The sequence below is a fragment of the Nocardioides montaniterrae genome, from assembly GCF_054782655.1.
Genome location: NZ_BAAGSB010000001.1, coordinates 275,787 through 328,599 on the forward strand (window position 1 = coordinate 275,787; position 52,813 = coordinate 328,599).

Here is a 52,813-nt window from a genome sequence, read left to right on the forward strand (position 1 = left end):
CTCGCCGACCTGCTGCGCGGCCTGCTCACGCGCTACGCCGCGCAGTCCTAGCCGAGGACCTCTGCGGCCTCGAGCCACTCGAGCTCGAGCTCTTCGCGCTGCTCCGCGAGCTCACCGGCACGCTTGGCCAGCTCGGCCAGCCTCTGGTGGTCCTGCGCATGGGTGGCCATCGCGGCCTCGAGCGTCGCCTGCTCCTCGGTGATCCGGGCGAGCTGCTTCTCGATCCGGGCCACCGCCTTGCGGGCGTTGCGCTCCTCGGCGCCACCGGCCTTGGCCTTGGTCGCCACGGCGGGCGCGGCCGCGGCGGGCTCGGGCCGGGCCGACGAGGTGTTGCTGGCGGAGGTCGCGGCGTACGGCGCCGCGTTGACCCCGGCGGCCCGCCGCTCGAGGTACTCGTCGACGCCTCGGGGCAGGTGGCGGATCTGGCCGTCACCCATCAGGCCCCACACGGTGTCGGTGACACGCTCGAGGAAGTAGCGGTCGTGGGAGACCACGATGAGCGTGCCGGGCCAGCCGTCGAGGAAGTCCTCGAGGACGTTGAGGGTCTCGATGTCGAGGTCGTTGGTGGGCTCGTCGAGGAGCAGCACGTTGGGCTCGTCGAGCAGCGAGCGGAGCAGCTCGAACCGGCGGCGCTCCCCACCGGACAGGTCCGCGACACGAGCGGTGAGCCGGTCGCCGGTGAAGCCGAAGCGCTCCAGCATCGAGGTCGCCGAGATCTCGCCGTCGGCGGTCTTGGTGACCCGACGGATGCCTTCGACGGTGCCGAGCACCCGGGCGTCCGGCGGGAGGTCCTCACGCGCCGACTGCGCCAGCTGGCGCAGCGCGATGGTGCGGCCGCGGCGTACGCGACCGGCACTCGGGGTGAGCTCGCCGGACATCAGCTTGAGCACCGAGGACTTGCCGGCGCCGTTGACGCCGACGATGCCGACCCGGTCACCCGGGCCGAGCCGCCAGGTGGCGTGCGAGAGCAGCTGCTTGTCACCGCGGGTCAGTTCGACGTCCTCGATGTCGATGACATCCTTGCCCAACCGCTGGGTCGCGAACTTCTGCAGCTCGAAGCGGTCGCGCGGCGGCGGCACGTCCTCGATCAGCTGGTTGGCGGCGTCGATGCGGAACTTGGGCTTGGAGGTGCGGGCCGGGGCGCCGCGACGGAGCCAGGCCAGCTCCTTCTTCATCAGGTTCTGGCGGCGGGCCTCGGAGGCCGAGGCCTGGCGGGACCGCTCGGCCTTGGCCAGGACGTACGCCGCGTAGCCGCCCTCGAAGGAGTCGACCTCGCCGTCGTGGACCTCCCACGTGGTCTCGACGACCTCGTCGAGGAACCACCGGTCGTGGGTCACCACGATCAGGGCGGACGGCCGGTTGCGCATGTGCTTCGCGAGCCAGGCCACGGCCTCGACGTCGAGGTGGTTGGTGGGCTCGTCCAGCACCATCAGGTCCCACTCGTCGAGCAGCAGCGCTGCGAGCGAGCAGCGGCGGCGCTCGCCACCGGACAGACCGTCGACGACGCGATCGAGGTCGAGGCCGGCGAGGAGCACCTCCACGACCTCGCGGGTTCCCTGCTCGGCCGCCCACTCGTGGTCGGCCTTGCCGCGCAGCACGGCCTCGCGGACGGAGTGGTCGTCGTGCAGGCCGTCGCCCTGGTGGAGGTAGCCGATGAGCAGCCCGCGGTTCATCGAGACGCGACCGCTGTCGGGCTCCTCCAGGCCGGTCATCACCTCGAGCAGCGTGGTCTTGCCGCCGCCGTTGCGGCCGACGATGCCGATCCGCTCGCCGGCGGCGACACCGAGGCTCACGTCGGTGAGCAGCGGACGTACGCCGTACGACTTGGAGACCTTCTCGAGGTTCAGGAGATTAGCCATAGATGACCTCGTGCGCCCCTGCCACCGGACCGGTGGCGATCGCGCACTCGAGACCCTTCTCGTTCAGCTCGGCCTGCGCGGCGCGCGCCGAGAACCCGTTGTCGTAGAGACCCAGCATGGTCGGGCCCGACCCCGACAGCAGCACGCCGAGCGCGCCGGTCGCCCGCAACGCCTCCTGCGTGGCCGCGAGGTCGGGGCGCAGCCCGAGGGCGGGTGCCCAGAGGTCGTTGCCCAGCGCCGCCGCGACCTTGGCGACGTCGCCGGCCGCGAGCGCGTCCAGCAGCGCCTGCGAGAGAGCGGGGTCGGTCGCGTCGGGGGCGACCTCGTCGTACCTGCCGTAGACCAGCGGCGTCGACAGGCCCTCGTCGGAGAAGACCGCGACCCACCAGCACTGGGTGGTGTCCTCGACGGGGGCGACGACCTCACCACGGCCGAGGCCGGTGGCGGTGCCGCCGAGGAGCGCGAAGGGCACGTCGCTGCCGAGGGTGGCGGCGATGGCCAGCAGATCCTCGTCGGAGGTCTCCAGGTCCCAGAGCCGATCGAGCGCGACCAGCGTCGCCGCCGCGTCGGCAGAGCCGCCGGCCATGCCCCCGGCGACCGGGATGCCCTTGGCGATCACGATCTCGGCGGCCAGCTGGGTGTCGTGGTGGGCGGTCAGCGCCTTGCCAGCGCGGATCGCGATGTTGGCGTCGCCGTCCGGTACGCCGTCGACGTGCTCGGCCAGCCGGACCGACCAGTCCTCGGCCTCGGTGACGGTCACGTCGTCGTACAGCGCGACCGCTTGGTAGACCGTCGCGAGCGGGTGGAACCCGTCCGGCCGCGGAGCGCCGACCGAGAGCTGGAGGTTGATCTTGGCGGGCGCGCGGACCGTGACGCTCGGCTCCGGCTCCTCCACGTGGGCGGCGGTCATGCGGTCACCTCGGCGATCGCCTCCGTGAGCGCGACGAACTCGTCGATGCCGAGCGACTCGCCCCGGGCGAGCGGGTCGATGCCGGCCCTGGTGAGCGCCGCTTCGGCGGCCTCGGAGGAGCCGGCGAGGTCGCGCAGCGACCCGCGCAGGGCCTTGCGGCGATGGGCGAACGACGCGTCGATCACCGCGAAGACCTGCTCGCGGGAGACGGCGGTCGTCGGCGGCGCGTGGTGGGTCCAGGCGACCAGCCCGCTGTCGACGTTGGGCGCCGGCCAGAAGACGTTGCGGCCGATCGCGCCGGCACGGCGTACGTCGGCGTACCAAGCGGCCTTGGCCGACGGGACGCCGTACGTCTTGGACCCCGGAGGGGCCGCGAGACGGTCGGCGACCTCGGACTGGACCATGACCAGCCCGTGGCGCAGCGACGGCAGCAGCGCCATCAGGTGCAGCAGGACCGGCACCGAGACGTTGTAGGGCAGGTTCGCGACGAGGGCGGTCGGCGGCGGACCCGGCACCTCGGTCACCTTGAGCGCATCGGCGTTGACGACGAGCAGCTGGTCGGCCACGTCGGGGCCGAAGTCGGCGATAGTGCCGGGCAGCGCGTCGGCCAGGGCCGTGTCGAGCTCGATCGCCGTGACGCTCGCGCCCACCTCGAGGAGGGCCAGCGTCAGCGACCCGAGACCGGGACCGACCTCGAGGACGACCTCGCCCTCGGTCACTCCCGACTCCCGCACGATCCGCCGGACCGTGTTGGCATCGATGACGAAGTTCTGGCCCCGCTGCTTGGTGGGCCGGATGTCGAAGCGGGCCGCCAGGTCGCGGACCTCCGCAGGACCCAGCAGACGAACCATGCGGGTCAGCCTAGGGCCGACCCGCATGGTTCTTGGATTCGCTGGAGCGATCAGGCAGCGCCACGGCAGCCCCACGGCGACAGGCCGCGGGCGGCGTACACGCGGTTCGCCACGGTGATCTGCTGCTCCCGGCTCGCCAGGTCGGCACGGGGGGCGAACTGGCCGCCACCGTTGCTCAGCCAGGTGCCGATGTCGAACTGCAGGCCGCCGTAGTAGCCGTTGCCGGTGTTGATGTGCCAGTTGCCGCCCGACTCGCAGGCCGCGATGCGGTCCCACATGCCGGCGTTCGCGACGACGGGCGCCTTGGTGCCGACCTTGACGATCTCGGCGACGGCCTCGCGGGTCACGTTCGCCTTGATCAGGATCCGCTTGAAGACGTGGCCGTTGTGCGAGATGACCTTGTACGTCGCGTCACGGGTACCGGGCTTGCCCTCGCGGACCACGGTCTCGGTGCCCTGGAACGCCGAGCTGTCGTCCTTGCGGATCGCAGCGGCGGCGTACGACTCGTCGTCGACCTTCACGGTCTTGGTGGTCACCTTGGTGAAGGTGATCCTCATGCCGTCGTGGACCTTCTTCTTCAGGCCCGGCTTGACGATGTCGTTCTTGTCGTACTTGACGTGCATCGAGGTGAGGGCGTCGGCGACGGTGATCGCCGGGACGTCGACCTTCTTGCGCTTGGCCGACCCGACCTGGACGCGCAGCGTCTTGGGGGTGAGCACCTTGATGGAGGCGCCGTCACGGTCGAGGGTCATGCCACGGCTCATCGAGAGGCGCGCGTCGCGGTAGACGGTGCCGATCTGCTCGAGAGCGCCCTCGACGGAGGTCGCGGTGACGTAGTGGGTGGACGTCTTGCCGTCCACGGTGAGCTCGATCGGCTTGGAGTAGAGGACGGCGATCTTGGTGCCGTCGTCGATCGACTCGTCAGCAGCAGGCTGCACGAGGTCGCGGGAGCCGAGCTTGATGTTCTCGGCCGCGAGCACGTCGGAGACCTTGTCACCGAAGACGCGGACCGTGCGCTCCTTGCCATCGACGGACAGGGTCACGGAGGTGGTCATCGCGCGGTAACCGAACGTCGTGCCGGCCAGGGCGACCAGCACGACAGCGGCGGTCACGGCCAGGGCCAGGCGGCTCGAGGTGAGGCGCGAGAAGAGGGTGGTGGTCTTGCCAAGGATGCTGCTGTTCGAACTCACGGGGCTCCAGCCGTCGTGCTCCCCGGGCCTCGGGCGACCAGCCACCCGCCCGAGAGGAGTGTTGCCGCTGGACGCATGTTCCGCGCCGCGGGGCTGCTGGCCGGATCTGTTCCCGATCCCGGCCTTCAGTGGTCTACTCCAGCGGCTGACGGCCCGGATTGCAAACTATTGCAAGCATTTTCGGCGTCTGAGTGGTGCTACTCGCGCTCATTCGGCCCCACGGGTCACACGGGTCACACCCAGCGCGCTTGCTGGATGCTTGCAACAGCTACCAGCTACCGCCGAACGCGGCCTCGGTGTTGCCATCGACCGCCGCACACAGCGCGGCGAGGTCCTCGCCGCGCTCCTCGGCCATGCGACGCATGGTGAGCGGGATGAGGTACGACGCGTTGTCGCGACCGCGGTAGGGCGTCGGCGTCAGGAAGGGAGCGTCGGTCTCGACCAGGATCCGGTCCTGCGGCGCGAGCCGGAGGGCCTCACGCTGGGGCTCGGCGTTGCCGAAGGTGATGGTGCCGGAGAAGGACAGGAAGGCGCCGCGCTCCAGGCACGCCGCGGCGAACGCGGCGTCGCCTGAGAAGCAGTGCATCACCCAGCGGTCCGGCGTACCGACCGCGTCGAGCACCTCCAGGACCTCGTCGTGGGTGTCGCGGTCGTGGATGACCAGGGTCTTGTCGAGGCGCTTGGCCAGGTCGATGTGCCACTCGAAGCTCTCGCGCTGGACCTTGCGCCCGTCCTCGCCGGTGCGGAAGGCGTCCAGCCCGGTCTCGCCCACGGCCCGGACCTTGTCGTGGGCCTGGGCGAGGCGCTCGATCTCGGCGTACGCCGCCTCGAGCTCGCCCCGCTCGGCCAGCACCGGCGCCTCGTTGGGGTGCAGCGCGACGCCGGCGATGACCTGCGGGAAGCGCTCGGCGACGTCGACCGCCCAGCGCGCGCCACGCAGCTCGCAGCCGATCTGCACGATGCGGGGTACGCCGACGGCGGCCGCCTCGGCCAGGGCCTGCTCGACCGGGGTCGGTGCGTCACCGCGCGGACCGCCGCGCGAGAGGTCCATGTGGCAGTGGTTGTCGACCACCGGGTGCGGCAGCGGCTCAGGGGCCGGCGGACGCCCTTCGTCCCGCTTGTCCGCCACGGCTCAGCCGCCGACGCGCGACAGGATCGCGTCCGCGAGGACGTCGGGGGCCTCGGTGGGCAGCCAGTGGCTGAGCCCCTCGAGCGCCACGAAGTGGTAGTCGGCGTCGACGTACGCCTCGGTGTGCTCGGCACCCCAGCGCCCCAGCGCGACGTCGGCGCTGCTCCAGACGAAGGTGGTCGGGACCTTGGCGGGGGTGAACGCGTCGCGCGGGTCGTTGAGCGGCAGCGCGCGGTACCAGCTCAGCGCGGTCGGCAGCGCACCGTCCTCGACGATCTCGCGCCGGAACCGGGCGACACCCTCGTCGGTCATGCCGCTGGCGCGCAGCTGGTGGTCCATCACCTTGGGGAAGCGACGGGTGACGTACTCGGGCAGGCCGGGGATGTTGAAGTAGGCCATGTACCAGGACTTCAGGCCCTGGCTCGAGCGCACCATCGCCTTGGCGAAGGCGCCGGGGTGCGGCACCGAGACGGCCGTGTAGGTCACCACGCGCTCGGAGTGCAGCGAGGCCAGCGTCCACCCGACGACGGCACCCCAGTCGTGGCCGACGACGTGCGCCCGCTCGTTCTTGCCGAGCACCTGGTCGAGCATCGCCACGACGTCGAGCGCGAGCTCGGTGACGCGGTAGGGCTTGCGGCCCCGGGGACGCGCTCGCGGGGAGTACCCGCGCTGGTCCATCGCCAGGGTGCGGTAGCCGGCGGCGTTGAGGAGGGGTACGACGGCGCCCCAGCACGTCGAGCGCTCCGGGAAGCCGTGCAACAGCACGATGGGCTCGCCGTCGCGCGGACCGGAGTCGAAGACGTCGAAGACGAGTCCGTCGCGCTCGACCTGGATCGTGAGCTGCTCAGTCAACGTGCACCACCTGGTAGACCTCTCGCTTCGGCAGCCCGGCCCGGACCGCCACCTCGGCGATCGCGTCTTTGCGCCGCAGGCCCTCGGCCTCGAGCGCGGCGACCGCCACCTTGAGGCTATCGGGGTCGGTGGCGACGCTGTTCGCGGCGGTGTCCGCGCCCTGCACCACGACGGTGACCTCGCCCTTGACGCCGTCGGCGGCCCACTGCGCGAGACCGGCGAGCGTTCCCCGGCGTACCTCCTCGTAGGTCTTGGTCAGCTCGCGGCAGACCGCCGCCCGCCGGTCTGCGCCGAACGCCTCGGCGAGCGCGGTGAGCGCGGCGGCGGTGCGATGGGGCGCCTCGAAGAAGACCATCGTGCGCTGCTCGCCCGCGAGGTCGGCCAGGCGGCGCGACCGCTCCCCCGCCTTGCGCGGCAGGAAGCCCTCGAAGCAGAACCGGTCCACGGGCAGGCCGCTGACGGCGAGTGCGGTGAGGACCGCCGACGGCCCGGGGACCGCGGTGATCGGGAGGTCCTTCTCGACGGCCGCGGCGACCAGCCGGTAGCCCGGGTCGGAGACGCTCGGCATGCCGGCGTCGGTCACCAGCACCACCCGCTCGCCCGCCTCGAGGGCCTCGACGAGCTGCGGCGTACGCGCCGTCTCGTTGCCCTCGAAGTAGCTGACGATGCGCGCGGTGAGCTCGATGCCGAGGTCGTTGGCGAGGCGCCGCAGGCGCCGGGTGTCCTCGGCCGCGATCACGTCGGCCCCGGCGAGCTCCTCGGCGAGACGCGGGGATGCGTCACTCGGACGGCCGATGGGCGTTCCGGCAAGAACCAGCATGTGCCGGATTGTCGCAGGAGCGCCCCCGTAGTGTTGCGTCCCGTGATGGACGGGTTGTCGGTACCGCCGGCGAAGAGGCGGGCGATCAACCCGCTCTCGTCGCTGCGGCGCAGCGAGCGGGCCGTCGGGTGGCTGGCGCCGATCGGCCTGGCGCTGCTCGCGTTCGGGCTGCGGCTGTGGCACCTCGGTACGCCGAAGGTGTTCGCGTTCGACGAGACGTACTACGCCAAGGACGCCTGGTCGCTGCTCAAGAACGGCTACATCCAGACCTACAACGCCGACAACGACGGCGTCCCGAGCACCGACATCAACGCCGACATCCTGGCCGGGCACCACGACAAGCTCTTCACCGGCGACCCGTCGCTGGCGGTCCACCCGGACGTCGGCAAGTGGATGATCGCGATCGGCGAGAAGCTCTGGGGCTTCGACCCGTTCGGCTGGCGGATCGCCTCGGCCGTCGTGGGCGCGCTGATGGTGCTGATCATCGCGCGCATGGTCCGCCGGATGACCGACTCGACCGTGCTCGGCTGCATCGCCGGCACCCTGCTGATGGTCGACGGGCTCGAGTTCGTGCTGTCGCGGCTGGCGCTGCTCGACATCTTCGTGGCGTTCTGGCTGCTCTCCGCCATGGCCGCGATGATCGCGGATCGCGACTGGCACCGGGCCCGGGTGGCGCGCCGCCAGCGCGTCTGGTTCCGGCCATGGCTGCTGGTCTCCGGCATCTGCTTCGGCCTGTCCTGCGGCTCCAAGTGGGACGCGGTGTACGCCCTCGCCTCCTTCGGCGTGCTGTGCGTGTGGTGGAGCATCGGCGTACGACGCTCGCTGCGGCTGCCGCACGCATGGCTCAAGGGCGTCTTCGTGGACGGCGTCGGGGCGTTCGTGCACCTCGTGGTCGTGGCCGTGCTGGTCTACATCGCGTCGTGGGGCGGATGGCTCGCGCACGCCGGCGAGTACGAGAAGCACCTGAGCTCCACGCAGTACACGCAGTTCACCGGCGGTGGTCACTGCGACACCAAGAAGCACGAGTTCGTCGACTACGACCTCGACCCGAGCCGGAAGTGGCCCACCGCGCTGGCCGACGGCCAGAAGCGCCCGGGAGGGGTGGAGGGAGCGATCCGCTCCCTGCGCTCGCTCTGGTACTACCACCGCGACGTCTACACGTTCCACAGCAAGTTCCTGAACTGCGCGACGCACTTCTACGAGTCCAAGCCCTCCGGCTGGCTGCTGCTCAACCGCCCGGTCGGCGTGGCCGTCACCAACGACATCAAGCCGGGGACCGACGGCTGCGAGGCCCCGTCGGACAGCTCCTGCATCCGGCAGGTCATCCTGCTCGGCAACCCGGTCATCTGGTGGGGCGGCTGCCTGGCGCTGCTGTTCGCGGTCGCGATGTGGATCGGCGCGCGTGACTGGCGCTTCGGCGTCGCCGTCGTCGGCACGCTGAGCACCTGGCTGCCATGGCTGATGTACGACGACCGGCCGATCTTCATCTTCTACGCGATCAACACGCTGCCGTTCGTCGTCCTGGCGCTGACGCTGACCATCGGACACCTGATCGGCCCCAGCCGAGCACCCTCGGCCCGGCGTACGACCGGGGTGGTGGTGGGCGGCGCCTACGTGATCCTGGCGGTCGTCTGCTTCGCGGTCTTCTGGCCGGTCTACACCAACCAGCTGCTCACCCACTCCGCCTGGTTGCACCGCATCTGGTTCGCGCGCTGGGTCTGAGTCCCGGGGCCGACTAGTCCCAACGGGTGGTGCCGCGAAGTCGTGCGGTCAGACCTGCGGCGTACCCCTGTGATCGGGCCCCGCCTGCCCCGAGAATCGGCGTGTGACCACCACCCCGATCCGCGTCTTCCTGGTGGACGCCCACGAGGTCGTCCGCCGCGGAGTGGCGAGCCTGCTCGAGCCGATGCACGACGTCGAGGTGGTCGGCGAGGCAGCGACCTGCGCCGCTGCCCTGCCCGCGATCCTCCGACTACGGCCCGACGTCGTGGTCAGCGAGGCGCACCTGGGCGACGGCAGCGGCATCGAGATGTGCCGCGCCGCGATGGTCCGGTTCCCCGACATCCACACCATGATCCTGACGACCGACGACGACCGCGAGGCGATCGCGACGGCGATCCTGCAGGGCATCGCCGGCTACCTGCTCAAGGGCATCCACGGCGCGGCGCTGGTCAGCGCGGTCCGCCTGGTCGCCGAGGGCAGCGCGACGGTCGACCCGAGCGTGGCGGCCAAGGTGCTCGAGCACCTGGAGTCGCACCACCGCTCGCTCAGCACGGTGCCGCAGCTCACCCCGCAGCAGGGGCGCATCTTCCGCCTCATCGGCGAGGGCCTGACCAACCGCGAGATCGCCGCCGAGCTCCAGCTCGCCGAGAAGACGGTGAAGAACCACATCACGGCCATCCTGGCCAAGCTCGGTCTCCAGCACCGCACCCAGGCGGCGGTGCTCGGCGTACGTCTTGAGGGTCTGGCGACCGCCGGCTGATCAGTCGTGCCGGTCGGCGCTGCGCTCGGCGGCCTCCTGGATGCGATCCGGGACGTCGTGCTCGACGTCCTCGGAGCGGCGCTTGTCCAAGATGAACGACCCACCGAGCAGCACGCCGATGAATCCGAACGCGAAGATCGCGAACACGACCGTGGCCCAGATGCTCGAGTTGCTCATGCCGGGTCGGTACCCGGGCGACCGCGAGTCATGCAGCCGCCCGGGCTCGGTGGCGCTCAGCAGCAGCCCGGCTCGCAGCAGTCGTCCATGGGGCACCCCCTTAGATATCGATGGTTGTCGATGTTCACCTTGCGCTTGATATCGACCTCTGTCAATATCGACGCGTGTCGAAGTCATTGCCGCTCACGCCCGTGCAGGAGGTCGCCTGCTGCTCGCCGCTCACGGCGACCCCGCTGACCCAGGAGCAGGCCGAGCGCTTCGCACCGCTGCTCAAGGCGATCGCCGACCCGGTGCGGCTGCGGCTGCTCTCGCTGGTCGCGGCGCACGAGGGCGGCGAGGCGTGCGTGTGCGACCTCAACGAGGCCTTCGACCTCTCCCAGCCCACCATCAGCCACCACCTCAAGGTGCTGCACGAGGCGGGCCTGCTGGACCGGAGCAAGCGCGGCACCTGGGTCTACTACGGCGTACGCCGCGACGCCCTCGCCGACGTCGCCGCACTCCTCGGCGCATGACCTACCTCGTACGCCGTGCCGTGGCCGAGCTCCTCGGGACCGGCTTCCTGGTCGCCGCGGTGATCGGCTCGGGCGTGATGGCCACGCGCCTCTCCCCCGGCGACGTGGGGCTGCAGCTGCTGGAGAACTCGCTGGCCACCGCAGGCGCGCTGCTCGCGCTGATCATCGCCTTCGGGTCCGTCTCGGCGGCGTTCAACCCGGTCGTGACGATGGTCGAGGTCGCCATCGGCCGCGTCTGGCTGCTCGAGGGCGTCGCGCTGGTCGTCGCCCAGGTCGTCGGCGGAGTGCTCGGCGCGATCAGCGCCAACCTGATGTTCTCGCTGCCGGCCGTGGGCTGGTCGACGACCCACCGCGCCAGCGGCGCCCACCTGTTCGCCGAGGTGATCGCGACCGTCGGCCTGCTGCTGGTCATCCACGGGGCGCTGCGGCGTACGAACCTGGAGTCGATCGCGGCCGCCGTCGCCGGCTACATCGCGGCGGCGTACTGGTTCACGTCCTCGACGTCCTTCGCCAACCCGGCCGTGACCATCGCGCGGATGTTCAGCGACACCTTCGCGGGGATCGCACCCGCCAGCGTGCTGCCGTTCGTCGGCATGCAGCTCATCGGCGGCGTCCTCGGCTTCCTGCTCATCCGCTTCCTGCACCCCGAGGAGAAGAAGGCATGACCCGGCCGATCGTGCTGTTCGTGTGCGTCCACAACGCCGGCCGCTCGCAGATGGCCGCGGGCTTCCTGCAGCACCTGGCCGGCGACCGGATCTCGGTGCTGTCCGCGGGCTCGAAGCCGGGGAACGCGATCAACCCGGTCGCTGTCGCGGCGATGGCCGAGGTCGGCATCGACATCGCCGGCGAGCAGCCGAAGGTGTTGACCGCGTCGGCCGTCGAGGCGTCCGACGTCGTGATCACCATGGGCTGCGGCGACGAGTGCCCGTACTTCCCCGGCAAGCGCTACCTCGACTGGTCGGCCGACGACCCCGCCGGCCAGGGCATCGAGGCGGTCCGCCCGATCCGGGACGAGATCCGGACTCGGGTCGAAGAGCTGATCACCGAGCTGGCCTAAAAAGCGCCACGTCTCACTGAGAGTGACCCAGAGGTCACTCTCAGTGAGACGAGAGCGATCAGCGCAGGTCGAACCGGTCGTTGTCCATGACCTTGACCCACGCGGCGGCGAAGTCCTGGACGAACTTCTCGCCCGCGTCGGCCGACGCGTAGACCTCGGCCAGCGCTCGCAGCTGCGAGTTGGAGCCGAAGATCAGGTCGTTGGCGGTCGCGGTCCACTTCACCGAACCCGTGGCGCCGTCGCGGATCTCGTACACGTTGGCCTCGCCCTCCGACGCCTTCACGACCGTGCCCGGGGCGAGCAGGTTGGAGAAGAAGTCGGTGGACAGGACGCCCACGCGGTCGGTCAGCACGCCGTGCTTGGAGTCACCGACCGTGGCGCCCAGGGCGCGCATGCCGCCGAGCAGGACGGTCATCTCCGGTGCGGTGAGGTCGAGCAGGTAGGCCCGCTCCAGCAGCAGCGTCTCGACCGGCAGCTTCTCGTCCGGGCGGACGTAGTTGCGGAACCCGTCGCCGCGGGGCTCGAGCACCTTGAAGGAGTCGACGTCGGTCTGCTCCTCGCTGGCGTCGGTGCGACCGGCGTGGAACGGCACCTCGATCGGTACGCCGGCATCGGCGGCCGCCTTCTCGACCGCGGCCGTGCCGGCGAGGACGATCAGGTCGGCCAGCGAGATGTTCGTGCCGGACCCGGCGCGGAGCTGGTCGAGCTTCTCGATGACCTCGGCGGTGCCGGCGTTGACCTCCCAGCTGCGCTGGGGCTCGAGACGCAGACGAGCACCGTTGGCGCCACCGCGCTTGTCGGTCGAGCGGAACGTCGCGGCCGATGCCCACGCCGTACGGACGAGGTCCTGGACGGACAGGCCGGAGGCCAGCACCGCCTGCTTCAGCGAGGCCACCTGCTCGGCCGAGACCAGCTCGCCCTCGTGGGCCGGGACCGGGTCCTGCCAGAGCTGCGGCTCGGGCACCCACGGGCCGAGGTAGCGCGAGACCGGACCCATGTCGCGGTGGAGCAGCTTGAACCACGCCTTGGCGAAGGCCTGTGCGAACTCGTCGGGGTTCTCCAGGAAGCGGCGCGAGATCTTCTCGTACTCCGGGTCGAACCGCAGCGCGAGGTCGGAGGTCAGCATCATCGGCTTGCGCTTCGGCGAGTCGGCGGCGGGGCCGGGGATGATCTCCTCAGCGTCCTTGGCCACCCACTGGTTGGCGCCGGCCGGCGACTTGGAGAGCTCCCACTCGTAGCCGAAGAGGATCTCGAAGAACCGGTTGTCCCACTGGTTCGGGGTGTCGGTCCAGATGACCTCGAGGCCCGAGGTGATGGTGTCGTCACCCTTGCCGGAGCCGTGCGAGGAGAGCCAGCCGAGGCCTTGGGCCTCGAGCGGCGCGGCCTCGGGCTCGGGACCGACCAGCTCGGGGTCGCCCGCACCGTGGGCCTTGCCGAAGGTGTGGCCGCCGGCGATGAGGGCGACGGTCTCCTCGTCGTTCATCGCCATCCGGGCGAACGTCTCGCGGATGTCGCGGGCCGAGGCCAGGGGGTCGGGGTTGCCGTTGGGGCCCTCGGGGTTGACGTAGATCAGGCCCATCTGGACCGCGCTGAGCGGGTTCGCGAGGTCCCGCTCGCCGCTGTAGCGCTCGTCGCCCAGCCAGGTGTCCTCGGTGCCCCAGTTGACCTCCTCGGGCTCCCAGGTGTCGGCGCGACCGAAGGCGAAGCCGAAGGTCTCGAACCCCATGTCCTCCAGCGCGACGTTGCCGGCGAGGACCAGCAGGTCGGCCCAGGAGATCTTCTGGCCGTACTTCTGCTTGACCGGCCAGAGCAGGCGGCGGGCCTTGTCGAGGTTGCCGTTGTCGGGCCAGGAGTTGAGCGGGGCGAAGCGCTGCTGGCCCTCGCCCGCGCCACCGCGCCCGTCGTAGATGCGGTAGGTGCCGGCGGCGTGCCAGGACAGCCGGATCATCAGGCCGCCGTAGTGGCCGTGGTCGGCGGGCCACCAGTCCTGCGAGTCACGCAGGACGGCGGCGACATCGGCCTTGAGCGCGTCGAAGTCGAGGCTCTTTACCTCCTCGGCGTAGTCGAAGTCGGCACCGAGCGGGTTGGCGGCGGTCGAGTGGGCGTGCAGCACCGACAGGTCGAGCTGGTTGGGCCACCAGTCCTTGTTCGTGCGCGGACCGTGGGGCTTGGCCGTCGGGGAGTCGAGCGCGGGGTTCTCGCTCTCGCTTCCCTGCGCGGCGACGCTGTCGTGCGCCACGGGGCACGTGCCTTCAGAGGCCTCGGACATTCGCTGTTCCTTTCGGTGGGGGATCAAGCAGTTGCAGAACACGAGGGGCAGGTGCCCCAGTAGAAGACCTCGGCCTCGTCGATGACGTAGCCGTGGTCGTCGTCGGCGGTCAGGCACGGCGTGTGCCCGACCGCGCAGTCCACGTCGGCGATGTCGCCGCAGCTGCGGCACACGACGTGGTGGTGGTTGTCGCCGACGCGCGCCTCGTAGCGCGCGACCAGGTTGGCGGGCTGGATCCGGCGGAGCAGGCCCGCACCCGTGAGCGCCTTGAGGACGTCGTACACCGCCTGATGGGAGACGTCCGCCAGCTCACCACGCACCGCGCCGATGACCGAGTCGGTGTCGGCGTGCGGGTGACGATGGACGGCCCGCAGGACGGCGACCCTCGGACGCGTGACCCGGAGGTCCGCGCTGCGGAGCATCAGCTCGAGGTCGACGTCGGTGGGCACCTCTCCATCAAAGCACTTTTCTTGAATGAGTCAAGAAACTGCTCGACGCGGCGTGTCAGTCGTCAGCGCCGGCCATGAGGCTCCTGCCAGACGGCCGGATCGGGTCCCTGGGGGACGATCCCGGTCGGGTTGATGTCCTTGTGCACGAGGTAGTAGTGCGCCTTGATCTGGTCGAAGTCGGTGTTGTCGCCGAAGCCGGGCGTCTGGAACAGGTCGCGCGCGTAGCCCCAGAGGTGCGGCATCTCGGTCAGCTTGTTGCGGTTGCACTTGAAGTGGCCGCGGTAGACCGCGTCGAAGCGCGCCAGGGTCGTGAAGAGGCGTACGTCGGCCTCGGTGATGGCCTCGCCCATCAGGTAGCGGCGGCTGCCGAGACGCTCCTCGAGCCAGTCGAGCGCGGCGAAGAGACGGTCGTACGCCGCGTCGTACGCCTCCTGCGAGCCGGCGAAGCCGCAGCGGTAGACGCCGTTGTTGACCTCGGTGAAGACGCGCTGCATGACGTCCTCCATCTCCTCGCGGCACTCGGCCGGCCACAGGTCGGGCGCGTCCTCCCGGTGGTGCTCGCGCCACTCGAAGAAGAGGTCGTGGGTGATCCACGGGAAGTCGTTGGTGACGACCTTGCCGGACTCGACCTCGACGATCGCCGGGACCGTCACGCCGCGCGGGTAGTCGGGGACGCGCGCGTTGTAGGCGTCGCGCAGGAAGTGGATGCCCAGGACGGGGTCGACGCCGCCGGGGTCGAGGTCGAAGGTCCAGCTGCGCTCGTCGTGCGTCGGGCCCGGCGCACCCCAGGAGAGGACGTCCTCGAGCCCGAGCAGCTGGCGGACGATGATCGCGCGGTTGGCCCACGGACAGGCCTTGGCCGCGATCAGCCGGTAGCGGCCGGGCTCGACCGGCCAGAGGGGTACGTCGGCGGGCTGGTCGCGCGGCGGGCGACCCCCGGCCGTGATCCGGTCGGGGAGGTAGGTCATGTCGCGCTCGAAGGCCTTGCCGGCCTCGACGTACCCCTTGTCCTTGCCCTGCTTGCCGTCATCGCCCATGCCCCCAGGCTAGGCACCGACCGACCGGGGGCTGGGGACCGCGGTCAGCGGACCGCGAGGGCGTCCATCAGCAGCGTCGAGAACTCGCGACCGACCTCGTCGGGCTCGAGCCCGCGCTCGGCGCGCCACCACATGGGGAGGTGGTGGACGGCTCCGAAGAAGTAGTCGACGACGAGGTCGGCGCGGACGTCCTTGCGGAAGGCGCCCGACTCCTGTCCGGCGATGACCATGTCGCGGAACATGTCGTGGTAGCGCCGGCGCTGGTCGCGCACCTCCCGCTCCTGCTCCGGGTTGAGCTGGTGCAGCGAGCGGAAGAAGATCGTGGTGCTGGGGAGGTTCTCGATGGTGGTGATGACGACGTCGGCGGCGGCGCCGGCCACCTTGTCGACCACGGGGTCGTCGGACTCGACGAACGCCTCGAGGCGCGAGGTCTGCATCCGCAGCACGCGGCCGTAGATCTCGGCGAGCAGGTCGTCCTTGGAGGCGAAGTAGTGGTACATCGCGCCCTTGGTGACGCCCGCGGTCGCCACGACGTCCTGGACCGAGGTCCGGTCGAAGCCGCGCTCGGCGAAGAGGTCGCGCGCGACCTCGAGGAGCCGCTCCCGGACCGTCAGGCCGTCGACCATCACCGGTGGTCGTCCGATGCGTCGCTCCCCCTGCTGCGTCATCGACCCTCCTGGTGCGTGGTCCGCCAAGCCTACGACAAACCGGGCGGCTGGTATGTCACGCCTGGCGGGTCGGGTCCTCCCCCACCCGGATCAGCAGCTTGCCGAGGTAGTAACCGCGCAGCAGGCCGCGGAAGGCAGCGGGAGCGTTCTCGAGCCCGTCGACGACGTCCTCCTGGTAGCGCACGGAGCCGTCGGCGATCCAGCCCGCCATGTCGCGCAGGAACGCCTCGTGGTGGGTGGGGACGAACTCGTCCTGGATGAAGCCGCGCACGGTCAGGCTCAGCGTCAGGATCCGGCGCAGGAACGCCGGGAGCTGGTCGGGCCCCGTCGGCGCCTCGGTGGCGTTGTACCAGGCGACGACGCCGCAGACCGGCACGCGGGCGAAGCGGTTGAGCCGGCGTACGACGGCCTCGGTGACGTGACCGCCGACGTTCTCGAAGTACACGTCGATGCCGTCCGGCGTCGCCGCCTCGAGGTCCTTCACGAAGGTCGGCGAGCGGTGGTCGACGGCGGCGTCGAAGCCGAGGTCCTCGATCAGCGACCGGCACTTCTCCGGGCCGCCGGCGATGCCGACGGCACGCGCGCCCTTGACCTTCGCGATCTGGCCGACGGCCGAGCCCACGGGCCCGGTCGCGGCGGCGACGACGACGGTCTCGCCGGCCTGCGGGCGACCGATCTCGAGGAGGCCGCCATACGCCGTGAAGCCGGGCATGCCCAGCACGCCGACGGCGGTCGACACCGGCGCCGCGGTGGGGTCGAGCTTGCGGGTGTGGCGGCCGTCGACGATCGCGTGGGTCTGCCAGCCGGTGAACGCGAGCACGATGTCGCCGACCGCGCGCTGGGGCGAGCGCGACTCGACGACCTCGCAGACGGTCGCGCCGATCATCACGTCGCCGAGCGCGACGGGGTCGGCGTACGACTTGGCGGTGCTCATCCGGCCGCGCATGTAGGGGTCGAGCGAGAGGTAGATCGTGCGCAGCAGGACCTCGCCGTCGGCGAGCTCGGGCAGCTCGACGGTGGCGGTCTCGAAGGCGTCGTCGCCGGGCTCGCCCACCGGGTAGGCGGCGAGGCGGATCTGGGTGCTGGTGGTCATCGGGGTCCTTGGCTCGGGTGCGGGATGTCAGGAGAGGGAGGCGTCGAGGACGACCCGGCCGACGGTGACGCCGTCGGCGAGCCGCTGGACGCCGGAGGCGACGTCGGCGAGCGGCAGCCGCTCGCTGACCAGTGGCGCGATGAGGCCCTGGGCGGCGAGCTCGGTCAGGGCAGCATGGCACTCCTGGACGGCCGCGGGGTCGTAGGTGTTGTAGAGGCCCCAGTGGAGGCCGACGATCGAGTAGTTCTTGATCAGCGCGTGGTTGAGCGCGGCCGACTGGATCTCGCCGCCGGCGAAGCCGACGACCAGGATCCGGCCCTCGAACGCGATGCACTTGGTCGAGCGGGCGTAGGTCTCGCCGCCGACCGGGTCGTAGACGACGTCGGCGCCACGGCCACCCGTCTCGGCCTTGACGACCTCGACGAAGTCCTGGGTGTGGCGGTCGATGACGACGTCGGCGCCGAGCTGGCGCGCGACCTCGGCCTTGTCGGGCCCGCCGACGACGCCGATCACGCGGGCGCCGGCGGCCTTGCCGAGCTGGATCGCGGCGCTGCCGACGCCACCCGCGGCGGCGTGCACGAGCAGCGTCTCGCCGGCCTGCAGGTGCGCCCGGCGGTGCAGGCCGAACCACCCGGTCTGGTAGCCGATGTAGAGGCTGGCGGCCTGTGCGTCATCGAGCTGGGGCGGCGCCGGGAACGTGGTGGCGGCGTCCATCAGGGCGAGCTCGGCGAAGCCGCCGTACGGCATCACGCCACTGCCCAGCACCCGGTCGCCCACGGCGAAGCCGGTCACACCGTCGCCGAGTGCGACGACCTCGCCGCACAGCTCGACGCCCGGGGTGAAGGGCAGGTCCGGCCGGACCTGGTAGAGCCCGCGGCACATCAGCGCGTCGGGGAAGTTGGCCGGCGACGCGAGCACGCGCACCACCATCTGGCTCGAGCCCGGCTCGGGGGCATCCACCTCGACGAGCTCCATCACCTTGGCCGGCTCGCCGAGCTCGGCCACGCGCCACGCCTTCACCGGGCCACCTCCTGGGACTCCATCCAGCGCTGCAACTTGTTCATGCCGCGGAGCCAGCGGTCGGTGTTTTCCGCGCGGTCGCGGTAGTACTGCGCCGCCTCGGGGTGCGGCAGGATCAGGAAGCGGTCGTCCTGGAACGCGTGCCAGGTCACCTCGGCCACCTGCTCCGGCGTGAGCGCGCCGTCGGCAGCGATGATGTCGCGTGCCGGGCCGGTCTGCTCGAGCATCGCGGTCTGGACACCCTGCGGGCAGATCGCCTGCACGACCATGCCCCGGTGGCGGTAGGTCGCCGACAGCCACTCGGCGAACGCCACGGCGGCGTGCTTGGTGGCGGAGTACGACGCCGTGCCGAGCGCCGTCAGCAGGCCGGCGGCGGAGGCGGTGACGACGAACCGGCCGCCGTCGCCCTCGATCCACTCGGGCACGAGCAGCCGGGCCGCGCGGACGTGCGCCATCGTGTTGACCTCCCAGCTGGCGGCCCACTCGTCATCGGTCGCCTCGAGGCCGACACCCCGGGCGATCCCGGCGTTGGCGACGTACACGTCGATCCGGCCGAGGTGGGCGCGGGCGGCCTCGATCAGCGCGGTGACGCCGGCCTCGGAGGCGCAGTCGCCGGAGACGGCGTACGCGCCGATCTCCGCGGCGGCAGCCTGCGTCGCGGCGGGGTCCAGGTCGTTGACGACGACCTGCAGACCCTCCGCGACCAGCCGCGCGGCCAGTGCCTTGCCGATGCCGCCGGCGGCGCCGGTCACGACCGCTGTGCGTCCCTGCCATCCGTTGTCCACTGCTTCTCCGTCTCTCTCGCTCATCGTGCTCATCTCGTCAGGAGCCGAGGCGCTGCGCGCGCTCGACCAGCTCCACCTTGCGGATCTTGCCGGTGTCGGTCATCGGGAAGTCGTCCACCAGGACGACCCGCGGCACCTTGTAGCGCGCCATCGCGTCGACCGCCCACGCCTCGAGGCCGGGCGCGTCGATCGCGGCACCCTCGTGCAGCCGGACGAAGGCGACGGGGCACTGGCCGCGCGCCGCGTCATCGGCGGGTACGACGGCGGCGACGTCGACGTCCGGGTGGCCGGCGAGCAGCATCTCGACCTCGGCCGGGAAGACGCTCATGCCGTTGACCTTGATCATGTCCTTGGCGCGGCCCAGGAAGTGCAGGCAGCCGTCGGCGTCGAGACGGCCGTTGTCACCGGTCATCAGCCAGCCGTCGTGCAGCTGGTCGGCCGTGGCGTCGGGCCGCTGCCAGTAGCCCGTCAGCAGCGACGGGCTGCGCACCACGATCTCGCCGACCTCGCCGAGCGACACGGGGTCGAGCGTGCCGGGCTCGACCACCGCGACGTCGGTGCCCGGCACCGGCAGGCCGCAGAAGATCGGCTCCGCTCGGAGATCGGCATCGCCCCCGTCGAAGCCGTACGGCGTCACGTCGAAGGTGTGCGTCTCGGTCATGCCGTACGCCGCCTCCCGCAGCACCGAGTGCGCACCGACCGTCTCGCGCCAGGCCGCCCGGACCTCAGGGGTGAGCACCTGCACGAACGAGATGGCCATCGGCAGCCGCAGCCCGCTGAGGTCGGTGGTCGCGATCTCGTCGCGCGCGAGCAGCTCGAGGTAGTTCTCGACGGTGCCGACCATGACGCCCACGCGATGACGCTCGAGCAGGCGCAACGCCTCGCCGGCGTCCCAGCGCGCCATCAGCACCGAGGTGCCGCCGGCGACGATCGGGTTGAGGATGCCGAGGTCCTCCCCCGCGATCCAGAAGATCGGCAGGTAGCAGAGCGAGGCGTAGTCGTCGGTGCCCGCGAAGCCGGTCGCGCCGATCGTGGACGCCGCGGTGTAGAGCATGTGCCGCTGGGTGTGCTCGCAGCCCTTGGGCAGCCCGGTCGTGCCGCTGGTGTAGTTGAGCGCCGCCAGGGCGTCCAGGTCGCCGGAGCGGTCGGCGCCCGGAGGGTGGGCGATCGCGTCGCGCCAGGCGGTGACCTCGACGCCGGCCACCGGCGTGAGCGCCGGCTCGCCCCCCACGGCGGCCAGCTCGGTGGCGGCGGTCACCAGGCAGCGGTCGACGTCGACCGCGCCGACGACCTGCGCGACCAGCGGCAGCAGCGTGTCGAGGGTGATCACGACGCGCGCCCCGCAGTCGGTCAGCTCGTGGGTGAGCTCGGCCGAGCGGAACATCGGGTTGACCGGCACGTGCACAGCGCCGGCCCGCAGGATCGCGAGGAACGCGACCACGAACTGCGGGGAGTTCGGCAGGAAGACCGCGACGCGGTCGCCCGGCCGCACCTCTCCCTCCTGGAGCCAGCCGGAGAGCGCGGCCACCTGGCCGGCCAGGTCGGCGTACGAGATCTCGGCGCCGGCGAAGGCGATCGCGGTGCGCTCGGGCCGCTCGCGCGCCCAGTGCTCGACGTGGGCCGGCAGCGAGATCTCACCTGCCGGGTAGGCGACGTCGGCGGTGGTGTCGGCCGGCCGCACGCGCTGCTGACGGCGTCGTACGTCGACCAGCTGCTCCTCCAGCGTCACCACACCCGCCACCGCCTCTCGCCTCGTCCGGACCCGGCCAGCATAGACATTCCGACCGCGCGGTTTGTATCCTGCACCACATCGCCCCCCAGAAGGAAGACGTCCCGTGACCGACAGCGCTCCGACCACCGTCCAGCACGCCGCCTGCGGGGAGGTGACCCTCGCCTACGAGACGTTCGGGTCGCCCGACGACCCGACGCTGGTGCTGGTGATGGGGCTGGCCACCCAGATGATCGGGTGGGCCGACGAGTTCTGCCTGCAGCTCGCCGAGCAGGGCTTCCACGTCGTGCGCTTCGACAACCGCGACATCGGCCTCTCCACCCACCTCGACGCCGCGGGCGTGCCCGACCTGTCGCCGCTGTTCGTCGGCAGGCCGATCACCCAGGCGCCCTACCTCCTCGCCGACATGGCCGACGACACCGTGGCCCTGCTCGACGCGCTCGGGGTCGATCGCGCGCACGTCGTCGGCGCCTCGATGGGCGGGATGATCGCGCAGGAGATCGCGCTGCGGCACCCCGACCGGACCGCCTCGCTGACCTCGATCATGTCCACCCCCGCACCGGCGATCGGCGCGCCTCGGCCCGAGGCGATGACCGCCCTGCTCAGCCCGCCGCCCACCACCGAGGACGAGGCGGCAGAGCGGTCGGTCGCGGTCTACTCCGTGATCGGCTCGCCCGGCTACCCGCTGGACACCGCGGGCCTGCGTGCCCGCGGCCGCGAGGCGTTCCGGCGCGCCAACGACCCGGCCGGCGTCGCCCGCCAGCTGGCGGCGATCCACGTCTCGGGCAGCCGCGTCGAGCGGCTCGCCGAGCTGACCGTGCCGACGCTCGTCCTGCACGGCGAGGACGACCCGCTGGTGCAGCTCGAGGGCGGTACGGCGACCGCCGCCGCGGTGCCCGGCTCCCGGCTGGTCACCTACCCCGGCATGGGACACGACCTCCCGCGCGACCTGTGGCCCGCCGTGGTGGGCGAGATCGTCGGGCATGCTCGGTCCCGTGGCTGACCCGACCGACCCGACCGACCCGACCGCATACAGCGCGCCCGCCGAGGGCCTCACCGAGGTCCTCGCCCGCGGCTTCCTCACCACCGACGCCGCGCGGCCGGAGAAGGTCGAGCGCTGGCACGCCCGCGGCCGGCGTACCGCGCGGGAGAACATCGCCGACCTCGTCGATCCGGGCAGCTTCGTCGAGTACGGCCGGTTCGTCACCGCCGCGCAGGAGCAGCGCCGCCCGCTCGCCGAGCTGGTGCTCGAGGCGCCCGCCGACGGCATCGTCGGCGGCACGGCCACCGTCGAGGGTCATCCCTGCGCGGTGATGTCCTACGACTACCTCGTCATGGCCGGCACCCAGGGCTTCCGGGGCCACCACAAGACCGACCGGCTGGCCGAGCTGATCGGCCGGATGCGGCTGCCCGCGGTGTTCTTCACCGAGGGCGGCGGCGGCCGACCCGGCGACACCGACCTGCCGGTGGTCTCGGGCCTCGACGTCGCGTCGTTCGCACTGTGGGCCGGCCTGGAGGCGCCGCGGATCGCGGTCGTCTCCGGCCGGTGCTTCGCGGGCAACGCGGTCATCGCCGGCACCGCCGACCTCCGCATCGCGACCCCCGACGCCAACCTCGGCATGGCCGGCCCGGCGATGATCGCCGGCGGCGGCCTGGGGCAGTTCGCGCCCGAGGACATCGGTCCGGCCGACGAGCAGGCCGCCAACGGCGTGATCGACGTGCTCGTCGAGGACGAGGCCGAGGCGGTCGACGTCGTACGCCGGATCCTCGGCCTGCTCGCCGAGCGGGTCTCGACAGGCTCGACCACCGGGGCAGGCTCGACCTCCGATGACCAAGGAGCGCTGCGCACGGTGCTGCCCGAGAACGACCGCGAGGCGTTCGACGTGCGGCCGGTCGTGGAGGCGCTGTGCGACCACGACACCGTGGTGTGGCTGCGCGCCGGCTGGGCTCCCGAGCTGGTCACCGCCCTCGCCCGGATCGACGGCCTGGCCGTCGGCATCGTGGCCAACCAGTCCACCCACATGGGTGGGGCGCTGACCGCGGACGCGTCCGCCAAGGCGGCCGACTTCCTCGAGCTGTGCCAGCGCTGGGGCCTGCCGGTCGTCAGCCTCGTGGACACCCCCGGCTTCATGGTCGGCCCCGACGCCGAGCGCACCGGCCTGGTGCGCCACGCGTCACGGATGGTCACCGCCGGCGCCCGCCTTACCACTCCCCTGGTCGGCGTGGTGCTGCGCCGCGGCTACGGTCTCGGCGCCCAGGCGATGCTCGGCGGCAGCACGCACCGGCCGCTGCTCACCGTGGCCTGGCCCGATGCCCACCTCGGACCGATGGGCCTGGAGGGCGCCGTACGCCTCGGCATGGCCAAGGAGCTCGCCGCCCTCCCCGAGCACGAGCGCGAGGCGGCCGTCGTCGAGCACACGGCGGCCTTCCGCAAGCACGCCAAGGCGCTCAACGCGGCGCGGGTGTTCGAGATCGACGACGTCATCGACCCGGCCGACACCCGCACGCTCATCGCCGCGACGATCCGGGCCGCCCGCTGATCGACCCCGGCGCGTCAGCCCGCGTCGCGCAGCTCGCGCTTGAGGATCTTGCCGCTGGGGCCCTTGGGCAGCTCGTCGCGGACGACGATCGAGCGCGGGTACTTGTACGCCGCGAGCCGCTCCTTGCAGTGGGCGGTCAGCTCGTCGGCGTCCGCGGTCGAGTCGGCGCGCAGGACGACGTACGCCACGACCTCCTCGCCGAGCCGCTCATCGGGCCGGCCGACGACGGCCGCCTCGACCACATCGGCGTGCTCGTAGAGGATCTCCTCGACCTCGCGCGGGTAGACGTTGTAGCCGCCGCGGATGATGAGGTCCTTGAGCCGGTCGACGATGAAGTAGAAACCGTCCTCGTCGCGGTAGCCGATGTCACCGGTGCGGAACCATCCGTCCTGCATGACCTCGGCCGTGGCGTCGGGTCGCTTGTAGTAGCCCTTCATGATGTTGTGACCGCGGATCGCGATCTCGCCGCGGGCGTCCGGACCGGTGCCGAGCTCCTCGCCCGACTCGCCGAGGACCTTGAACTCCACGCCCCAGATCGGCTTTCCGACCGACATCACCTTGCGCTCCTCGGCGCTGATGTTGAACGTCGCGGTGCTCGCGGACTCCGACAGGCCGTAGCCCTCGAGGACGACGACACCGTCGAACTTCTCCTCGAAGGCGCGGATGACCTCACCCGGCATCGACGCGCCGCCCGAGCAGGCCGCCCGCAGCGAGGACACGTCGCGGCCGGCGAGGTCGGCCTGCACCAGCGCGATGAACATCGTCGGCACACCCGAGAAGAGCGTCACCCCGTGCTGCGCGATCGCGTCCAGGGCGGCGTTGGCGTCGAAGCGCGGCACCAGCACCAGCGTCGCGCCGAAGCGCACCACGATGTTGAGCACGCTGGAGAGCCCGAAGACGTGGAAGAGGGGCAGCACGCCCAGCGACACGTCGTCGGGACGTACGCCGAACAGCTCGCCGGCGACCGTGCAGTTCATGTAGAGCTGGAAGTGCGTCAGCTCGGCGCCCTTGGGCCGCCCGGTCGTGCCGCTGGTGTAGAGCAGCACGGCGGTGTCGTCGGACGACATCGCCCGCTGGATGCCGGCGTCGCTGGTCTTGAGCAGCTCCTCGAAGTCGCGGGCCTCGTCGACGGCCGACGGCCCATCGGCGCCGACCAGGTAGACCGGCACACCACCCGCGTCGCGCGCACCGTCGATGCTGGCCTGGGCGAGCGCCTCGTGGCTGATCAGCATTCGGGCGTCGCTGTCCTGCAGGTGGTAGCTCACCTCCGGCGCGGTCAGCAGCGGGTTGATCGGCACCATCGTCATGCCGGCCTTGAGGATGCCGAAGTACGCGAAGACGAACTGGGGCACGTTCGGCAGCTGCACGGCCACCTTGTCGCCGCGGGTCAGGCCGAGCGCCTCCAGCGAGGTCGCGACCCGGCCGGAGAGGTCGTCGACCTCGGCGTAGGCGAACGAGCGGTCGCCGAAGCGGAGCATGGCCTTGTCGGCGTACGTCGCGGCCGACTGGGTGAGCATGGTGGCGAGGTTGAAGGACATGGAGGGTGCTCCTGGTTCAGACCGCGAGCGCGGTGAGCTCGGCGAGCTCGGTCTTGAGGTGGTCGATGATCACGGGGAGGTCGGGGATCAGCTCGGGGCAGCTGATCAGGCCGAAGTCGATGCTGTCGCGATAGCTCTGCACGGTGATGTTGAGCCCGAGCCCGTCGCTGATCATCGAGACCGGGTAGTTGGCCTCCATCAGCGCGCCGGCGTAGTAGAGCGGCTCACGCGGCCCGGGCACGTTGGAGATCACCACGTTGAACGGCACCGCCACGCGCTCGGCCAGCTTGAGGGAGGCCGCAGTGCGGGCGACGAGCTCGGCGGCCGCCGGGGCCGCGAACTGTGCGTAGTCCTGCAGCAGGCTCGCGGGTACGGCGGCGAAGTCCTCCTTGGCCTGCTTCATCGTCTGCCGGATCGCGCCGAGCCGCTCGAGCGGGTCGGCGAGGTTCGTCGGCAGGTCGGCGACCATCGCGGAGACCTGGTTGCCGGCGTCGGCGCCCGCGTCGGCGGGACGGGTCGACACCGGGACCATCGCCCGGATCGGCCGGTCGGGCAGCTCGTGGTGGTCGATCAGCCAGCTGCGCAGCGCGCCGGTGGACAGCGCCATCACGATGTCGTTGATGGTGCAGCCGTGCGCGTCCTTGACCTTCTTGATGTCGCTGAGGGACACGCTGCCGAACGCCCAGTTGCGCCGCGCGGTCGCGCTGACGTTGAAGGAGAGCCGCGGCGCCACCGGCGACTTGGTCAGGCTGCGGGTGGCGACCCCGGTCAGCGCGGGCATCGACTTGCTCCACTCGGCGACGCTCTTGACCATCACCGACGCCGCGCGGCCCGGGTGACCGAGCACGCCGAGGTAGCCGCGGGTCAGCATCTCCATCTGGCTGGGCCTCGACTCCGACGGCGGCATCGGGCTCGGCGGCGTCGGCACGGTCGCCTGCTGCTCGGGCGAGAGCAGCGTGGTCAGGATCGCCATGCCGGCCTTGCCGTCGATCGCGGCGTGGTGGAGCTTGGTGTAGATCGCGACCTTGCCACCGGCGAGGCCCTCGATGACGTAGAGCTCCCACAGCGGGTGGGCGCGGTCGAGCGGACGGGCGTGGATGCGGCTCACCTGGTCGACGAGCTGCTCGTCGCTACCGGGCGCCGGCAGGCCGATGCCGCGGATGTGGAAGTCCAGGTCGACGTCGTGGTCGTCGTACCAGTAGGGCAGGTCGATGCCGAGGGGGACCTCGGCGAGCCTCCAGCGCAGCGGCGCCAGCACCGGCAGCCGCGCCGCGACATGCTCCTTGATGGTGTCGACGTTGATCGGGTGGTCGGCCGTGCTCGGGTCGAGCACGATCAGGCCACCGACGTGACCGGTCAGGCGACCGTCCTCGAGGTGGAGGAACGACGCGTCGACACCGGTGAGCTGGCGCATGGCAGCACCTCCTGTGCGCAGTGCGCACGATCGAGCCGGAATCGCCGAAATCATGGACATCCCGACCGGGCGGTTTGTATGTTAACAACGTCACATCTTCTGGCCGAGAGAGCAAGCCATGACCAGCAAGGAATTTCCCGAGCCGTACCGCCGCCCCAGCGAGCTGCTCTGGCGCACCGAGGGCATCCGTACCGGCGCCGACTTCGCGGCGTTCTGGCTGAAGTGGCCGCGCCTGCTCCCGACCGAGGCCGGCGACGGCCACGGGGTGCTCGTGCTCCCCGGCTTCCTGGCCGACGACGCGAGCACGATCGCGCTGCGCACCGTCCTGCGCACCCACGGCTTCCGCGCCCGCGGCTGGCGACTCGGCCCGAACATCGGGCCCACCCGGTTCCTGTGGCGGGGCGCCCAGCGCCGGCTCGAGCGGTTGTACGCCGACACCGGCCGGCCCGTCACCGTGATCGGGCATAGCCTCGGCGGCATCTTCGCCCGCGAGCTCGCCCGCCAGCACCCCGACCAGGTGCGCCAGGTGATCACGCTGGGCTCGCCGTACCGGCTCTCCAGCTCGGACTCCCCCGGGCTGACCACGGTCGGGAACCTCTACCACGCGCTGCGCCGCCTGCACACCGACGCGTTCGACGCCGGCGACCGCGAGGAGGACCGCGCCCCGCTGGAGGTCCCGGCGACCTCGCTCTACTCGTGCACCGACGGCGTGGTGCCATGGCGCACCTGCGTCGACATCGACCGACCGCAGGCCGAGAACGTCGAGGTCCGCGCCAGCCACTGCGGTCTCGGCGTCCACCCGGACGCGCTCGCGGTCATCCTCGACCGCGTGCACCAGACCGAGGGCGCGTGGGCGCCGTACGCCGGCACTGCCGGCCGGGTGTGGCCGCTCGCCGCCTGAGCCGCTCCGGTCTCGACGAGCCCACCTCCACGCACGAACGGGGCCGCTCCCCTGAGGGAGCGGCCCCGTTCGGCCGTTGCGGAGGTCAGGCCTTCGTGGCGGCCTTCGGCGCGGGGGCGGCCTTCTCGGCAGCCTTGTCCGCGGAGGCCGAGGCGACCTCGAGGACCCGCAGGGTCAGGTCGCGCTGGGCGGCCAGCAGGCGGTTGGTGAAGTCGAAGTTCGCCTCGACGATCTCGCTGGGCTTGGGGAGGCGCTCGGCGAGGGCCTCGTTGAGCTTGGCGAAGGGCTCGCTGACGGCCGGCAGGTTCGGCAGCGTCGGCAGGGTCGGGGTCGGGATGGCGTCCGCGACGCGCTGGGCGTTCTCGGACAGCTTCACGACGGTCTCCTCGGCGGACTTGAGGGCGGCGACCCACTGGTCCGCGATCTGGGTGGTGATCTCGCGGTACGTGCTCATGGTGGTTCCTCTCGGTCGGTGATGCTCGGTGATGGGTTGCGATGGCGCGGTCAGCAGAGCCTCCGACCGCGGGGGCGATCGAGGCGTGCTGCGGGACGGCAGGATCAGGAGCCGGCCATCGCCTTGTAGGTCGCGATCAGGGCGGACTTCTGCGCCTGGGAGAGCGCCTCGTCCCCGGCGATCGCATCGAGGACCCCGGCGTACTTGCCGGTGGTCCCACCCGCGGCCGGCAGCCAGCCGGCCTTGCGGAAGAGCTGGTCCGGAGCCATGCCCAGTCCCTCGGCGATCGCCTTGAGGACGTCCGGCGAGGGCTGGTACATCCCGCGCTCGACCTGGCTCAGGTAGGAGTCGGAGACGTTGATCGCCCGGGCGAAGGCACGGAGGGAGACCTGCGCGATCTCGCGCTGGGCCCTCAGGTACTTGCCGAGGTCCGCGAGGATCTCGGCGCTGTCCGCCTGGTTCATCTGCTTCCCCGATCTCGCAACTGCTTGATATACCAAGCATGCCTCATCAGTGCGTGGTACGTCAAGCACTTGCGTTGTATTAGTTGTTCGAGGGGTTCCCACCGAGCCGGTGACGCGGCCCGGAGGAACGCCTGGGACGCAGCGGTGGGCCCTCCCGAGGGGAGGGCCCACCGTCCTTCTGCAGGGTGGTGCGAGTGCTCAGGCCTTGACCTTGGCCAGCTCCGCGGCGACGGCCGCGTCGTGCTCGCGCAGTGCCTGCTTGGCCTTGCGCGGGTCCCAGTAGCCGGCCATCAGCCAGATCATCGGCAGGAAGATGACCGCGCCACCGACGCAGAGCCACCAGTAGTTCTGCCACTGCTTCGGCGCCTTGGCCAGCGCCGGAACCACGATCGGGGCGTTCTTCGCGACGTACTCCACGTTGCCGGCGACCTTCTCGTCGGTCATCGCCTTGGAGACCTCCTCGACGGTGCCCGCGACCTTCGGGTCGGCCATCGCGGCCGACACCGCACCGACCGTCTTGCCGACGACGGCGTCCTTGGTGGCCTGCTCGACGGTGCCCACGGTCTTGGCGACGGTGGCGTCGCCCATTGCGGCCTTGACCGCCGCCAGCGTCGCGGCGACCTTCGGGTCCTTCAGCAGCCTGGCGATCGCGGGGTCCGCGGCCGCCTTCTTGTCAGCAATGACCGCAGCGACAGCCTTGTTCTCGGCCGCGTTCAGGTCCGGGATCTTCCCCTGCGCCGCGGCGAGCACGGTCGAGACACCCTTGTTCTGCGCGGCACTGAGGTCGGGGAGCTTGCCCTGGGCGGCCGCGAGCACCAGCGCCACGCTCTTGTTCTGGTCCGCGGTCAGCGTGGGCACCTTGCCCTGTGCGGCTCCGAGCACGAGCGCCACGTTCTTGTTCTGCTCGGCGGCCAGGGTCGGGAGCGCGCCGGTCGATGCGCCGAGGACCAGCTCGACCTGCTGGTTCTGCTCCGGGGTGAGTCGCTTGTCCAGGCCGTTGACCATGACACCGACCGTGTGACCGCGACCGCCGTCGAGGGTGAGCCCGCCGGGGTTGTCGATGATCGGCGTGGCCGTGTTGATGATGGCCGGCATGATCAGGACCGCGATCGCGAACAGGCCACGGATGAGCATGCCCCACACGGCCAGGCCGGTGGCCGTCAGCGCCGGGTTGCGACGCTCCACCGTCTCGGTGTAGCTGGCCATCCAGCTGACGTAGGCCATTCCCGCGAAGAGCATCGTGCCCGCGGCGAGGAAGGCGAGCCGGCCGAAGAGCGGCGTACCGCCGAACGGCAGCGACTTCGTGCCGAAGTGGGTCGCCTCCATCGCGAACAGGATCATGAAGACGGTGGAGAGCACTCCACCGACGAGCATGAACGGCTTGCGCACGCCCAGCTTGTCGGAGATGAAGCCGAACAGGACGAGCGCGGCAGCGTTGGCCACCCAGGCGGCGATGAGCACACGGTTGGCGTCCTGCTCCTTGTAGTTGAAGACGATCTGGAAGTACGTCGGGCCGAAGGCCACCAGCACGATGTAGAAGACCAGGAACAGGCTGATCGCCAGACCGGAGAGCAGGATGTCGGGCTTCAGCATCTGCCTGATCGGGTGCTTCAGGCTGGCCTCGACGTCGATGCCACGCATGCGGGCCTCGACCAGCGCACGGTCACGGGCGTCGACCACGACCTGGTCGCGGATCGACGGCGGCAGCTCCTTGAGACCGAAGAGCGTGATCACACCGACGACGAAGCCGACGATGCCGGACACGACGAACTTGTGCTGCCAGGTCTCCGTGTCGGAGCCAGCGCTGACCACGGCGGTCACCACGACGCTGCCGAGCACCGGACCCATGGTCCAGAAGCCCATCGCCGACGCACGGCCCACCTGCGGGCTGAAGTCGCGCACGACGGCGGGCGTGGCCACCAGGATCACGCCCTCGCACACGTTGAGCAGGATGAACATGATCGTGAACGAGACCTTGCCGTGCGCGTTCGGGATGCCGAAGACGCACAGCGCCGAGACCACGAACATGCCGATCGAGATGACGTTCGCACGTCCGTACTTGTCCACGACGTGCGCGGCCTCGGCCGCGATGCCGGCCAGGACCAGCGCCGCGACGTTGAGGTAGACGAACGTCGCGAAGCCCATGTGGAGGTAGGCCATGACATGGATCGCCACGCCCCCGGTGAGGTACAGCTGGTAGTAGAGCACCACCGTTGCTGCGACGACGACCCCGAGAGAGGTGTAGCGGACTGCGGGCTTCGGGTAGTGGTCGAGCTCTCGCTTCAACCACCCTGGCCGAGCCGCGGCCTGAGCTGGAACTGCGGTCATGACAACTACCTCTTCTCTTCGAGTGCGGGCGGTCGGATCTCGCGCTTGAGGATCTTCCCGGTGGCGCCCTTGGGCAGCTCCTCGAGCAGCCACACCAAGCGCGGGTACTTGTAGGGCGCGACCCTGGCCTTCACGTAGTCGCGCAGCTCGTCGGTGGTCACGTCCTCGCCCGGGACGAGGGCGACGGCGGCGCCGACCTCCTCGCCGTGGGTCGGGTGGGGTACGCCGATCACGGCCGCCTCACGGACGGCGGGGTGCTCGTAGAGCACCTCCTCGATCTCCCGCGGGTAGACGTTGAAGCCACCGCGGATGATGAGCTCCTTCTTGCGGTCGACGACGTAGTAGAAGCCGTCGTCGTCGACGGTCGCCATGTCGCCGGTGTGGAACCAGCCCTCGCCGTCGATCGCGTCCGCGGTCGCCTCGGGCCGGTTCCAGTAGCCCTTCATCACGTTGTGCCCGCGGATGCAGATCTCCCCGACCTCGCCAGCCGGGGTCGGCGAGCCGTCGTCCGCGACCAGCTTGAACTCGACCCCGGGGATCGGTACGCCGATCGAGCCGACCTTCGCCCGCTCCTTGCGGTTGAAGCTGGCCACCGGGGACGTCTCGGACAACCCGTAGCCCTCGAGGATCTTGGCGCCGTACGTCGCCTCGAACGCGCGCAGGATCTCGCCCGGCAGCGCGGCACCTCCCGAGGAGCACAGCCGCAGGCTCGCGACCTTCTCCGGGGTCGCGGTCGGCAGCGAGGCCAGCGCCGTGTACATCGTCGGCACGCCCTCGAAGACGGTCACCTTGTTGGCCGTGATCGAGTCGAGCACGGCCTGCGGGTCGAAGCGCGGGATCAGGACCAGCAGCGCTCCCGCGGCCACCGCTGCGTTGAGGCCGCAGGTGAGCCCGAAGACGTGGAAGAGCGGCAGGCAGCCCATGATCACGTCGGTCTCGCCGATCGACATCAGGTCGTCGACGCAGCAACGCAGGTTGCTGTCGAGGCTGCCGTGGGTGAGCTCGGCCCCCTTCGGCGTACCGGTGGTGCCGGACGTGTAGAGGATGACGGCCGTGTCGCCGGGCTCCTTGGCGGCCACCTCCACCGCGGACTCCGACGCGAGGGAGTCGAGCAGGGGTCCGCCGGCGCGCTCCACCCGACACCCGTCGGCCGCCTCGGCGAGGTCCTCGTCGGCCACCGAGTCGTGCGCCCAGAGCAGGCTCATGCCGGAGTCGCCGGTGTAGTGGGCGATCTCGCGACCCTTGAGGAGCGGGTTCATCGGCACGGCGATGGCGCCGAGTCGCAGCGCGCCGTAGAAGAGCACGGGGAACTCGAGGGTGTTCGGAAGCATCAGCCCGACCCGGTCACCGGCGCCGATGCCGAGCGCCGCCATCCGCCCCGCGGCGCGGGCCGCCAGGTCCTCGAGCTGCTGGTAGTTCAGCGTCGTCCCACCCAGGCGGAGCGCCGGGTGGTCGGGGAAGGTCGCCGCCGTGCGGCTGAGGTTCTCAGCAAGATTGGTCATCGGAGCTCCAGATCAGGTGGTGAGGATCCCGCCCTCGACGGGCAGGGTGATGCCGGTGCAGTAGCCACCGGCGTCGCTGGCGAGGAAGAGCAGCGCTGCCGAGAGCTCGTCGTGGTCGCCGAGGCGACCCATCAGCGTCCGCGGCACGACCGTCTTCTCGACGTACTCGCCCTCGAAGACATCGGTCATCTCGGAGGCGAAGTAGCCAGGCGCGATGGCGTTGACGCGGATGCCCTTGCGCGGCGTCCACTGCTGAGCCAGGTCACGGGTGAGGCCGATGACGCCGGCCTTGCTGGAGGCGTACGCCGCCTGCGGCAGCCCCATCGTGGTGAGGCCGAGGACGCTGCTGATGTTGATGATCGAGCTGCCGGGCTTCATCACCCGGCCACAGGCCTGGGCCATCCAGTAGCAGGCGTTGAGGTTGAGCTCGACCACCGAGCGGAACTGCTCCGGTGTCTCCCGGGTGGCAGGTACGGCGGTGCCGACGCCCGCGTTGTTGACCAGGATGTCGACCCGGCCGAACGTCTCCATCGCCGTGTCGACCAGCCGCTGGCAGTCCTCCGGGTTGGTCACGTCGGTGCGTACGGCGACCGCCTTGCGGCCGAGCGCCTCCACCTTGGCGACGGTGTCGGCGAGCTTCTCCTCGCGCCGCGCACCCAGCGCCACGTCGGCGCCCGCCTCGGCGAGGGCGAGAGCGAAGCTCACGCCCAGCCCACTCGAGGCTCCGGTGACGACGGCGACCTTGCCGTCGAGGCCGAACTTGTCCAGAACTCCCATGTCACTCTCCTCCCAGCACGTCGGCGAGGCCGACCGCGCTCATCGCGTCGAACGTCTGCTCGGCGAGCAGCGCGAGCATGATCAGGTCCTGCACCTGGCCGGACCGGTCGCGGAAGTGGTCGCGCAGCAGCGCCTCCCCCGTGAAGCCGAGGCCCAGGAACATCTCGGTGATGCGGTCCTGCGCGGCGGGCACCTCGACGACCACCTTGAGCAGCCCGCTGCGGATGCCGTGCGCCACCGCGTGCTGCGCGAGGAGCCGGCCGATGCCGCGCCCCCGGGTCGCGGGGTCGACGACGAGCCGCAGCTCGGCGACGTGGTCGGACCAGCCGGTCAGCGGCAGCAGCGCGGCCAGGCCGGTGACGGTGCCGTCGTCCTCGACGTGCACCCAGCGCCAGCCGGCGGCGCCCGGCCAACCGGCGACTGCCTCCGGCGACACGTCCTCCTTGATGAAGGTCAGGTCGCTCTCGGGCAGCCGCGCGAACAGGTCGCTGAGCGGTCCGACGTACGCCGTTCCGAAGTCCTGGATGGTCATGAGGTGGCCTCGCTTCGCTTCTTGAGGAAATCGACGACGACGGGGAGCGTGTTCTTCGCGGCGGTGCGGCCGACCATGAGGCCGACGTGGCCCGCGTCGAGCTGGAGCTCGTCCTTGTCCTCGGAGCCGATCAGCCCGAGGAGGGGCGTGGCCGCCGCGGGCGGGATGATGTGGTCGCGCAGGCCGAGGATGTGCATGAACGGCACCCGGATGTCCCCGAGGCTGACCCGGTCGCCGCCGATGACGACCCGGTCGTTGACGAACGCGTTGTCCGCGACCATCTGCTTGAACTGCCGGGCGACGCCGCCGGGCAGCGGCACCTGGTCGTTGCCCCATCCCGTCATGGCCTGGTACGCCGTGACGTAGTCGTCGCTCCAGAGCTTCTCGAGCAGGTCGACCCGTCCGGTGATCTCGCCCATGGGCGTGAGCGACCGGAATCCCTGCAGGATCACCGACGGCGGCACCAGGCCGTCCGTGCCCAGCACGTCGTCGAGGTCGGAGCGCGCCATCACGTCCGTCATCGGGCCGAGGTGCTGGAGGTCGGCCGGCGTGGTCAGCACGGTCAGGCTGCGCAGGGGCGAGTCCAGGTGGTGCGCGGCGTGCAGCACCGACAGCACCCCTCCGAAGCAGTAGCCGAGCAGGTTGATGCTGTCGCTGCCGGAGATCTCGCAGACCCGGTCGATGGCCGCCGGGATGTAGGAGTCGACGTAGTCCTCGAGCTGGTTGGCGGCATCGCGCTCGTCGGGGACGCCCCAGTCGAGCATGTAGACGTCGAAGCCCGCCGCGATCAGCTGCTCGATCACGCTGTTGCCGGGCCGCAGGTCGAGGATGTAGCTCTTGTTGAACAGGCTGTAGATGATCAGCAGCGGCGGACGCAGGGACACCCGGTCGCTGCGGTAGTGCCACAGCTGGGTGCGTCCGTGGCTCCACACGACGTCCTTGGGACTGAGCCCCACGTCGGTGCGCTGGATGCCGGTCGCCATCCGGATGCCGTTGCGTGCTCGCAGGGCGTTGCGCTCGACCTCCTTGCGGACGCGGTCAATCGTGCTCAGGCCGGGCATTGCCACGACGCTTCGCCTCCTTCCGTGCCTGCTGCAGCTCCAGGGAGAGCAGCCGGACCTCGCGATCGAGGGAGCCGACCTGCTGCTTGACTCGTTGCAGATCGGTGCCGGCGGGCAGGTTGACGGCATGCCAGGCCCGGGCCTGCAGCTTCTCGGCCTCGCTGCGCAGCTTCTTGTTCGCCGCCGTGACGACGGAGACCGCCTTGGCGAACTCCTCGGCGCCGATGATCTCGGTCGCGATCGGCGTGATGACCTTCTCGACCTGGTTGTAGAGGTCGCGCAGCCCCATCACGCACCCCCGCCCGAGAGCGGGCCGCGCACGGCCGTGAGCGTCAGTCGCGCAGGAGGGCGCCGACGACCTGCCGGACCTTGTCCGGGTCGGGCGTCTCGCCAGCCACCACATCGGCGTACACGAACGTCTCGGTCATGCGCGTCGTGATGTAGGCCAGGTCGTGCAGCGGCAGCGGCGGATCGAGGTGCCCGGCCTCGACCTCGGAGCGGATCAGCTCCTCGATGAGCGCGATCAACCGGCCCTGGAACCAGGTCGCCTTGGTGGTGAGCAGGCGCAGCGTGCGCTCCGGCTCGCGCTGCACGAAGGCCATGAACGGCGGCGAGGCGATCGAGGCCTCGGCGAAGGCGCCCATCACCGCGGCCACGCGCCGCCCACCCTCGAGGTGCTTGGTCGCTGCGATCGCGTCGCGGAACGTCGGCTCCGAGATCGACCAGACGATCTCCACGAGCAGGTCGTCGCGCGAGCCCACCCAGCGGAAGACGGTCGCCCGGCTGACGCCGAGGTCGCTCGCGAGCTCCTGCATCTCGACCCGATCGCCGGCGAGGAAGCGGCGACGGGCGAGCCGGAAGGCGCCCAGCGCGTCCGGCCTCGAGTCGGGGTCGGGGTCGGCGAGCATCCGGGACAGCGGTGTTCTGCTCATCGGACTCCTCCTTGCCTCCTCGAGGTGCCATCACAACAGACGAGGCCGGCAGGATCGCCGCCGGGCCGTCCAACGGAGTATGTGACGCACGTCTCATACTGCGCAACGTTAGGCCATACGTCACGTAAATGCAACACTCTTGAAAACGTTTCATCGACGGTGGTAGACCTGACCGAGAGACCGTCTCGAACCAGGAGGAACCATGCAACGCACCGTCTTCGACGAGGACCACGAGTCGTTCCGCCAGACGCTTCGCTCGTTCATCGAGGCCGAGGTCGTGCCCCACTACGACGAGTGGTTCCAGGCGGGCATCGTTCCGCGCGAGCTGTACGGCAAGCTCGCCGAGCTCGGGCTGTTCGGCATCAGCGTCCCCGAGGAGTACGGCGGCGCCGGGCTCGAGAGCCACAAGTTCACCGCGATCCAGTACGAGGAGACCTCGCGCGCGGCCGTCTCCTTCGGCGGCTCCGGCGTGCACGTGCTGCTGGCGCTGCCCTACATCAAGATGCTCGCGACCGAGGAGCAGAAGCAGCGCTACCTGCCGAACTTCGTGGCCGGCGAGGAGATGTGGGCCCTGGCGATGACCGAGCCGGGCGCCGGCTCCGACCTCGCGGGCATGCGCACGACCGCCAAGAAGGACGGCGACGAGTACGTCCTCAACGGCGCCAAGACCTTCATCACCGGCGGCGTCCACGCCGACCGCGTCATCGTCTGCGCGCGGACCAGCCCGCCCAAGGACGACGATCGTCGCTTCGGTATCTCGCTGTTCGCGGTCAACACGCACTCCCCCGGCTACACCGTCGGTCGCAAGCTCGACAAGCTCGGCCTGCGCACCTCCGACACCGCTGAGCTCGCCTTCAGCGACGTCCGGATCCCCGCCGAGGACCTCCTCGGCGAGGAGAACATGGGCTTCTCCTACCTCGGGCGCAACCTGCCGTCCGAGCGCTGGGGCATCGCGCACGGCGCGTACGCGCAGGCCGCCGCGGCCGTGCGCTTCGCGACCGACTACGTCCAGCAGCGCGTCATCTTCGGCAAGCCGGTCGCCTCCTTCCAGAACACCAAGTTCGAGCTGGCCGCTTGCAAGGCCGAGGTCGATGCCGCCCAGGCCGTCGCCGACCGCGCGCTCGAGGCGCTCGACGCCGGCGAGCTGACCCCCGCCGAGGCCGCGTCGGCCAAGGTCTTCTGCACTGAGGTCGCCCACCGCGTCATCGACCGCTGCCTGCAGCTGCACGGCGGCTACGGCTTCATCAACGAGTACCCCATCGCCCGGCTGTACGCCGACAACCGCGTCAACCGCATCTACGGCGGCACGACCGAGGTCATGAAGACCATCATCGCGAAGGACATGGGGCTGTGACGGCTCAGGAGAGCGGGCGCCCGATCGCGGTCATCGGCGCCGGCACGCTCGGCCGGCGGATCGCGCTGATGTTCGCCACCGCCGGCGGCACGGTCCGCGTCTGCGACCTCGACGCGGGGCAGCGGGCCGACGCCGCGGCGTACATCGAGGAGCAGCTGCCCCACGTGCTGGCCTCGATCCCGGGCAGCACCGCGGCCACCGTCGACTTCACCGACGACCTAGCGATGGCGGTCGCCGACGCCTGGCTGGTCGTCGAGTCGCTGCCCGAGCGCCTCGAGATCAAGGTGCCGATCTTCGGCCAGCTCGACAAGCTGGCACCCGAGGACGCGATCCTGGCGACCAACTCCTCGTCGTACCCCTCCAGCCAGGTGATCGACGAGGTCACCCGTCCCGAGCGGGTGGTCAACCTGCACTTCTTCATGCCGCCGGCCGCGCGGGCGTGCGAGCTGATGACGTGCGGGCACACCAGCGAGGCCGTCTTCGAGAAGCTCCAGTCCGCGCTCCCCCGCTACGGCCTCACGCCGTTCCGGGCCCGCAAGGAGTCGCGCGGCTTCATCTACAACCGGATCTGGGCGGCCATCAAGCGGGAGGCGCTGATGGTCGTGGCCGAGGGCGTCGCCACCCCGCAGGAGGTCGACGCGCTCTACGCGAACGTGACCGGCCAGAAGGAGGGTCCCTTCCGCAAGATGGACCGGGTCGGGCTCGACGTGGTGCTCGACATCGAGGAGAACTACGCCGCCCACCGCGAGGGCCTCCCGGAGAGCCCGCGCGAGCTGGTGCGCAGCTACCTGGCCCAGGGACGGCTCGGCGAGAAGTCGGGTCATGGCTTCTACGACTACGAGGAGCAGGCGTGAGCGAGTCCCGGCCCGACGCGCTGTTCAGCGGGCTCAAGGTCATCGACTGCGGCAGCTACATCGCGGCACCGGCAGCCACCACGATCCTGGCCGACCTCGGCGCCGACGTCATCAAGATCGAGCCGCCGGGAGCGGGCGATCCCTACCGCCAGCTCCCGAAGCTGCCGGGCAACCCGGTCTGCGAGCACGACTACGCCTGGATCCTGGACAACCGCGGCAAGCGCGGGCTGGCCGTCGACCTCGGCTCGGCCGGGGGCCAGGCGCTGCTCCACCGGCTGGTCGCGGAGGCCGACGTGTTCGTCACGAACTACCCGCTGCGCGTGCGCGATAAGCTGCGCATCGACGACACCACGCTGATGGCCCTCAACGAGCGGCTGATCTACGGCTCGTTCACCGGGTACGGCGAGGCGGGTGCCGAGGCCGCGAAGCCGGGGTTCGACGCGACGTCGTACTGGGCCCGCTCGGGGATGATGGACACCGTCCGGCCGTCGGCCGACGCCACCCCCGCCCGCGCCGTCGTCGGCCAGGGCGACCACCCCTCGGCAATGACGTTGTACGCCGGCATCGCGACCGCGCTGTACCAGCGCGAGCGCACCGGCAAGGGCACGAAGGTGTCCTCGTCGCTGCACGCCAACGGTCTCTGGGCCAACTCCTACATGGCCACGGCCGCGCTGTGCGGCGGCGAGTTCATCCCGCGGCCGCCGCGCGTGCAGCACTTCAACGCGCTGAGCGTGCACTACCGCTGCGCGGACGCGAAGTGGCTGCTGCTGACGCTCCTCAACGAGGACCGGCACTGGCCGGTGCTGGCCCGCTGCATCGAGCGGCCCGACCTGCTCGAGGACCCGCGGTTCGCCACCAAGCCCGACCGGCTGCGCAACGCCCAGGTGCTGATCGCCGCGCTCGACGAGGCCTTCGGCCGGCACGAGCGGGCCCACTGGGAGCAGGTGCTGGGCGAGAACGGCATCGTCTTCGACATCGTCGCGACACCCGAGGACATCCCGCACGACGAGCAGATGCGCGCGAACGACCTGGTGGTGGGCTTCGCCGAGGACGAGCGGGTCAGCACGATCGCGGTGCCGTTCCAGCTCGCCGACGCCGTCACCGTGCCGGCGCGGCTGCCACCGGCCGTGGGTCAGCACACCGACGAGGTGCTCGCCTCCCTCGGCTACTCCGACGCCGCGATCGCGGAGCTGCGGGCGAGCGGAACGGTCGCCTGAGGTGGCCGGCGAGCTCGGACAGATCCTGGCGCTGGCGATCCGCCACGACACGATCGCGCGGATCGACCTGGACACGGGCACCGTGTCGACGTTCCTCGCGGATGCGGGGGCACGACCCGACGGCATCGTGATCCGCGGCGGATCGGCGTACTGGACGACGATGGGGCGCCCGACGTACACGCCGGGCGAGGAGCCCAGCGAGAGGACGGCCGACTACACCCACCGCAACGGCGGCGTGCACGCCATCGACCTGGACGGCGGCAACCTGCGCGAGATCGTGCCGGTCGGTGCGATCACCACCGGCAAGCAGCTCGCGTCCGACGGGGAGTGGCTGTACTGGGGCGACCGTGAGGGGTCCCGGGTCAGCCGCGTCCGGTTGGACGGCAGCGAGCTGACCGACCTGGTCGTGCGCGACCCGGCCGAGGGCATCGACGGTCAGTGCGTCGGGGTCGCCGTCGACGGCTCACACCTGTACTGGACCCAGAAGGGGCCGGCGAAGGGCGGCCGTGGGCGGATCTTTCGGTGCTCGCTGGACGTGCCCGTGGACCCGGCCGACCGCGACGACATCGAGACGCTGTGGCAGGGGCTGCCCGAGCCCATCGACCTCGAGGTCGTGAACGGCTGGCTCTTCTGGACCGACCGAGGGGCCGCGCCTGCCGGCAACACGCTGAACCGCGCGCCGATCCCTGCCGCCGGTGCCCACGGTGCCGCGCCGGAGATCCTGGTCGACGGGCTGCGCGAGGCCATCGGCCTCGCGATCGACACCGACCGCGGCTGGGCGCACGTCTCCGACCTCGGCGGCACCATCACCTCGGTGCGGCTGGAGGCCGACGCCGACGGGACCCGGGAGGTACGCCGCATCGACGCCGGTGCGCCGACGACCGGGATCACGCTCTGGCCCGATCGCGCCTGACAGCCGGCCCGTGTCACAACCGGGCCGTCCGCTTCGTCGGAACAATGAACGAGGCTGAGAGCCCGACCGACGAGGAGCACGACGATGAAGACCATGACCTGCCGCCAGCTCGGCGGCCCCTGCGACCACGCCCACCGCGGCGCCACCGCCGACGAGGTGATCAAGGCCCAGGACAAGCACCTCAAGGAGCTGGCCGACGCCGGCGACGCCGCCCACGTGCCTGCGCGCGAGGAGATGAAGGGCCGCTGGAAGCGGCCCATCGCCGGGATGGGGTGGTACCGCGACACCAAGAAGGCGTTCGCCGCCCTCCCCGAGGACTGAGGAGTCGGGACTGACGGGCGTTCTTCAGTCCGCCGACAAAGCAGAAGGCCGGTCCTGGCGGACCGGCCTTCTGGTGCTGGTGGAGGTGAGGGGATTCGAACCCCTGACCTTCTCATTGCGAAGGGATAGAATGGCCGCGTACAGGCTGATCGGTCGGCGGATCACCGCCTGTTACGCGGGGATACGCGGAGGAGGGCGGGGTTTCTCTTGGCTACAGCGTTGGCTACAGTGGACGGCATGGGTACGCGGAGAGAGCCGGGAACAGGCTCCATCTACCGGCGCGCGAGCGATGGCATGTGGATCGGGACCGTCGAGGCCGGGTGGACCGCAGACGGCAAGCGGCGCCGCGTCACCGTGTCGGCCAAGACTCAGGCCGAATGCAAGCGCCGGCTGCGCGACAGGCGCGCTCAGATCGACACCCATGGCACCTCCGAGGTGAGCCCGCGCACCACCGTGAAGCAGTGGGCCGAGGAGTGGCTCCCCCAGGTCGAGCGCACCATGCGGCCTAGCTCTTACGCCACCAGCCGCTCGTCCCTGCACCTGTGGGTGATCCCAGCCATCGGGCACAAGCGGCTATCCGCGCTGACCCCTGGCGACATCCGCGCCGTCGCCCAGGCCCAACGCGCCGCCGGGCGGTCGTCGTCGACCGAGCTCCGCACGCAGTCGGTGCTGATGACGATGCTCAAGGCCGCGTCACTCGAGGGACACCCGATCCAGAACCGGCTGTTCCAGATGAAGGCGCCCGTGCGCGCGGTCAGCGACCGCGACGCGATGACCGTCGGGCAGGCCCTCGCGCTGCTCCCCTGGGCCGGCGAGCTCCACCATGGCTCCCGCTTCCTCGCCGCACTGCTGCAGGGCGTCCGCCAGGCCGAGAGCCTCGGCATGACATGGGAGGCCATCGACCTCGACGCGCGGACGATGACCATCGAGTGGCAACTAAAGGCGCTCCCCTACCGCGCCGCCCGCGACCGCTCGTCGGGCTTCCGTGTCCCCGACGGCTACGAGACCCGCCAGCTGCACGGGGCGATGCACCTGGTGCGCCCCAAGTCGAAGGCCGGGTATCGCGTCATCCCGATCATCCCCGTGTTCCACGAGGCTCTGACGATCTGGCGCGACGTCTCGGCCGAGCTCATCCCCGACAACCCGCACGGCCTGGTCTGGCCGAACCTCGACGGCACCCCGACGAACTACAAGGTCGACGACGAGGAGTGGCGCGGACTGCAGCAGGCCGCCGACGTGCAGCACCCGGCCGGCCGCCTCTTCTCGATCCACGAGGCCCGGCACACCACGGCGACGTTGCTGCTCGAGTGCGGCGTCGACCCGGCGGTCATCGTGGCGATCATGGGCCACTCAGATGTCCTGACGACTCGCGGCTACCAGCACGTGCGGACCGATCGGGCGATGGAGGCGCTCGAGCTGGTCGCCGAGCGCCTGCAGCTCGGTGGTCGGCCCCTAGGTGACGCCCTCCCGCGCGGCGGCAGAATCGAGAAAGCCCGCCCTCACGCGCCCCACTCCCCTGCAGCCGTGACGACCTGACGCTCTACCTCGTGACGCTCATCGGGAGTGAAGGTGTCGAGTCGGGTCCGGTAGAGATCCAGGGTCACGTTCAACTCACGGGCAGCGTGGCCATCGCCCGAGGTCACGACCACCGTGCGCGCGATCTCGTCGAGACTGGGCAGCAGCAACCGGGCGGCGAACTCGTCGGCGCGCAGTTCGCGGCGGAGGTCGTACAAGTCTCCCTCGGTGCCACAGGTGTCACCGTGCACGACATGTCCGAGTTCGTGCGCGAGCGAGCATCTAGCCAGCAGCCGGCGCAGGCGCCTGTCGATCGCGATGACCTGCTGGATCGGGAACCATCGCGCCCGTCGTCCGACCAGCACGTCCTGGTTGTCGGTCCAGTGCAGCCGGATCTCGGGCATTGCCGCCAGAAGCCTGTACGGGCCGCTCATTAGTCCCCTGGATCCTCATTGCCCTCAACGTTGACGCGTGGCGGTTCGGCCACGCTGGGCTGCCCGATCAGCTCCTCGTCGGTGACAATAGGAGGCGTGCCCGACAGAACTGGGAACGCGATCACCCGGGCGCCCTCCTCGCTTTCGACTACCTGTTGAGCGCGCAGCAGGAGGCCAGCGCCATCCAGGCCCAAGGCGCGCGCGAATTCGATCAAGTCAGGGACGGTCAGGTCTCGGACCTTGCCGTCCTTGCCTTGTGGCGCGAATCGCCCGGCGACGTACTGACGAGCCTCGCCATGCCCAAGCGCCTTAGAAAGTGCGGCCCGACTCCGCACGGGTGATTCGCGGTCCGCGAACCGATCTTCGATCAACACGCGCAGTGCGTCTTGGACGCGCTGGCCGTACTCCATCGGGGTCATGGCGTACACGCTAATCCAATCTCGTATGAATTTCTAGACTCGCGTATGAGTTCGTTGACAGGCCCTCGTCGTATGGTTTCTAATACAGGCATGGAACTACCGACGTACACCGCCGATGCGGTCAGGGCCGAACTTGCCCGGAAGCGCCGGACCCAGGCAGAACTCGCGGCGGCACTCGACATGACGCCCACATCGCTCGGCAAGCGGCTGAGCGGCAAGGTGGACTTCACGATCCCGGAGATCGTCGCCGCCTCGGTCTACCTCGGGGTCCCGATCTCTACCTTCATCCCGCCCGACTCGTCCGCGGTGGCTTCATGACCCGCGCCACCAAGTCGGCATCGTCGCTGCCCAGGATCGCTCTCAACCGCCGCCAAGCGGCCACCGCTCTCGGCGTCTCCCCCGACCTCCTCAAGGCCGCCCAGGAAGCCGGCGCACTGCGGGCCAAGAACACCAAGTTCGACGCCAAGGGGCGAGCGGTTGGGATCACCCTCTACGACCCCGCCGACCTCAAGGCGTGGTTCGACGGGCTGGGGGACGCATGAGCGTCTACTTCGCCGAGTCCGGCCCCTACATGAAGATCGGCTACTCGGCCGACCCGGCTGGACGCATGACCACCGTGACGCGGAACGGGCAGCGCCCTGACGATCTGCCCTTCGACGCCGACGCCGACCTCATCGGCTGGATTCCCGGTGATCGCAAGGTCGAGCGCGAGCTGCACCAGCGGTTCGCGAGCATCCGAGTGTCTGGCGAGTGGTTCTGGTCCGAGCGCGAGGCCGCGGTGCAGATCATCCGCGAGCATCCGAGCGGCGTCGACATCCACGGCATGTCTGCGATCGCCGTCTTCCTCATGCGCGAGCACCCAACCGCGACCCGCGCTGATCTCGAGGCCATAGGCGTACAGGTCGAGGCAGTCCCGCTCGCCGAGGCGATGGCGATTCTCTTCACTGCGACTGACGCGAGGCGCGCGTCATGAGTCTCGTCAACACCGAGACCGGCGAGATCCTCGACGCATCCGCAGCCGAGCGCCGCGCCGAACGGATCAACCTCCGCCTCGACGCGATCGCCGACAACTACGCGGCCGTCATGCCGATGATCCGCGAGGCGCTCGAGAAGCGCGACGACCTCGCCCTCGGCTACCGCTCCCCCGGCGAGTACGTCGCCGACCGCTTCGGAGGCTCGCTGCAACGGCTCGGTGTCGAGGTTCGGCGCGAGGTTGTCCGCGAGCTGACCGCCGCGGGCATGTCGACCAGGGCTATCGCTCCGGTCGTCGGCGCGTCCTTCAAGACGGTCGCCCGCGACCTCGAGTCAGCACCTGTGTCAGGTGACACACCTGAGGATCCCGCGCCCTCGGAAGGGGAAGCCGAGGCGCGGGGCCAGGAGCAGGCTCAGCCCGAGCCCACGGCGGTTGAGCCTGCCCCGACCTGCGAGCGCCCCGAGCCTCTGCGACCCGTCCCCGCGCCGATCGCCACGGTGACCGGCATCGACGGCAAGCGCTACACCCGGCCGACGCCCGTCCCCAAGCCCGAGCGTTCTGGTGAGCAGCAGAACGCCGAGGAGAACTCGCGGACCCTCGCCAGCTCTCTCATCTTCCTGCTCGCGTTCCAGCACCCCAACCAGCGCGACACCGCGCGCGACCAATGGGAGATCGGCCAGCAGGCCGTGCCTCCCACGAATCGCGGCTACGTCACGCCCGACCGCATGCGACAGGTGGCCGAAGGGCTTGCCGCGCTCGCTGATGAATGGGAGTCCATCCATGAATGAGTACATCACCCGCCTCTACCGCGCGGTCGTCGCCGACGCCGGCCGGGAAGGCATCACCCGACGCGAGGCGACCGAACAGGTCGTGGCGCAGGCTCGACCGCTGGTCGACTCGGGCGCGCTGGTCCTCGATGCCGACGACCTGATCCGGCAGATGGTGAAGCGGGCCGACGAGTCTGACGGCAACCGTGCCGACCACATCCTCGCCGACCTCGCCAACGGCGCCGACGACCTGTCGCTCGAGGTTGAGCCGCTGCTCGACTACGTCGTGACCCTTGGTCGCGGCCAGCGCAAGGCGTGGCGTTTCGTCGGTCGCAACGACCTGATCGAGATGAACGAGGTCAGGTTCGGCAACGTCCGAGCTGCCCAGACGGCCTACTTCAAGGGCTTCAAGCCGCAGTACGACGCGTGGCTCCCGATCCTCCTGAAGCACGCGACCATCGGCGCTGCTGTCGCTGCTGGGGACCTTCCGAATGCCGACGCCGACCTCTTCGCATCGGCATGACCTACCCAACCCATCACTCACTCCAAGGGTCCGACGCCATCCAGACGCGGGAGTTGCGCGCCGCCTAGCAACCGTCGCCCGGCCGGACTTGGGGAAGGCCAGCCGGGCGGCGGCACCAACAAGAAACGACCCCGCTCTCCAAGCCTGCAAGCACCGGAGCGAGGTCGAACTCGCCGAAAGGATACGACGTGACACCGATTCTCGTCACCCTCATCGCCACCGCCCTGCTCATGGGCTACCCGTGGCACCGTGCCGTCATCGACCGCTGGAAGGCCCGTGTCGACCTCGCGAAGGCGTTGATCCAGTGTGACAACGCGGGACAGCGGGCCACCCAGACGTCGAGCGACAACGCCGCGCTGACTCGCGCACTCGCCCAGCGGATCAACGAGAACCTCGACCTGCGCAACGAGATCACCTGCGAGCGCGCCTACGTCGACCTGTGTGAGTCCGAGCTCAAGCGTCTCCATGTGGCGTTGGCGGGCAAGGCTGTGTGGCCGACGCTCGCCGACCCTGATGTCGTCGTCGCGTTCCCGAAGCGGGGTGTCCGATGATCGTCCGCAACCAGCAGGAGCTGACCGACGCGCTCGCCAATCCGCGCGTCTCCGTGATCGAGATCCGTTCGGCGGAGGGCATCTGGCTGACCGTCGATGGCCAGCGACCGAATGTCCGCGTCGTGGCGTGGGGGTCCAGCCGCGTCGTGGCGTGGGGGTCCAGCAGCGTCGTGGCGCGGGGGTCCAGCCGCGTCGTGGCGCGGGGGTCCAGCAGCGTCGTGGCGCGGGGGTCCAGCCGCGTCGAGGCGTGGGGGTCCAGCAGCGTCGTGGCGCGGGGGTCCAGCCGCGTCGTGGCGCGGGGGTCCAGCAGCGTCGTGGCGCGGGGGTCCAGCCGCGTCGAGGCGTGGGGGTCCAGCCGCGTCGTGGCGCTGGGGTCCAGCAGCGTCGTGGCGTGGGAGTCCAGCAGCGTCGTGGCGCGGGGGTCCAGCAGCGTCGTGGCGCTGGGGTCCAGCAGCGTCGTGGCGTGGGAGTCCAGCAGCGTCGTGGCGCGGGGGTCCAGCAGCGTCGTGGCGCTGGGGTCCAGCAGCGTCGTGGCGTGGGGGTCCAGCCGCGTCGTGGCGCTGGGGTCCAGCAGCGTCGTGGCGTGGGAGTCCAGCAGCGTCGTGGCGCGGGGGTCCAGCAGCGTCGTGGCGCGGGGGTCCAGCCGCGTCGTGGCGTGGGAGTCCAGCAGCGTCGAGGCGTGGGAGTCCAGCAGCGTCGTGGCGCGGGGGTCCAGCAGCGTCGAGGCGCTGGAGTCCAGCAGCGTCGTGGCAACACCGCATGTCGCGATCCATCTGCACTCCGGCTACGCAACGGTCAAGGGCGGCGTCGTCATCGACGTAACCCAGGTCAATGCGACCGCCGCGAACTGGATTGAGCATCACGGTCTCGAGACCAGCGACGCCGGGCTAGTCACGGTCTACAAGGCGGTCAACGACAACTGGACCACGTCGCGCGGATTCGACTATTCGCCCGGATCCAAACTGGTCGCGCCTGACTGGCAGGACACGGACGCGTGCGGCGGCGGGCTGCACTTCTCGCCCTGCCCAAGCATGGCGCGCGCCTACTTCGCCGAGGCGACCCGGTTTGTTGCCGTTGCCGTGCTAGCGAACGAGCTCCGGCCGATCAGTGGACCGACGCCGAAGTGCAAGGCGCGCTCGGCCGAAGTGCTGTTCGAGGTCGACATCCACGGCAAGCCGGTGAACGCATGACCCCCCGCAACGAGGCCGCCGTGCGCGCCTGCCTGATCTGCCTGCTGGTCGGCTTCGTGCTGATCGTCGGTATCGGCTTCGAGATCGCCCGAGGTCTCCGATGAAGCGCAACGAGTTCGGCGAGGCCCTTGCCGCCGACGGGTCTATGGGTCCTACGCGCCTGGAGGCTGCCCGTGACGCGCAGTACGACACCTGCCGCGTCCGGGGCTGCCTGGACGAGGGCGTGCCCGGTCTGGACGACTACTGCTGGTCACACGCCGACGTCGAGGCCGCCCGCGAACTCATGGCCGCCATCGCAGACGACCGCAGCGCTGATGCCGATTGGGGTGTGGCATGAAGAGGCGAGCCGACTCCCTGCCCGACGCCCACATCCGCGAGCGCCGGGAGGTCACCATCACCGGTCGCCTCCTCGCCGACTGGCCCCTTCCCGGCAAGCGCGTCCTGTCGATCGAGGTCGACGCCGACACTGAGATCGAGGTGCACCCGCGATGACGCTGACCGAGTACCCCGTGATCGAGCAGCGATCCGAGAAGTGGTTCGAGCTGCGACGCGGCATCGTCACCGCCTCTGTCGTCGGCACACTCCTGACCCCGACACTCAGGATCGCCGACAACGAGAAGTCCCGTGGCCTGACCGCCTCCCTGGTCGGCGAACGGATCACGGCCTACACCGAGCGCGGATACGTGTCCTTCGACATGCAGCGCGGCATCGACGACGAGCCCCGTGCCCGCGAGGTCTATGCCGAGCACTTCGCCCCCGTTCGCGAGGTCGGGTTCATGGTCCGCGAGGAATCTGGCTGGCGTCTCGGCTACTCCCCCGACGGCCTGGTCGGCGATGACGGGCTGATCGAGGTCAAGTCCCGCAAGCAGCGCAAGCAGGTCGAGACGGTGCTCTCGGAGTCCGGCGTGCCTGAGGAGAACATGGCGCAACTCCAAGCCGGGCTGCTCGTCTCCGGCCGCAAGTGGTGCGACTACATCTCCTTCTCGGGCGGGATGCACCTGTGGGTCAAGCGCGTCTACCCCGACCCCGACTGGCAGGACGCGATCACCGCCGCCCTCATCGCCTTCGAGAAGAACGCCGAAGCGATGACCTCTACCTACCTCGAGCGCGTCACTGGTCTGCCCATGACCGAGCGCTCCCCCGACCCCTTCGACGTGGAGCTGACCCTGTGAAGATCACCACCGAGCCCCGCTCGGACCAACTCAACTACGAGGACTTCATCGGAAGTCCCCGCACTTTCCTCGTGACCGGCGTCAAGACCGGCACCGCTGAGCAGAAGTACGACATCCAGCTTGCCGGCGAATCCCGGTTCTGGCGTCCCCCGCTGACCGTGCTGCGGCTCCTGGTCGCCGGATGGGGTGACGACGCGACCATCTGGCCGGGCCGTGGCGTGACGCTGTACGGCGACCCGTCGATCACGTTCGGCCGCGACAAGGTCGGCGGCATCCGCGTCTCGCACATGTCACACCTGCCCGACGAGAAGCCCCTGACCGTCAACCTGACCGCGACCCGTGGCAAGCGCGTCCCGATCACCGTGCAGCCGATGCCTCGCGCTGAGTACCTGCGTGCCGAGTGGCGCACTGCGACGACCGAGCGCAAGGCCGAGATCGAGGCCGAGGTCGCACGCATCACGGGCGGCGACCAGTGATCGCGCGGCCCGACCTCGCGCCCGAGGACGACCACGACGACGCCGTGGCGATGTTCGACGGAGACGCGACATGCTGACCGTGACCGACCTCTTTTGTGGAGGCGGTGGCTCGTCGACCGGCCTCATGTCCGTGCCCGGCTTCGAGATCAAGATCGCCGCGAACCACTGGCAGCTCGCCGTCGACGTCCACAACCACAACCACCCCGACGCCGACCACGCTCAGGCCGACCTCCACCAGGAAGACCCGCGCTTCTTCCCGCGCACCGACGTCCTGTGGGCCTCGCCGGAGTGCACGAAGTGGTCGCAGGCCGGCGGCGACAAGTACACCCGTGTCGCGGTCGAAGCCGGGCTATTCGACGACGACCTGCTCTGCGACGACGCCGCGCTGCGGTCTCGGCTGCTGATGTTCGACGTCCTCAAGTTCGCCGAGCACCACCGCTACCGGGCGATGATCATCGAGAACGTCGTCGACATCGCCACCCAGGCCAAGTACCGCGAGCCCTGGACCCTGTGGCGGCAGCAACTGCTCGCGCTCGGCTACCGGTTCCGCGTCGTGTCGCTCAACAGCATGCACGCCCAGGCCAACGGCCTCCCCGCGCCGCAGTCGCGGGACCGGATCTACGTCGTCTGCTGGCTCGCCGGCGACCGCGAGCCCGACCTCGAGCCCGCCCTCCGCCCGCGCGCCTACTGCCCGAAGTGCGACACCGTCATCGAGGCCCAGCAGGCGTGGAAGAACGGCCGCACGGTGGGCCGCTACCGCCAGGCGTACGTCTACGTCCACGCCGCCTGCGGCACCACCGTGGAGCCCGGTTGGTTGCCCGCCGCTGCCGCGATCGACTGGTCGATCGCCGGGAAGCGGATCGGGGACCGGGACAAGCCGCTCGCCGACAAGACCCGCCGCCGCATCGCTGCCGGGATCGCCCGCTACTGGTCCCCGTTCCACATCGAGGCAGGCGGCAACCAGTACGACGCCGCTGACCCCAAGCACCGCAACTACGGCGACCCGAACGCCTACTACCGCGCGTGGCCGATGGAGGAGTACCTCCGGGTGCTGCACACCGCCGAGACGAAGGCGCTCGCGATCCCCGTCGAGGGCCGCGACGGCAAGCACGCCCGTCCCCTCGGCCTGCCCGGCCGCACGCAGACCACCCGCAACGAGACCGGTCTCGCGTACCCGTCGTTCCTGCTCGATCGCCGCTTCGAGTACCGCCCCCGGTCGCTCGAGGACCCGCTGTCGACGCTCACGGCCAACGACACCAGCAAGGCGCTGATCTCGCCGCTGCACGTCTCGCTGATGGGCGGCACCGACACCCACGTCGCGAACAGCGCGCGCCCCGTCGACCGCGAGCTCCGCACCCTCACCGCCGAGGGCAACAACGACTACCTCCTCACGCCCTACTACGGCAACGCCGAGTCGTCGAAGCCCATCGACCAGCCCATCGGCACCCTGACGACGCACGACCGCTACGCGCTCCTGATGCGGAACAACGGCGGCGGCGCCGAGATGAGCACGCCCATCCACGAGGCCATGCGCACCCTCACCACGGCCGGGCACCAGTCCGTCCTCTCGCCCGGCGACCTCGAAGCCGCCGAGGCGCAGGTCGACGACTGCCTGTTCCGCATGCTTGAGCCTCACGAGGTCGCCGCTGGCATGGCTTTCCCCGCCGACTACCAGTGGGACGGCACCCGCCGCGAGCGCGTCAAGCTCGCCGGGAACGCCGTCACGCCGCCCGCCGCGCGTGACCTCGGGGCGTGCGTCGCCGAAGCGTTGGTCGGTGCTGCATGACCATCTGCAAGGACATCACCGACCCCGCCGACGAACGCCACGGCACCTACCGCGGCTACCGGGCACACGTTCGCGCCAAGCAACCCGCGTGCGAACCCTGCCGACAGGCATGCCTGACCTACAACGCCAAGTACTCCAACGGTGGCCGCGGAAACCCGTGCCTCGGTTGCGGGAAAGCCACCCGCGCCGCCTCGCGACACTGCCAGAACTGCCAGCGCGACAAGGCGGCACCAAAGAAGCCTTGCGGGATCTGCGGACGCCGACTCAAGCTCCACGACGGCATCTGCAACTCCTGCCACATCGACACCTGCATCGTCCCCACCGAAGCCGACAAGCTCACCGGAGGACGCTGGGTCACCGTCAACGGCGTACAGCGCTACCTCAGCCCCGAGGACGAGATCGCCGCCTATGCCCTCCGCATGTCCCCGCTGCTGCAACGACTCCTCACCGAGCGCTACGGCAACACGGGCGACTGGTGGACCAAGCACGGCGACCGCTTCCGCGACGAGCCCACGCAGGTCGCCCAACGCCGCCGCGAGATCGCTGACGAGTACAACGCCGCAGACGGGCGTACGCGGGACTACCGGCGCGAGATGGAGCGGGTGGCATGAGCGAGTCCTGCCCGTGCTGGTCCAACACCTACGCACTCGGACACGAGGGCCATTGCTGCTTCACGCCCGGCGCCAACGGAGAGCGATTCAAGGCCGATGACGACGTCTGCCACGGAGAGGAGTACCGGCAATGAGCGAGCTGACTGATCTGCGCGATCACGCCCGCGCACGCCTCGCCTGGACGCCGGACCTGCCCATGCGCGCGGCCTGCAAGACGTACACCGCGTTCGGGACGCCGAAGCCCGCCGACCACGTCAACTGCGGCGGATGTGGCTGCGAGTGCCACCGACCGACCGCCAAGGAGATCAGGTTGTGGACGCAGATCGCTGAGGAGATCGACGTCTACCTCACGCCTGCAGAGAAGGAAGGAGGGCTGTGGTGACGCCCTACTGCGCCGACGACCAGGTCACGCTGTACCACGGCGACTGCCTCGACGTGCTCGCCGAGCTGCCCGACTGCTCGGTTGACGCGGTTTGCACAGACCCGCCGTACGGCCTGGAGTTCATGGGCAAGGAGTGGGACTCGTTCGGCGGTGACACCCGGCAGCCGTTCCGCGGCGAGATCCAGACGCCAGACAACCCGTTCGGCCGGTCAACCGTGCGCTACGGCGGCACCTCGTCCCTCGGCGGGAAGCACGCCGCCGCGATGCTCTCGTTCCAGCAGTGGTGCGAACAGTGGGCCACCGAGTGCCTGCGCGTCCTCAAGCCGGGCGGCCACATGCTCGCGTTCGGCGGCTCCCGGACATGGCATCGTCTCGCGTCGGCCGTCGAGGACGCCGGGTTCGAGATCCGCGACTCGATCGCATGGCTCTACGGCTCCGGGTTCCCGAAGTCGATGGACGTGTCCAAGGCGATCGACAAGGGCGAGGGTCACTGGCGCGGCCGGGCGGGCTCGGTCGCGTCCGACAACGGCTCGATGGGTGGCCCGAACTACGAGCGCACGCCCAAGGGTGATCCCGTCACTGCTGCTGCTGCTGCCTGGCAGGGCTGGGGCACTGCGCTCAAGCCCGCGTTCGAGCCGATCGTTGTCGCCCGCAAGCCCCTCGCCGGGACCGTCGCGGCCAACGTCCTCGCGCACGGCACGGGCGCGCTCAACATCGACGCCTGCCGGGTCGAGACGGGCGACAGCCTCGGCGGCGGCGCCGAAGCCGGGTCCGTGAAGTTCACCCACGAGGGCTGGAACCGCCCGTGGATGGACGACGCGGCCGCCGTCTCCGCTCACCGCGAACGCAAGCGCGCGAACGTCGAGAAAGCCGAGTCGCTGGGCCGCTGGCCGGCGAACGTCGTCCTCGACGAGTCGCAGGCGGCCGAGCTCGACCAGCAGACCGGAGAGCTCAGCAGCGGAGTCCTCGCCGCACACCACGCCCGCAACCCGAAGGACGCCGGGATCCTCGGTGCCTACGGATCCGCCGAGGGCGAACGCGGCTACGGCGACACCGGCGGCGCGTCCCGGTTCTTCTACGTCCCCAAGCCAGACTCGCCCGAAGAGCGGGCCGGGTGCGCCGTGCGGGCGCGAGTCGAAGCCGTGCTGAACGGACCGACCATCGACGGCGCCGACAGGAAGCGCATCCGCGAGGCGCTGGCGACTGACTGTGCATGCCCGCCCTGTCCCGGGCGCGGCAACGACGGGCACGGGATGACTCACTGCGCCGAGTGCTGCTTCGGGACCGGCGTCGAGGCTGACATCGACTGCCCGACCCACGGTGACCACCTACCTCCGTTCCGCTACGTCGCCAAGGCCGACCAGTCGGAGCGCGTCAAGGTCGACGGCATCGCGCACCCCACCGTGAAGCCCCTCGACCTCATGCGCTGGCTGGTACGGCTCGTCACCCCGCCAGGCGGGACCGTCCTGGAGCCGTTCGCCGGCTCGGGCACCACCGTCGGGGCGTGCCTCCTCGAAGGGTTCAACGTGATCGGGATCGAGCGCGAGGCCGACTACCTGCCCCTCATCCGGCAGCGCATCGACCGCCGCCGCGACCCCGTGGCCGCCGTACGCGCCACGGGCGACGACGCCGGGCTGTTCGACCTGATCGACGGCGGCGGTGATGCCGCATGAACGCCCTCCCACGCATCACCGTCGCGCCCTCCGAGCACGGCTGGCGAGCGCTCTGTACATGCGGTTGGCGGCTGGACCACACCAACCGGCCAGTGGTCGACCTGGAAGCACAAGCGCACCGAGCAAGGTGCGGGCGGAGGGGCTGATGGCACTCCCATGGGTCCGGCTCGACAGCAACATCGGGTCGCACGACAAGATCCTCGACCTCCTGGCCGACCCCTCGCCCAAGCGCTGGCAGGCAGCGTTCTCCTACACCGTCTCGCTCGGCTACTCGGGCGGCCACGGCACCGACGGACGCATCCCGAAGGCTGCGCTCCCGTTCGTCCACGGGACGCCGGCGACGGCCGCCC

Annotated in this window: 60 protein-coding genes (2 of these 60 only partly in view); 31 read left to right on the forward strand and 29 right to left on the reverse strand. The window is 70.4% G+C overall.

Annotated features, from left to right (window positions below; translation table 11 throughout):
- A protein-coding gene (locus ACYVJ3_RS01465) for a MarR family winged helix-turn-helix transcriptional regulator (protein WP_460850705.1) crosses the window boundary here: on the forward strand, positions 1 to 51 show its 3' portion. 444 nt of this gene lie to the left of the window's left edge; the window shows 51 of its 495 coding nt (coding positions 445-495); its start codon lies off the left edge, out of view; the stop codon is at positions 49 to 51.
- Here ACYVJ3_RS01465 and ACYVJ3_RS01470 read toward each other — a convergent pair.
- The 7 genes from ACYVJ3_RS01470 to rsmI form a co-directional block, all read right to left on the reverse strand.
- Entirely contained in the window at positions 48 to 1,859 is a 1,812-nt protein-coding gene (locus ACYVJ3_RS01470) for an ABC-F family ATP-binding cassette domain-containing protein (protein ID WP_460850706.1), read from the reverse strand. The two genes, ACYVJ3_RS01465 and ACYVJ3_RS01470, sit on opposite strands and share 4 nt — an antisense overlap.
- A complete protein-coding gene (locus ACYVJ3_RS01475) occupies positions 1,852 to 2,769 on the reverse strand; it encodes a 4-(cytidine 5'-diphospho)-2-C-methyl-D-erythritol kinase (protein WP_460850707.1) in 918 nt (305 codons plus the stop codon). The genes ACYVJ3_RS01470 and ACYVJ3_RS01475 overlap by 8 nt, the downstream gene beginning before the upstream one ends.
- On the reverse strand, positions 2,766 to 3,620 hold the full coding sequence (gene rsmA / locus ACYVJ3_RS01480; protein ID WP_460850708.1) for a 16S rRNA (adenine(1518)-N(6)/adenine(1519)-N(6))-dimethyltransferase RsmA: 855 nt from the start codon (positions 3,618 to 3,620) through the stop codon (positions 2,766 to 2,768). The genes ACYVJ3_RS01475 and rsmA overlap by 4 nt, the downstream gene beginning before the upstream one ends.
- Positions 3,621 to 3,670: 50 nt before the next feature.
- Positions 3,671 to 4,810, reverse strand: a complete 1,140-nt coding sequence (locus ACYVJ3_RS01485) for a transglycosylase family protein (RefSeq protein WP_460850709.1) — start codon at positions 4,808 to 4,810, stop codon at positions 3,671 to 3,673.
- A gap of 268 nt (positions 4,811 to 5,078) precedes the next feature.
- A complete protein-coding gene (locus ACYVJ3_RS01490) occupies positions 5,079 to 5,939 on the reverse strand; it encodes a TatD family hydrolase (RefSeq protein WP_460850710.1) in 861 nt (286 codons plus the stop codon).
- 3 nt (positions 5,940 to 5,942) lie between these two features.
- The gene (locus ACYVJ3_RS01495; protein WP_460850711.1) at positions 5,943 to 6,791 is read right to left on the reverse strand and encodes an alpha/beta fold hydrolase; all 849 of its coding nucleotides are present in this window, start codon (positions 6,789 to 6,791) and stop codon (positions 5,943 to 5,945) included.
- Positions 6,784 to 7,611, reverse strand: coding sequence for a 16S rRNA (cytidine(1402)-2'-O)-methyltransferase (gene rsmI, locus ACYVJ3_RS01500; RefSeq protein ID WP_460850712.1), 828 nt, complete (start codon positions 7,609 to 7,611; stop codon positions 6,784 to 6,786). Before rsmI ends, ACYVJ3_RS01495 begins: the two co-directional genes overlap by 8 nt.
- Before the next feature lie 45 nt (positions 7,612 to 7,656).
- Between rsmI and ACYVJ3_RS01505 the strand changes: the two genes are divergently transcribed.
- A complete protein-coding gene (locus ACYVJ3_RS01505) occupies positions 7,657 to 9,333 on the forward strand; it encodes a dolichyl-phosphate-mannose--protein mannosyltransferase (protein ID WP_460850713.1) in 1,677 nt (558 codons plus the stop codon).
- Between the two features lie 103 nt (positions 9,334 to 9,436).
- Positions 9,437 to 10,093 (forward strand): LuxR C-terminal-related transcriptional regulator, encoded by a 657-nt coding sequence (locus ACYVJ3_RS01510; protein WP_460850714.1) that lies wholly within the window; start codon positions 9,437 to 9,439, stop codon positions 10,091 to 10,093.
- On the opposite strand, the gene ACYVJ3_RS01515 is transcribed toward ACYVJ3_RS01510, so the two are convergent.
- Entirely contained in the window at positions 10,094 to 10,270 is a 177-nt protein-coding gene (locus tag ACYVJ3_RS01515; protein ID WP_460850715.1) for a hypothetical protein, read from the reverse strand.
- A 164-nt stretch (positions 10,271 to 10,434) separates the two neighbouring features.
- On the opposite strand from ACYVJ3_RS01515, the gene ACYVJ3_RS01520 reads away from it, so the two are divergent.
- Genes ACYVJ3_RS01520 through ACYVJ3_RS01530 form a run of 3 tightly spaced genes read left to right on the forward strand, consistent with a single transcriptional unit; the run spans position 10,435 to position 11,839 of the window.
- Positions 10,435 to 10,782 carry a metalloregulator ArsR/SmtB family transcription factor gene (locus ACYVJ3_RS01520; protein ID WP_460850716.1) on the forward strand — a complete coding sequence of 116 codons (348 nt, stop codon included), beginning with the start codon at positions 10,435 to 10,437 and terminating at the stop codon, positions 10,780 to 10,782.
- Positions 10,779 to 11,447 carry an aquaporin gene (locus tag ACYVJ3_RS01525; RefSeq protein WP_460850717.1) on the forward strand — a complete coding sequence of 223 codons (669 nt, stop codon included), beginning with the start codon at positions 10,779 to 10,781 and terminating at the stop codon, positions 11,445 to 11,447. Before ACYVJ3_RS01520 ends, ACYVJ3_RS01525 begins: the two co-directional genes overlap by 4 nt.
- Positions 11,444 to 11,839, forward strand: a complete 396-nt coding sequence (locus tag ACYVJ3_RS01530) for an arsenate reductase ArsC (protein WP_460850718.1) — start codon at positions 11,444 to 11,446, stop codon at positions 11,837 to 11,839. Before ACYVJ3_RS01525 ends, ACYVJ3_RS01530 begins: the two co-directional genes overlap by 4 nt.
- A 58-nt stretch (positions 11,840 to 11,897) precedes the next feature.
- On the opposite strand, the gene katG is transcribed toward ACYVJ3_RS01530, so the two are convergent.
- The 8 genes from katG to ACYVJ3_RS01570 form a co-directional block, all read right to left on the reverse strand.
- Positions 11,898 to 14,108, reverse strand: a complete 2,211-nt coding sequence (gene katG, locus ACYVJ3_RS01535; protein ID WP_460850719.1) for a catalase/peroxidase HPI — start codon at positions 14,106 to 14,108, stop codon at positions 11,898 to 11,900.
- A gap of 23 nt (positions 14,109 to 14,131) precedes the next feature.
- On the reverse strand, positions 14,132 to 14,530 hold the full coding sequence (locus ACYVJ3_RS01540; protein WP_460851092.1) for a Fur family transcriptional regulator: 399 nt from the start codon (positions 14,528 to 14,530) through the stop codon (positions 14,132 to 14,134).
- 89 nt (positions 14,531 to 14,619) lie between these two features.
- Positions 14,620 to 15,594, reverse strand: coding sequence for a glutathione S-transferase family protein (locus tag ACYVJ3_RS01545; protein WP_460850720.1), 975 nt, complete (start codon positions 15,592 to 15,594; stop codon positions 14,620 to 14,622).
- A gap of 44 nt (positions 15,595 to 15,638) precedes the next feature.
- Positions 15,639 to 16,262, reverse strand: a complete 624-nt coding sequence (locus tag ACYVJ3_RS01550) for a TetR/AcrR family transcriptional regulator (protein WP_460850721.1) — start codon at positions 16,260 to 16,262, stop codon at positions 15,639 to 15,641.
- Positions 16,263 to 16,317: 55 nt separating this feature from the next.
- Positions 16,318 to 17,355, reverse strand: a complete 1,038-nt coding sequence (locus tag ACYVJ3_RS01555; protein WP_460850722.1) for an NADP-dependent oxidoreductase — start codon at positions 17,353 to 17,355, stop codon at positions 16,318 to 16,320.
- Between the two features lie 27 nt (positions 17,356 to 17,382).
- Complete coding sequence (locus ACYVJ3_RS01560; RefSeq protein WP_460850723.1) at positions 17,383 to 18,375, reverse strand: NADPH:quinone oxidoreductase family protein; 993 nt, start codon at positions 18,373 to 18,375, stop codon at positions 17,383 to 17,385.
- A complete protein-coding gene (locus tag ACYVJ3_RS01565) occupies positions 18,372 to 19,184 on the reverse strand; it encodes an SDR family oxidoreductase (protein ID WP_460850724.1) in 813 nt (270 codons plus the stop codon). The genes ACYVJ3_RS01560 and ACYVJ3_RS01565 overlap by 4 nt, the downstream gene beginning before the upstream one ends.
- A gap of 13 nt (positions 19,185 to 19,197) precedes the next feature.
- A complete protein-coding gene (locus ACYVJ3_RS01570) occupies positions 19,198 to 20,901 on the reverse strand; it encodes an AMP-binding protein (RefSeq protein WP_460850725.1) in 1,704 nt (567 codons plus the stop codon).
- 94 nt (positions 20,902 to 20,995) lie between these two features.
- Here ACYVJ3_RS01570 and ACYVJ3_RS01575 point away from each other — a divergent pair, with 94 nt between their 5' ends.
- Both ACYVJ3_RS01575 and ACYVJ3_RS01580 read left to right on the forward strand, forming a co-directional pair.
- On the forward strand, positions 20,996 to 21,892 hold the full coding sequence (locus ACYVJ3_RS01575) for an alpha/beta fold hydrolase (protein WP_460850726.1): 897 nt from the start codon (positions 20,996 to 20,998) through the stop codon (positions 21,890 to 21,892).
- Entirely contained in the window at positions 21,885 to 23,429 is a 1,545-nt protein-coding gene (locus ACYVJ3_RS01580; protein ID WP_460850727.1) for an acyl-CoA carboxylase subunit beta, read from the forward strand. Before ACYVJ3_RS01575 ends, ACYVJ3_RS01580 begins: the two co-directional genes overlap by 8 nt.
- Positions 23,430 to 23,443: 14 nt before the next feature.
- Here ACYVJ3_RS01580 and ACYVJ3_RS01585 read toward each other — a convergent pair whose 3' ends face one another.
- Both ACYVJ3_RS01585 and ACYVJ3_RS01590 read right to left on the reverse strand, forming a co-directional pair.
- Complete coding sequence (locus ACYVJ3_RS01585; RefSeq protein ID WP_460850728.1) at positions 23,444 to 24,967, reverse strand: long-chain-fatty-acid--CoA ligase; 1,524 nt, start codon at positions 24,965 to 24,967, stop codon at positions 23,444 to 23,446.
- 16 nt (positions 24,968 to 24,983) lie between these two features.
- Positions 24,984 to 26,381 carry a WS/DGAT/MGAT family O-acyltransferase gene (locus tag ACYVJ3_RS01590; RefSeq protein WP_460850729.1) on the reverse strand — a complete coding sequence of 466 codons (1,398 nt, stop codon included), beginning with the start codon at positions 26,379 to 26,381 and terminating at the stop codon, positions 24,984 to 24,986.
- A gap of 118 nt (positions 26,382 to 26,499) precedes the next feature.
- On the opposite strand from ACYVJ3_RS01590, the gene ACYVJ3_RS01595 reads away from it, so the two are divergent.
- Positions 26,500 to 27,282, forward strand: coding sequence for an alpha/beta fold hydrolase (locus ACYVJ3_RS01595; protein ID WP_460850730.1), 783 nt, complete (start codon positions 26,500 to 26,502; stop codon positions 27,280 to 27,282).
- Between the two features lie 85 nt (positions 27,283 to 27,367).
- Here ACYVJ3_RS01595 and ACYVJ3_RS01600 read toward each other — a convergent pair whose 3' ends face one another.
- From ACYVJ3_RS01600 to ACYVJ3_RS01640, 9 genes are all read right to left on the reverse strand, one after another.
- The gene (locus tag ACYVJ3_RS01600) at positions 27,368 to 27,736 is read right to left on the reverse strand and encodes a hypothetical protein (RefSeq protein ID WP_460850731.1); all 369 of its coding nucleotides are present in this window, start codon (positions 27,734 to 27,736) and stop codon (positions 27,368 to 27,370) included.
- A gap of 104 nt (positions 27,737 to 27,840) precedes the next feature.
- Complete coding sequence (locus ACYVJ3_RS01605; RefSeq protein ID WP_460850732.1) at positions 27,841 to 28,200, reverse strand: helix-turn-helix domain-containing protein; 360 nt, start codon at positions 28,198 to 28,200, stop codon at positions 27,841 to 27,843.
- A 198-nt stretch (positions 28,201 to 28,398) separates the two neighbouring features.
- Positions 28,399 to 30,486 (reverse strand): MFS transporter, encoded by a 2,088-nt coding sequence (locus ACYVJ3_RS01610; RefSeq protein WP_460850733.1) that lies wholly within the window; start codon positions 30,484 to 30,486, stop codon positions 28,399 to 28,401.
- 47 nt (positions 30,487 to 30,533) lie between these two features.
- The gene (locus ACYVJ3_RS01615; RefSeq protein ID WP_460850734.1) at positions 30,534 to 32,030 is read right to left on the reverse strand and encodes a long-chain-fatty-acid--CoA ligase; all 1,497 of its coding nucleotides are present in this window, start codon (positions 32,028 to 32,030) and stop codon (positions 30,534 to 30,536) included.
- 12 nt (positions 32,031 to 32,042) lie between these two features.
- A complete protein-coding gene (locus ACYVJ3_RS01620) occupies positions 32,043 to 32,807 on the reverse strand; it encodes an SDR family NAD(P)-dependent oxidoreductase (protein ID WP_460850735.1) in 765 nt (254 codons plus the stop codon).
- Between the two features lies 1 nt (position 32,808).
- Positions 32,809 to 33,339, reverse strand: a complete 531-nt coding sequence (locus ACYVJ3_RS01625) for a GNAT family N-acetyltransferase (RefSeq protein ID WP_460850736.1) — start codon at positions 33,337 to 33,339, stop codon at positions 32,809 to 32,811.
- Positions 33,336 to 34,400, reverse strand: a complete 1,065-nt coding sequence (locus tag ACYVJ3_RS01630) for an alpha/beta fold hydrolase (protein WP_460851093.1) — start codon at positions 34,398 to 34,400, stop codon at positions 33,336 to 33,338. The genes ACYVJ3_RS01625 and ACYVJ3_RS01630 overlap by 4 nt, the downstream gene beginning before the upstream one ends.
- Entirely contained in the window at positions 34,378 to 34,689 is a 312-nt protein-coding gene (locus ACYVJ3_RS01635; protein WP_460850737.1) for a hypothetical protein, read from the reverse strand. Before ACYVJ3_RS01635 ends, ACYVJ3_RS01630 begins: the two co-directional genes overlap by 23 nt.
- Before the next feature lie 43 nt (positions 34,690 to 34,732).
- Entirely contained in the window at positions 34,733 to 35,332 is a 600-nt protein-coding gene (locus tag ACYVJ3_RS01640; protein ID WP_460850738.1) for a QsdR family transcriptional regulator, read from the reverse strand.
- Positions 35,333 to 35,534: 202 nt separating this feature from the next.
- Here ACYVJ3_RS01640 and ACYVJ3_RS01645 point away from each other — a divergent pair, with 202 nt between their 5' ends.
- From ACYVJ3_RS01645 to ACYVJ3_RS01670, 6 genes are all read left to right on the forward strand, one after another.
- Complete coding sequence (locus ACYVJ3_RS01645; RefSeq protein ID WP_460850739.1) at positions 35,535 to 36,686, forward strand: acyl-CoA dehydrogenase family protein; 1,152 nt, start codon at positions 35,535 to 35,537, stop codon at positions 36,684 to 36,686.
- Positions 36,683 to 37,540, forward strand: a complete 858-nt coding sequence (locus ACYVJ3_RS01650) for a 3-hydroxyacyl-CoA dehydrogenase family protein (RefSeq protein WP_460850741.1) — start codon at positions 36,683 to 36,685, stop codon at positions 37,538 to 37,540. The genes ACYVJ3_RS01645 and ACYVJ3_RS01650 overlap by 4 nt, the downstream gene beginning before the upstream one ends.
- On the forward strand, positions 37,537 to 38,757 hold the full coding sequence (locus ACYVJ3_RS01655) for a CaiB/BaiF CoA transferase family protein (RefSeq protein ID WP_460850742.1): 1,221 nt from the start codon (positions 37,537 to 37,539) through the stop codon (positions 38,755 to 38,757). The genes ACYVJ3_RS01650 and ACYVJ3_RS01655 overlap by 4 nt, the downstream gene beginning before the upstream one ends.
- A gap of 1 nt (position 38,758) precedes the next feature.
- Positions 38,759 to 39,670 (forward strand): YncE family protein, encoded by a 912-nt coding sequence (locus tag ACYVJ3_RS01660; protein WP_460850743.1) that lies wholly within the window; start codon positions 38,759 to 38,761, stop codon positions 39,668 to 39,670.
- Between the two features lie 84 nt (positions 39,671 to 39,754).
- Positions 39,755 to 39,991, forward strand: a complete 237-nt coding sequence (locus ACYVJ3_RS01665; protein ID WP_460850744.1) for a hypothetical protein — start codon at positions 39,755 to 39,757, stop codon at positions 39,989 to 39,991.
- A 237-nt stretch (positions 39,992 to 40,228) separates the two neighbouring features.
- A complete protein-coding gene (locus ACYVJ3_RS01670; protein WP_460850745.1) occupies positions 40,229 to 41,527 on the forward strand; it encodes a tyrosine-type recombinase/integrase in 1,299 nt (432 codons plus the stop codon).
- On the opposite strand, the gene ACYVJ3_RS01675 is transcribed toward ACYVJ3_RS01670, so the two are convergent.
- Positions 41,491 to 41,940 carry an ImmA/IrrE family metallo-endopeptidase gene (locus ACYVJ3_RS01675; protein WP_460850746.1) on the reverse strand — a complete coding sequence of 150 codons (450 nt, stop codon included), beginning with the start codon at positions 41,938 to 41,940 and terminating at the stop codon, positions 41,491 to 41,493. The genes ACYVJ3_RS01670 and ACYVJ3_RS01675 overlap by 37 nt on opposite strands.
- Positions 41,940 to 42,359 carry a hypothetical protein gene (locus ACYVJ3_RS01680; protein ID WP_460850747.1) on the reverse strand — a complete coding sequence of 140 codons (420 nt, stop codon included), beginning with the start codon at positions 42,357 to 42,359 and terminating at the stop codon, positions 41,940 to 41,942. Before ACYVJ3_RS01680 ends, ACYVJ3_RS01675 begins: the two co-directional genes overlap by 1 nt.
- Before the next feature lie 90 nt (positions 42,360 to 42,449).
- On the opposite strand from ACYVJ3_RS01680, the gene ACYVJ3_RS01685 reads away from it, so the two are divergent.
- The 16 genes from ACYVJ3_RS01685 to ACYVJ3_RS01760 form a co-directional block, all read left to right on the forward strand.
- Positions 42,450 to 42,677 carry a helix-turn-helix domain-containing protein gene (locus ACYVJ3_RS01685; protein ID WP_460850748.1) on the forward strand — a complete coding sequence of 76 codons (228 nt, stop codon included), beginning with the start codon at positions 42,450 to 42,452 and terminating at the stop codon, positions 42,675 to 42,677.
- Positions 42,674 to 42,901 (forward strand): hypothetical protein, encoded by a 228-nt coding sequence (locus tag ACYVJ3_RS01690; protein ID WP_460850750.1) that lies wholly within the window; start codon positions 42,674 to 42,676, stop codon positions 42,899 to 42,901. Before ACYVJ3_RS01685 ends, ACYVJ3_RS01690 begins: the two co-directional genes overlap by 4 nt.
- A complete protein-coding gene (locus ACYVJ3_RS01695) occupies positions 42,898 to 43,332 on the forward strand; it encodes a GIY-YIG nuclease family protein (protein ID WP_460850751.1) in 435 nt (144 codons plus the stop codon). The genes ACYVJ3_RS01690 and ACYVJ3_RS01695 overlap by 4 nt, the downstream gene beginning before the upstream one ends.
- Positions 43,329 to 44,120 (forward strand): hypothetical protein, encoded by a 792-nt coding sequence (locus tag ACYVJ3_RS01700; protein WP_460850752.1) that lies wholly within the window; start codon positions 43,329 to 43,331, stop codon positions 44,118 to 44,120. The genes ACYVJ3_RS01695 and ACYVJ3_RS01700 overlap by 4 nt, the downstream gene beginning before the upstream one ends.
- On the forward strand, positions 44,113 to 44,622 hold the full coding sequence (locus ACYVJ3_RS01705; protein WP_460850753.1) for a hypothetical protein: 510 nt from the start codon (positions 44,113 to 44,115) through the stop codon (positions 44,620 to 44,622). Before ACYVJ3_RS01700 ends, ACYVJ3_RS01705 begins: the two co-directional genes overlap by 8 nt.
- Positions 44,623 to 44,810: 188 nt before the next feature.
- On the forward strand, positions 44,811 to 45,173 hold the full coding sequence (locus tag ACYVJ3_RS01710) for a hypothetical protein (RefSeq protein WP_460850754.1): 363 nt from the start codon (positions 44,811 to 44,813) through the stop codon (positions 45,171 to 45,173).
- Entirely contained in the window at positions 45,170 to 46,363 is a 1,194-nt protein-coding gene (locus ACYVJ3_RS01715) for a DUF7666 domain-containing protein (RefSeq protein WP_460850755.1), read from the forward strand. The genes ACYVJ3_RS01710 and ACYVJ3_RS01715 overlap by 4 nt, the downstream gene beginning before the upstream one ends.
- Before the next feature lie 100 nt (positions 46,364 to 46,463).
- On the forward strand, positions 46,464 to 46,700 hold the full coding sequence (locus tag ACYVJ3_RS01720) for a hypothetical protein (protein WP_460850756.1): 237 nt from the start codon (positions 46,464 to 46,466) through the stop codon (positions 46,698 to 46,700).
- Positions 46,697 to 46,855 (forward strand): hypothetical protein, encoded by a 159-nt coding sequence (locus tag ACYVJ3_RS01725; RefSeq protein WP_460850757.1) that lies wholly within the window; start codon positions 46,697 to 46,699, stop codon positions 46,853 to 46,855. The genes ACYVJ3_RS01720 and ACYVJ3_RS01725 overlap by 4 nt, the downstream gene beginning before the upstream one ends.
- Entirely contained in the window at positions 46,852 to 47,535 is a 684-nt protein-coding gene (locus ACYVJ3_RS01730; protein WP_460850758.1) for a lambda exonuclease family protein, read from the forward strand. The genes ACYVJ3_RS01725 and ACYVJ3_RS01730 overlap by 4 nt, the downstream gene beginning before the upstream one ends.
- Complete coding sequence (locus ACYVJ3_RS01735) at positions 47,532 to 48,011, forward strand: hypothetical protein (RefSeq protein WP_460850759.1); 480 nt, start codon at positions 47,532 to 47,534, stop codon at positions 48,009 to 48,011. Before ACYVJ3_RS01730 ends, ACYVJ3_RS01735 begins: the two co-directional genes overlap by 4 nt.
- 70 nt (positions 48,012 to 48,081) lie before the next feature.
- Entirely contained in the window at positions 48,082 to 49,797 is a 1,716-nt protein-coding gene (locus tag ACYVJ3_RS01740; protein ID WP_460850760.1) for a DNA cytosine methyltransferase, read from the forward strand.
- Positions 49,794 to 50,408 carry a hypothetical protein gene (locus ACYVJ3_RS01745; RefSeq protein ID WP_460850761.1) on the forward strand — a complete coding sequence of 205 codons (615 nt, stop codon included), beginning with the start codon at positions 49,794 to 49,796 and terminating at the stop codon, positions 50,406 to 50,408. Before ACYVJ3_RS01740 ends, ACYVJ3_RS01745 begins: the two co-directional genes overlap by 4 nt.
- Positions 50,409 to 50,538: 130 nt before the next feature.
- Positions 50,539 to 50,790, forward strand: coding sequence for a hypothetical protein (locus ACYVJ3_RS01750; RefSeq protein WP_460850762.1), 252 nt, complete (start codon positions 50,539 to 50,541; stop codon positions 50,788 to 50,790).
- The gene (locus ACYVJ3_RS01755; protein WP_460850763.1) at positions 50,787 to 52,463 is read left to right on the forward strand and encodes a DNA-methyltransferase; all 1,677 of its coding nucleotides are present in this window, start codon (positions 50,787 to 50,789) and stop codon (positions 52,461 to 52,463) included. The genes ACYVJ3_RS01750 and ACYVJ3_RS01755 overlap by 4 nt, the downstream gene beginning before the upstream one ends.
- A 145-nt stretch (positions 52,464 to 52,608) precedes the next feature.
- Positions 52,609 to 52,813, forward strand: partial view of a hypothetical protein gene (locus tag ACYVJ3_RS01760; protein ID WP_460850764.1) — the 5' portion only. 185 nt of this gene lie beyond the right edge of the window; the window shows 205 of its 390 coding nt (coding positions 1-205); it begins with the start codon at positions 52,609 to 52,611; its stop codon lies off the right edge, out of view.

Excerpts from the sequence above, each read along its gene's own strand:
- ACYVJ3_RS01470 (WP_460850706.1), bottom strand. The coding sequence starts at position 1,859 with ATGGCTAATCTCCTGAACCTCGAGAAGGTCTCCAAGTCGTACGGCGTA.
- ACYVJ3_RS01475 (WP_460850707.1), bottom strand. The coding sequence starts at position 2,769 with ATGACCGCCGCCCACGTGGAGGAGCCGGAGCCGAGCGTCACGGTCCGC.
- rsmA (WP_460850708.1), bottom strand. The coding sequence starts at position 3,620 with ATGGTTCGTCTGCTGGGTCCTGCGGAGGTCCGCGACCTGGCGGCCCGC.
- rsmI (WP_460850712.1), bottom strand. The coding sequence starts at position 7,611 with ATGCTGGTTCTTGCCGGAACGCCCATCGGCCGTCCGAGTGACGCATCC.
- ACYVJ3_RS01505 (WP_460850713.1), top strand. The coding sequence starts at position 7,657 with ATGGACGGGTTGTCGGTACCGCCGGCGAAGAGGCGGGCGATCAACCCG.
- ACYVJ3_RS01515 (WP_460850715.1), bottom strand. The coding sequence starts at position 10,270 with ATGAGCAACTCGAGCATCTGGGCCACGGTCGTGTTCGCGATCTTCGCG.
- ACYVJ3_RS01525 (WP_460850717.1), top strand. The coding sequence starts at position 10,779 with ATGACCTACCTCGTACGCCGTGCCGTGGCCGAGCTCCTCGGGACCGGC.
- ACYVJ3_RS01530 (WP_460850718.1), top strand. The coding sequence starts at position 11,444 with ATGACCCGGCCGATCGTGCTGTTCGTGTGCGTCCACAACGCCGGCCGC.
- katG (WP_460850719.1), bottom strand. The coding sequence starts at position 14,108 with ATGTCCGAGGCCTCTGAAGGCACGTGCCCCGTGGCGCACGACAGCGTC.
- ACYVJ3_RS01540 (WP_460851092.1), bottom strand. The coding sequence starts at position 14,530 with ATGCTCCGCAGCGCGGACCTCCGGGTCACGCGTCCGAGGGTCGCCGTC.
- ACYVJ3_RS01545 (WP_460850720.1), bottom strand. The coding sequence starts at position 15,594 with ATGGGCGATGACGGCAAGCAGGGCAAGGACAAGGGGTACGTCGAGGCC.
- ACYVJ3_RS01550 (WP_460850721.1), bottom strand. The coding sequence starts at position 16,262 with ATGACGCAGCAGGGGGAGCGACGCATCGGACGACCACCGGTGATGGTC.
- ACYVJ3_RS01555 (WP_460850722.1), bottom strand. The coding sequence starts at position 17,355 with ATGACCACCAGCACCCAGATCCGCCTCGCCGCCTACCCGGTGGGCGAG.
- ACYVJ3_RS01565 (WP_460850724.1), bottom strand. The coding sequence starts at position 19,184 with ATGAGCGAGAGAGACGGAGAAGCAGTGGACAACGGATGGCAGGGACGC.
- ACYVJ3_RS01585 (WP_460850728.1), bottom strand. The coding sequence starts at position 24,967 with ATGTCCTTCAACCTCGCCACCATGCTCACCCAGTCGGCCGCGACGTAC.
- ACYVJ3_RS01590 (WP_460850729.1), bottom strand. The coding sequence starts at position 26,381 with ATGCGCCAGCTCACCGGTGTCGACGCGTCGTTCCTCCACCTCGAGGAC.
- ACYVJ3_RS01595 (WP_460850730.1), top strand. The coding sequence starts at position 26,500 with ATGACCAGCAAGGAATTTCCCGAGCCGTACCGCCGCCCCAGCGAGCTG.
- ACYVJ3_RS01600 (WP_460850731.1), bottom strand. The coding sequence starts at position 27,736 with ATGAGCACGTACCGCGAGATCACCACCCAGATCGCGGACCAGTGGGTC.
- ACYVJ3_RS01605 (WP_460850732.1), bottom strand. The coding sequence starts at position 28,200 with ATGAACCAGGCGGACAGCGCCGAGATCCTCGCGGACCTCGGCAAGTAC.
- ACYVJ3_RS01615 (WP_460850734.1), bottom strand. The coding sequence starts at position 32,030 with ATGACCAATCTTGCTGAGAACCTCAGCCGCACGGCGGCGACCTTCCCC.
- ACYVJ3_RS01620 (WP_460850735.1), bottom strand. The coding sequence starts at position 32,807 with ATGGGAGTTCTGGACAAGTTCGGCCTCGACGGCAAGGTCGCCGTCGTC.
- ACYVJ3_RS01625 (WP_460850736.1), bottom strand. The coding sequence starts at position 33,339 with ATGACCATCCAGGACTTCGGAACGGCGTACGTCGGACCGCTCAGCGAC.
- ACYVJ3_RS01630 (WP_460851093.1), bottom strand. The coding sequence starts at position 34,400 with ATGCCCGGCCTGAGCACGATTGACCGCGTCCGCAAGGAGGTCGAGCGC.
- ACYVJ3_RS01635 (WP_460850737.1), bottom strand. The coding sequence starts at position 34,689 with ATGGGGCTGCGCGACCTCTACAACCAGGTCGAGAAGGTCATCACGCCG.
- ACYVJ3_RS01640 (WP_460850738.1), bottom strand. The coding sequence starts at position 35,332 with ATGAGCAGAACACCGCTGTCCCGGATGCTCGCCGACCCCGACCCCGAC.
- ACYVJ3_RS01645 (WP_460850739.1), top strand. The coding sequence starts at position 35,535 with ATGCAACGCACCGTCTTCGACGAGGACCACGAGTCGTTCCGCCAGACG.
- ACYVJ3_RS01665 (WP_460850744.1), top strand. The coding sequence starts at position 39,755 with ATGAAGACCATGACCTGCCGCCAGCTCGGCGGCCCCTGCGACCACGCC.
- ACYVJ3_RS01670 (WP_460850745.1), top strand. The coding sequence starts at position 40,229 with ATGGGTACGCGGAGAGAGCCGGGAACAGGCTCCATCTACCGGCGCGCG.
- ACYVJ3_RS01675 (WP_460850746.1), bottom strand. The coding sequence starts at position 41,940 with ATGAGCGGCCCGTACAGGCTTCTGGCGGCAATGCCCGAGATCCGGCTG.
- ACYVJ3_RS01680 (WP_460850747.1), bottom strand. The coding sequence starts at position 42,359 with ATGACCCCGATGGAGTACGGCCAGCGCGTCCAAGACGCACTGCGCGTG.
- ACYVJ3_RS01685 (WP_460850748.1), top strand. The coding sequence starts at position 42,450 with ATGGAACTACCGACGTACACCGCCGATGCGGTCAGGGCCGAACTTGCC.
- ACYVJ3_RS01690 (WP_460850750.1), top strand. The coding sequence starts at position 42,674 with ATGACCCGCGCCACCAAGTCGGCATCGTCGCTGCCCAGGATCGCTCTC.
- ACYVJ3_RS01695 (WP_460850751.1), top strand. The coding sequence starts at position 42,898 with ATGAGCGTCTACTTCGCCGAGTCCGGCCCCTACATGAAGATCGGCTAC.
- ACYVJ3_RS01700 (WP_460850752.1), top strand. The coding sequence starts at position 43,329 with ATGAGTCTCGTCAACACCGAGACCGGCGAGATCCTCGACGCATCCGCA.
- ACYVJ3_RS01705 (WP_460850753.1), top strand. The coding sequence starts at position 44,113 with ATGAATGAGTACATCACCCGCCTCTACCGCGCGGTCGTCGCCGACGCC.
- ACYVJ3_RS01715 (WP_460850755.1), top strand. The coding sequence starts at position 45,170 with ATGATCGTCCGCAACCAGCAGGAGCTGACCGACGCGCTCGCCAATCCG.
- ACYVJ3_RS01720 (WP_460850756.1), top strand. The coding sequence starts at position 46,464 with ATGAAGCGCAACGAGTTCGGCGAGGCCCTTGCCGCCGACGGGTCTATG.
- ACYVJ3_RS01725 (WP_460850757.1), top strand. The coding sequence starts at position 46,697 with ATGAAGAGGCGAGCCGACTCCCTGCCCGACGCCCACATCCGCGAGCGC.
- ACYVJ3_RS01730 (WP_460850758.1), top strand. The coding sequence starts at position 46,852 with ATGACGCTGACCGAGTACCCCGTGATCGAGCAGCGATCCGAGAAGTGG.
- ACYVJ3_RS01740 (WP_460850760.1), top strand. The coding sequence starts at position 48,082 with ATGCTGACCGTGACCGACCTCTTTTGTGGAGGCGGTGGCTCGTCGACC.
- ACYVJ3_RS01745 (WP_460850761.1), top strand. The coding sequence starts at position 49,794 with ATGACCATCTGCAAGGACATCACCGACCCCGCCGACGAACGCCACGGC.
- ACYVJ3_RS01750 (WP_460850762.1), top strand. The coding sequence starts at position 50,539 with ATGAGCGAGCTGACTGATCTGCGCGATCACGCCCGCGCACGCCTCGCC.